This window comes from Acinetobacter sp., from assembly GCF_036666595.1.
Lineage (GTDB): Bacteria > Pseudomonadota > Gammaproteobacteria > Pseudomonadales > Moraxellaceae > Acinetobacter.
In genome coordinates this window covers 1-57,671 of sequence record NZ_JAVWVO010000014.1, presented here as the reverse complement: position 1 = coordinate 57,671, position 57,671 = coordinate 1, and the positions used below count along the sequence as shown (strand labels likewise).

Sequence of the window (57,671 nt, the reverse complement as noted above, 5' to 3'; positions counted from 1 at the left end):
TCTCTCTGACTTATTACAGTGCAGCGAGTGTAGTCTGGTGAGTATGCCCGAATGGAGCAGTGACGATGTCGCCGATGTTCTGCTGACCCTCACCAAACAAGGCAAAAGCCCACGCTCCATTGCGCGCTGTTTGTCGGCTATGCGTTCTTTTTTTAAGTTTTTACGAGAGCAAAAACTGCGTTCAGAAAACCCTGTCGCGCTACATAAAACACCCAAAATTGGCCGCGCACTGCCTAAAGATTTGTCTGAGCAAGACGTGGATGCCTTAATTCAAGCTCCCGATATTGAAACCGCTCTCGGACTCCGTGATCGTGCCATGTTTGAAGTGTTGTATGCCTGTGGACTGCGTGTATCTGAGCTGCTAAACCTACGCCTAGACTTAATCAATTTAAAACAAGGCTATTTAAGAATTACGGGTAAGGGCAATAAAGAACGACTGGTGCCTTTGGGACAAATCGCAGTGGAATGGGTCGAAAAATACTTAATTGAATCCCGTCCACAATTATATAAATCCGCAACTGACTATCTGTTTTTAACCCAACATGGTGGCATTATGAGTCGGCAAAATTTTTGGTACGCCATTAAACGCTATGCCTTACAAGCAGGGATTCAAGCCGATCTTTCACCGCACACCTTAAGACACGCTTTTGCAACGCATTTACTCAATCACGGTGCTGACTTACGTGTGGTACAAATGCTGCTGGGGCATAGTGATCTGTCCACGACACAAATTTATACCCATGTCGCACAAGTGCGTATGCAACAACTGCATGCCAGTCATCACCCAAGGGCTTAAGACTTTTATCACCTATACACTATAAGGCTGTTTTTAGCACGAAGACTACGAAGTATTACCGAGACCTATAGTTTTTTTGCTATGCTTGGCGCTCTGTTTTTATAAAGTCAAAAGAAAAAGGGTTATCTATGTTATTTACCCGTAAACCATTGTTCATTGCCTGTGCCATTGCTTCAAGTGTTCTATTTACAGCATGTTCAAACAACACTGAAGAAAAAAAACAAGACTCTTTAACGGCAAGCGCACCAGCCACAGGTGAAGCGTCAACTTTGACGGAACGCAATGCAAAGCAACGTTTAATTGACACCCTTCAAAAGCATTTCAAAACAGCCAATATCAATGCCAAAATCATCGATATCAAAACCACTGAAGTGCCAAATTTATTTTGGGTCAATCTTGAAGGGATGAGCTCGGTTTATACCACAGCAGATGGTAAATATATTATCCAAGGTGATGTGATTCGCTTGGGCGATAAAACACTCCACAACGTCAGTGACAACCTGCAGGCTGAAGCCAACAAAAAACTTCTAGCAGGGCTCAAAACTGAAGACCTACTGGTTTATAAAGCCAAAGGCAAGACCAAACATGTGGTTTATGTCTTTACCGATGCCAGCTGCCCTTACTGCCATAAACTGCACGAACACATCCCTGAAATCACAGCTCAAGGCATTGAAGTACGTTACATTGCATGGCCACGTGGCGAACAGTTCATGCCAGCCATGGAAAGTGTGTGGTGTAGCGCAGACCGTCAAGCTGCCTTTGATCAAGCAATTTCAGGTGCTCAACTTCCACCGACGACCTGTAAAAACCCAGTGCGAGATCAATACCAGTTGGGTCTAAACATGGGCGTAAATGGAACACCTGCGATCTACAATGAAGATGGTGAATATCTCGGTGGTTATTTGGCCCCAAGTGAATTATTAAATCGCCTTAAATAACTAATTTTTATTTGTTATTTAACTAATATTTATAGTTGAGTATAAAGTTGTTTCTTTCCTAGAGTCTCACTGTTTTTTTAGCTATGATCTAGGCTTGATTCAATATTTATAAGTAAATTGGAGTGTGACGTGAAACCAGTTCGTCTGGCAATCCTCGGTCTTGGTACTGTGGGTGGTGGTGCCCTTAAACTACTAAAAGAAAATGCTGCTGAGATTAAACGTCGCACCGGTCGAGAAATTCAAATTACCCACGTGGGCACGCGTCGCCCACGCCCTGATCTAGAGCTAGATGCAACTATCAAGCAAAGTTCAGACTTTTTAGATATCGTCCGTCAGCCAGATGTCGATGTTGTGGTTGAAGTCATGGGCGGTATCCATCCAGCCTATGAAATTATTAAAGAAGCGATTCTACACGGCAAACAAATAGTGACAGCCAATAAAGCCTTACTGGCCGAACATGGCAATGAATTGTTTAAATTGGCAGATGATAATGCCGTACAAATTGCCTATGAAGCAGCAGTTGCGGGCGGGATCCCCATCATTAAAGTGATGCGTGAAGGCTTAGCTGCAAACCGCATTGACTGGTTGGCGGGTATCATCAATGGCACAGGTAACTTCATTCTGACTGAAATGCGTGAAAAAGGCCGTGCTTTTGCGGATGTGCTCAAAGAAGCACAAGAACTGGGTTATGCCGAAGCAGACCCAACCTTTGATGTGGAAGGCATTGATGCTGCACATAAACTCACATTGCTCGCTTCAGTTGCTTTTGGTATTCCTCTTCAGTTTGACAAAGTCTTTACTGAAGGCATTAGTAAAGTCACTGCACAAGATGTGAAATATGCTGAAGAATTAGGCTTCCGCATTAAACACTTAGGCATTGCCCGTCGCGCAGCGAATGGCATCGAACTTCGTGTTCATCCAACGTTGATCCCTGCGGAAGAACTGATTGCCAATGTCAACGGTGTGAAAAATGCCGTCTTGGTTCAAGCACATGCTGTCGGCCCAACCTTGTATTACGGTGCAGGTGCAGGTGCAGGTCCAACCGCTTCTGCGGTCGTTGCAGATGTCATTGATATCGTCCGTGATATCTCTTATACCGAAGATGGTGCTGGAACGATTCCTCAATTGGCCTTCGAAGCACTGACCAATGTGCCGATTTTAAGCCGTGAAGAAATGACCACAGGTTATTACATCCGGATTAATGCAGAAGATCAAACTGGCGTCTTGGCCGATGTAACCACGATTCTCAGTCGTGCGGGTATCAGTATCGATGCCATCATGCAGCAGCCGCGCTTAAAAGACCTTATTCCAATCGTGATTTTGACTGATCCAGTCGTTGAATCAAAAATGGATGAGGCACTGGCTCAAATTCAAGCCTTACCCGTCATTCATGGCGAAATCGTGCGAATTCGTTTAGAATCGCTTGATAATTAATCGGGTTGAGGAAAAGAACGCTCTTCTCTTCCTCACCAAGCTCTACACACAATTGGAACATCATCATGTCGAATGCCAATCGTTATACTGGTTTAGTTGACCGTTATCGCGACCGTTTACCCGTGTCTGCAACTACTCGCGCTATTTCTTTAGGTGAAGGTAATACGCCACTGATTAAACTCGAGAACATTCCACGTTTAATTGGCAAAAATGTTGAAATTTATGTGAAGTACGAGGGCTTAAACCCGACTGGTTCATTTAAAGACCGTGGTATGACCATGGCGGTCACTAAAGCCGTTGAAGAAGGCTCAAAAGCGATTATCTGTGCCTCTACAGGTAATACCTCAGCTGCGGCTGCGGCTTATGCAGCACGTGCTGGCATTAAAGCGTTTGTGTTAATCCCAGAAGGCAAAATTGCCATGGGTAAAATGGCGCAAGCAATGATGTATGGTGCCATCACCATGCAAATCCGCGGTAACTTTGACGACGGTATGCGTTTAGTCAAAGAAATTGCAGATAAAGCCCCTGTAACGATTGTTAACTCAATCAACCCATATCGTTTGCAAGGTCAAAAAACCATTGCTTACGAAATCGTAGATGAATTAGGTCGCGCTCCAGATTACCACTGCCTACCCGTGGGTAACGCAGGGAACATCACTGCACACTGGATGGGTTATACCGAAGCCGTTGCCAACCAACCTGCGGATCAATTTGAGCAAGTGGTTTACGACGCAGCAACGGATCAATTCACTGGTCCCAAACCTGCTGGTCTGCCAATCATGGCGGGTTATCAAGCTTCTGGCGCGGCGCCATTCTTACGTGGTGCACCTGTTGAAAACCCAGAGACTGTAGCAACAGCGATTCGTATTGGTAACCCGCAAAGCTGGAACCATGCGAAAGCCGTTGTACGTGATTCAAAGGGTTGGTTTGATGAACTGACTGATGCTGAAATCTTAGAAGCGCAGCGTTTGCTTTCGATGTATGAAGGTGTTTTTGTAGAACCCGCTTCTGCTGCATCTATTGGCGGTGCAATCCGTGACATTAAAGCGGGTAAAATTCCTGAAGGCGCTGTGATCGTGTGTACCGTAACAGGTAATGGCCTCAAAGACCCTGACACAGCCATCAAGCAATGTTCTGATGCCGTGATGCTTTCAATTGATGCCACTTTAGACCAAGTTCGCGATTCAATTCTTTCAAACATGTAATTCATATTGAAAGAAAAAGCCCTGCAATTGCAGGGCTTTTTCATAACTCAATTTTTGTTGTTGAGTGAACAAAAACTAAGTCGGGTTAAATACGTTTCGGTAATTGACTTGCCCAGTTCATCAGACGCGTCGCATCATTGGTTCGCGCTGCCGATGAGTCTGCCCCCAATAACACCACCACCGCTGGACGATTATTCAAAGTGGTATGCATCACCACACAACGGCCAGCTTCATTAATGAAACCTGTTTTTGAAATATTAATATTCCAACCACCATTACGAACCAAAGCATTGGTGTTATTCGATTTTAATACACGATAACCCAAGTTAAAGTCATAGCTTGCTGTGGTTGAGAACTGACGAATCAGACCATACTGAGACGCAGCATTGACTAGAATGCCTAAATCACGTGCCGAAGCAATATTACCAGGATGTAGTCCTGTCGACTCCATATAGTGGGTTGAATTCATGCCCAAAGCTTTGGCTTTGGCATTCATCGCAGAAATGAACGCTGAGCGACCACCTGGGAATGTACGCGCTAAGGCAGAAGCAGCAGGGTTTTCAGACTTCATTAACGCAAATAATAACGCTTCTGCACGGTTCATACTGTCACCCGCACGTAGGGATGAACTTGAACTTTTACAGCCTGAACACGAAAAGTCTGCTTGCTGTAAAGTGATGTTTTCAGACATATTTAAGCGTGCATCTGAAATGACCACAGCCGTCATGAGTTTGGTAATTGATGCAATCGGCAGGGCTGTATTACTGTTTTTACTGAAAAGCACCTCACCTGTATTACCATCCATCACCAGTGCTGCACGCGCATTGACACTAGGTTGATTGGAATACTTTGAGGTATCAAAAATTTGTACCGTTTTCGAGGTGCTGTTGTTGGTCACCACACCGTTGGAACTGCGAATACTGGTGGTGACTTTTGTTGAACCCTGAGGAGCGTACTCTTCAGGATCTTCCATTAGATCATCATTCAGAAGCTGTTCTGCATCTGCCGCAGACCAGCTCATACTTGCTTGGCTAGGCCCCGAGCTCGGGTTCATCACCAAGTCTGCAGAGCTATGGGTACTGACCGTCATTGCAATCGACCATCCCAATAGATGCATTAAAAATTTATTTGATTTTTTCACTTTTCTTCACTCAACTTCATAACCCATAAGATACATTTGCGTATTCACGCCAATATGCCTTACATTTGTACACAATGCGAACAACATTGCCGTCGACAGCGTGCATATCTTTTCAAATAAGCCTAAGAATAGGATTGCTAATTTTGTCGTTTCATTGCAAGCTTATTTTGCTTTATGTAACAAAAAATATGGTTTTTATAGTGAGGAAGAGCTAGGTGATCACAGTTTTAGTGGTAGATGACCATGAGTTAGTACGTACAGGGATTTGTCGAATGCTCGAGGACCATGCCGATGTTCAAGTCATTGGCCAAGCTGAATCTGGTGAAGAAGCAATTAATCTCGTCCGTCAACATCACCCAAATGTGGTTCTGTTAGATGTCAACATGCCAGGTATTGGTGGAGTTGAAACCACACGCCGCTTACTGCAAACCGCACCCGAGACCAAAGTACTGGCAGTCAGTGGTCTAGCTGAAGAACCTTATCCTTCCCTGTTACTCAAAGCTGGTGCCAAAGGCTACATTACCAAAGGTGCGCCCGTGACCGAAATGGTACGTGCCATCAATAAAGTGATGCAAGGCGGCAAATATTTCAGCGCTGACATTGCTGAACAGCTGGCCAGTTCTTATCTATCCGATACACAAACCTCGCCTTTTGATGCTCTGTCTGAACGTGAAATGCAGGTGGCGATGATGGTCGTGAATTGCATTAGTGCACAAGAAATTTCTGACAAGCTTTTTGTCAGCGTAAAAACAGTCAATACCTACCGTTACCGAATTTTTGAAAAGCTCAACATCGACAGTGATGTGAAGCTGACTCACCTTGCTATTCGTTATGGTTTAATTAAACCCTGATGCAAGCTGACTAACACCCACATGCTGCAATACTCAACCAATATTCAGTTAAATCAATACCGTCTAGGTGTTTGGTATGCGTCTTATCGACTGTTTATTGGTTGCTGTTTGTTGTTGATTTATCTACTAACTTATGAGCAGCTGTTTTCAAATTATCAATATCCAGTATTGTATCGTTCTGTCCTGATTGGCTTTATTTTTATCAGTGCCTTTCAGCTATTGAGCCTCAAGCATGTGCGCAAGCGCATACCGCTTCAGCTCACCTTGTTGTTTATCGTCGATGTCATTAGCCTCAGCTTACTCACTTTCGCCACCGACGGTCCGAACTTACAGTTAAGCTTATTGTTTGTGATCACGATCTTTGCCTCTTCTGTATTGGTCGATAAACAAAAAGCACTCATCATTACCTTGATTGCTGTGATTACACTGGTTTATCAACACTTTATTGGAACGCTATTTTCAATTAGTTCACTGAATACCATTGGCAACAGTGCCGTGCTCGCCTTTTTGTTCTTTGTGGTTTATGGGTCTGGACAAATTGCAGTACGACGTTTTCAAGTCCTTGAAAATTTAAACTTCTATCAGTCTCAAGAACTGGATCAACTGCAAAACATTAACCGTTATATTTTAGAGCAAACCGAACTCGGCTATTTGGTGCTCGATGAAAACTGCCACATGGTGCTGAGTAATCCTGCAGCCTGTGCATTATTGGGTATCTCCCCGATTTATGCTCACGATAAATATCCTTTGTACAAAGCACAGCCTGATTTATTTGAACTCCTCAAATTCGACCAACTGAAGAATGGAGAAAAATTCCAATTTACATCCCAGCTGAGTCGCTTTCAAATTCAGATCGAAATTCAAAAACTTCAAGTCCCGAACCAAACACTGACCTTATTCGTCCTACAAGATGCACAAAAAATTAATCAACGTGTACAACAACTCAAGCTGGCTGCACTGGGTCAACTTTCTGCCAGTATTGCACATGAAATCCGCAATCCATTGGCTGCCATCACCCAAGCCAATGAATTGATGCAGGTGAACGATCCTGAGCAAGCCCTGTTACAGAACATGATCGCCAAACAAGCCTCACGGATTGATAAAATTATTGGCGATACACTGAGCATGGCACGCAGTAAAGAAACCTATCCAACCTTGATTGATGTCGCCGCTTTTTTAGAACGTTTTATCGTTGAAGATTTGCCCGATGTCAAAGATCAAATTGATTACCGCATTTCCGATCCAGCTCAGATTCAGTTTGATGAACAACAACTGAGACAAGTGCTGATCAACCTGATTCGAAATGCCATTCGGCATAATGCAGCTGAAGCCGAACACATTCACATTCGAGTCTATAGCTATAAAAACCTCGTCCACATTGAGGTTCAAGATTTTGGTGAAGGGGTCGCCACTCAAGATCAAAGCACCCTGTTTCAACCGTTTTTTAGTACCTCAATCAATGGAACTGGGTTAGGATTATATTTATCCCATAGTTTCTGCGAAGCCAACCAAGCTAAGCTATACTATGTAGAACAAAAAATAGGGGCATGCTTTCGGATTGAATGCCCCCGTATAAACAATGACGTGTAATTTTTGGGGTTAAACGTGGAAAAAAAACCACTTGTTTTATTGGTGGATGACGAACAAGACTTATGTACACTGATGCAAATGTCTTTAAGTCGGATGGGGATTGATACACATATTGCCTATCGCTTACAAGAGGCGGTTCAAGCCCTGAAAACGCATCAATATGATGCCTGTCTAACCGATCTTAATTTACCCGATGGTAATGGCCTGAGTTTGGTCGATTTTATTGCTCAAAATTATCCTAATTTACCCGTTGCAGTGCTGACTGCCTACGGCAATATGGATATTGCGATTGCGGCACTGAAAGCTGGTGCGTTTGATTTTGTCAGTAAACCGATCAACCAAAAACATTTAGAGCAACTTTTACAAAAAGCCTTTAATCAGCCCATCAGTCAGCTGCATATCCAAGAAGATACGCTTGAACATCGTCTGCTGATTGGTCAATCTCTTCCTATTCAGCAGCTACGCATCACCTTAAAAAAGATTGCACGTTCACAAGCCCCTGTCTTTATTACGGGTGAATCAGGCACTGGTAAAGAAGTCGTGGCTAATCTGGTACATCGCCTGAGCAATCGCAATGAAGGGCCATTTATTGCCATCAACTGCGGTGCCATACCGACTGAACTGATGGAAAGTGAATTGTTTGGACACCGTAAGGGTAGCTTTACAGGAGCGACTCAAGACAAGCAAGGGCTGATTCTGTCTGCGCATGGCGGCAGTTTATTTTTAGATGAAATTGCTGAGTTACCGCTCACTATGCAGGTGAAACTGCTGCGCGCGGTACAAGAAAAATGCATTCGTCCAATTGGGAGTGACACCGAAATAGATGTCGATTTTCGTGTGATTAGTGCCAGTCATCAAGACTTAGAAGCACTGGTGCAACAAGGCAAGTTCCGTCAGGATTTGTACTTCCGCATCCATGTCATGGACATTGTCTTGCCTGCCCTACGTGAGCGTGGCAATGACATTCTTCTTTTGGCGCAACATTTCATTCAGAAAATCTGCCAAGAATGGGATATCCCAGTCAAACCGCTGAGTGAACGTGCGCGTGAGTTTTTATTGGTCCAATATTATCCAGGCAATGTGCGTGAATTACGCAATATGATGGAACGTGCCATCACCTTAAGTGATGAAAGCAGTATCGATTTACCGCACTTGCAAACAGCCCCACTGCGACCGATTGCTCAGACCAGCTATGCCAATGCCACGCAACAAGGTGCTGTTGGCAATGATCAACTCAATCATGTACCTTCGCGTAAATTACCCGAAGAGGGTCTAGAGCTGTATTTAGAAAAAATTGAAAAAGAAATTTTGATGAATGCGCTCAATCTCACCCATTGGAACCGAACACTGGCGGCTAAAAAGCTCGGCATGTCTTTCCGCTCTTTACGTTATCGCTTGAAGAAATTCGGGCTAGATGGCGAAGACGATTCCGTTTAGAGACTTAACGACGGTTAATTAGAATCTCTGCCACATGTTCAACATAGCTTTCGTCTTTGAGTTCATGTGGCATTGGGTATACCTGATTCGGTGCAATTCCCACCCCTTCAATCATCCGACCACTTGGAGTGTAATAGTGAGATACCGTCATTTGCAAAGCTGCACCATTCGATAACGGAAATAGTTTTTGTACCACGCCCTTACCATAACTTTTTTCACCAATCACCCACGCCCGTGCATGCTCCTTCAGCGCAGCGGTAAACACCTCCGCGGCCGATGCAGAGCGATCATTAATCAGAATCCCCACTTTTAAGTTTTGAAACTCTAGGCTTGGTAAAGCTTGGAACTGTTGATCCCCTTCAGAACGGCTTTGCGTTGAAACAATTACCCCTTGATTCAAGAATAAATCGGCAGATTCAACTGCGGCAGACAACAACCCGCCGGGATTATTTCTGAGGTCAATCAAGACCGCTTTTAAACGCGAAGACTGATGCTCTTCAATCAGTTGCTGAATTTCATTGGCCGTATCCTGTTGGAATACCCGCACCTTGAGCACCAAAACTTGGTTATTCAACAGTTGCGCCTGAATATCGGTTTCAACCTTTTTGGTTCGGACTAAATTGATCGGCGTTGAATTGGCTTTTAACTGTAGGCTGATGGTACTACCAATCGCCCCACTGAGTAATTCATTGACTTGAGCATGGTTGAGCTTGCGTAGCTCTTGATCATCCACTTTAAAAACGGAGATCCCATTTTTTAAGCCCAGTTTGCTGGAATCTGAGTCAGGTTTTAATCCACGAATCAGCCATTGTTGTAAGCGAGAATCAAACTCTAAACTGAAGTCAACTGAAGCCAAATCCCCTTCGGTATATTGCACCAGTTGTTTATATTCTTGAGGAGATAAATAGCGAGAATAACGGTCTAAGCCACTAACTAAACCTTTAATGGCCTGTTGAAAGAGTGCTTCATCACTACGTTCAGCCACATAATTGTCTTTAACTAAACCGTAGATTTGCACAAATTGTTGAATGGATTCAATCGGAACCTCAACATAACCTTGTTCCAATTCATCATCAAAAGCGGGTGCTGCCGCTGTTTTTGCAACAGCCCCCATCGGGTGGATCAGACTCAGACCTAAAGCAATCACTACACCTATTGAAGTCCACGATGCTTTTGCCATTTATCCACCCAAATTGATTTATACGTCTAATGTAATTAAGTTACGACCTTGCATGTCTGCTGGAACAGGAAGATGCATCAAGCTTAACAAGGTTGGTGCGACATCGGCCAATACGCCCCCTTCAGCAATAGTTGCTTGAGTTGGGCCGACATAGATAAAAGGCACCAATTCTGTCGTATGCTGGGTATGCACCTGACCACTGTGATAATCCTGCATTTGTTCAACATTACCATGGTCAGCCGTAATTAACATATGGCCTTTTTGTGCCATCACCGCTTCATAGACACGACCTAAGCATAAATCAACTGCTTCCACTGCTTTCACAGCTGCATTAAACACGCCCGTATGACCAACCATATCGCCGTTGGCATAGTTCACCACCAATAGATCAAACTCACCTGAGTTAATCGCAGCCACCAATTCATCGGTTACTTCATATGCACTCATTTCTGGTTTGAGGTCATAAGTAGCAACATTCGGTGAAGGAATCAAAATACGTTTTTCACCCGGATATTCATCTTCACGACCACCACTAAAGAAAAACGTCACATGCGCGTATTTTTCAGTTTCAGCAATACGCAATTGAGTTTTTCCAAGGTCTGAAAGATATTCGCCAATCGAATTTTTTAAGGCTTCAGGCATATACGCCACAGGTGCATCAATACTGGCTTGGTAGCGTGTCAACATCACAAACTTAGATAAGTTCGGTACAACTTTACGCTCAAAGCCTGCAAAATCTTTTTCAACAAAAGCCTTGGTAATTTCACGCGCACGATCCGCACGGAAATTCATAAAGACGATGCTGTCACCATCTTGAACTTTCACAGCAGCGCCAATGCGCGTTGCTTTGACAAATTCATCAGATTCGTCTGCAGCATAAGCCAATGCTAAACCTTCAACGGCTGTAGCTGCAGTACGTGTTGCTTCAGACTCTGTAAGTAAACGATAGGCTTGTTCCACACGGTCCCAACGGTTGTCACGATCCATCGCAAAATAACGACCAATCAGACTCACAATACGACCTTGATTTGGATATTGAGCAAACAATGCGTCTAATTTTTCTAAAGAAGGCTGTGCACTGCGTGGCGGGGTATCACGACCATCTAAGAAGGCATGGAGGTACACGGTTGCACCGCGTTTTAACGCAAGTTCAGCCATGGCAACAATATGATCTTCGTGTGAATGCACCCCACCTTCAGACAATAGCCCCATGATGTGCAACGCACCACTCGCTGCTTTGGCTTTTTCAACAGCATCAACCAAAACTTCATGCTCAAAAAAAGCACCCGTACGAATGTCTTTGGTGATTCGGGTAAAGTCTTGATAGAGCACACGACCTGCGCCCAAGTTCATATGGCCCACTTCAGAGTTGCCCATCTGGCCATCTGGCAAGCCCACGTCTTCACCAGAACCTGAAATTAAGCTATGCGGATGCTTTGCTTCAATCGCTGTTAAATTCGGTCGATTCGCTGCTAAAAATGCATTGTCTTCGATCGCTTCACGGTGTCCCACACCATCCATAATGACCAGTACGTGAGGGATTTTGCCAGCAGTTGCATCCGCCATAATAAGCACTCTTTTTTTGTCTACAAATTCATCGCTCTATCTTACCGAATTTTCGGTCAAGACTCTATGCAGGCATGATGGTTTAACACCATCATCCGCATTGTTTTCTTCAATATCGTACAGTTATCGTGCACGTTGTAATAAATAACCACCTGCGACAAACATCATTAAAATCGGCACAAAAACAAACCATGCGGGTGAAGGCGAATAAACCAAACTTGCATAACCCAAGAAGTCTTGCAAGTAAAAGAAACCTAAGCCTGTAAATAGTGCAATCACCAAACGAAAGCCCATCGATTGTTGGCGCAGTGGGCCAAAAATAAAGGAACAAGCAATCAACACTAAAGCAATTAAGGCAAATGGAGACGCCACTTTTTGCCAAAAAGCCAACTGATAAGTTTTAGGCACTTGGCTGTATTCATGCATATAGCTCATGAAACTGACCAATTGACTCGGTGAAAGGTCTTCAGGGTCAATCGTCACCATGTGCACATATTTCGGCTGCAGTGCCAGTGCCAAAGGCGTTTCAGCGGCCTTTTGTGCCGTAGCGTTGCCTGTCGGCAGCAAATCAACTTGGGCCGTATTTTCTAAAATCCAACGACCATCTTGCACAAACTGACCTTGCTCAGCATTTAAAACGCCTTTCAAACGAGCATTATTGTCAAAGTCGACCACTTGCACATTTTTCAGCTGACCTTGAGAATTGGCATAATCGACATAAATAAAACGCTGCCCTTCTCGTGTCCAGTAACCACGTACTTCACCGAGCTCAGCCGCTGTTCGATGGCTTTTCACACCTTTGGCTTGCTCATTGGTATATGGAATCACCCATTCACTTAAAGCGAATGACAGTACCACCAAAATTAAAGCTGAACGAATCACCCAACCAACAATCCGCCAAAGACTCACCCCTACCGAGCGCATCACAATCAGTTCACTGTTTGAAGCCAAAGTGCCCAGTCCCAGTACCGAGCCAATTAACGCGGCAATGGGTAGAATCTCATAGAGATATTGCGGTGCTCCCCACAGTACATAACGTAAAGCATCCCAAGCACCATACCCTTCTTTAAGGGAGCCTAGCTCACCCAAATAGGTAAACAAAATTTGCAAGACCGATAAAATAGCGGTAGCACCCAGCATCGCCATCGCGGTGGTTTTGGTCACATGTTTTGCGACTATACGACGTGCGAACATGATTAAGACCCCGCTCGTTGTAATGTTTTCTTAATTTTCGGGGCCAGCTTTTGTTTACGCGAAAACAAGGCCGCTGCTATCGCATAGATCACCAAGATCATTGGATAAGCCCAAATCCCCATTTCTTCTTTACTGACTCGGGTTTTAATGGCCATCAAAGCCACGATTAAACTGGCAAAAATAAGCAATGCAGGGAACAGCTTTAAGTAACGGCCTTGGCGTGGACTCACTTCAGATAAAGCCACAGCGAGGAGTAACGCCACTACAATGGCAAACGGTACAAAAATACGCCAGCCCAATTCACTCGCCACGACAGGATCATGACGATTATCCCAAAGTTTCATGGTAGACAATGCTTCAACATCGGCACTTTCAAACTTTGCTTCTTTATCATTTTCTAAACGTAGGCGATAAGACTGAAACTCGGCTTGGCTATAACGCGGCTGTCCCGGATAAATTTCATAACGGCGACCTTGCACCAAATCCACCACATTGGCGGGATCATTTTCAATTTCAACCCGCGTGGCTTCTTTGGCCAAAATCATCACATCAGGCTTACCTTCTGCTTCAGCGCGTTGATAGAAGAAGATGTCTTTGAGGTTTTTACGGTCTTCGGATAAGTCACCCGCATAAATGGTATAAGGACCCGATGAAATAAACTCTTTGGGTCGAACCAAATCAAAACCAGTACGCACCGCCTGACTGGTGGTGAGCTGCTCAAACTGACGAACACCCCACGGCGCCATCCAAAGCATCAGCACGGCTTGAACAGCAAGAAACACCACGGTCATAGGAATCAGCAGTCGCCCCAATTGGTTACGACTGACGCCACTGCCATTGAGTACTGCCATTTCATGATCGACATACAGACGACCAAAAACCAGCATCAGTCCAATAAAAAAGCCTAGAGGAAGAATCAGCGTTAAAAATTCAGGCAAACGATAGCCAATAATGCTAAATAAAATACCTGCATCTAAGCGACCCTGCGCGGCTACGCCAAAATACTTGATCAAACGACCGCCCATCATGATCAAGGTCAATAAGGCGATCACAACCAAGGATGTCGACACCACTTGTTTGACCAGATAACGCCGAATAATCAAATTAATTCTTCCAAAAATAGGTGAATAAAAACTAGCGCTAGTTTACCCGAATAGTGAAAATATAAAACCTGTACTCTTGTTGCACTTTGCAACTCTATTCATGTTAATGTTTCAGTGGTTTAATCATTTTCAAACTTTATAAGGCTTAAATAAAACTTATGAAACTCTCTATTAATACGTCATTCACAGAGAATACGTCTAGCCAATTTTTGTTGATATTAGTAGATTCTGAAAACACGCAACACCTTGCAAATGCTTATCAAATTAATGATTTAAACAACTTAATTGAAGCGACTCAGTTTAAAGCCGCATTCAATGAAACTTTGAGCCTCATTGGTCAAATTCCAGCAAGCCCCAATGCAGCCTTGGTCGGGGTGGGTAAAGCCGCTGAATTACAAGCAGCAAAGCTGGTGAAAATTGCTCAAACCATTATCAAAGCTTCACAAAAAAAATTCAAACACATCAGCCTTGACCTTTCAGCCCTTCCAGCTGAACTCCATTATTTATTTGCCCTCAGTTTGACGCAAGCGGCATATGCTTTTGATGAATTCAAATCGAAAAAAGCCGACAACGTACTTGAACAGATCAGCCTGATTGCCGCTGAGTCGCCGCTGAATGCTGCGCAACTTAAATTGATTGAAGCCGTGCAATCTGGTCAAAGCTTTGCTCGTGACTTAGGCAACCGTCCGGGCAATATCTGCTTCCCTGAATATTTGGCGGAGCAAGCTTTAGAACTGGCAGCCCAATACCCTGACCTGCTCCGTGTTAATGTCCTTGATGAGCAGCAAATGGCTGATTTGGGCATGCATTCCTTCCTTGCGGTGAGCAAAGGTTCAGACCGCCCAGGCCGTATTATTACCCTTGAGTATCAAGCTGAACGTACTGAAGCCCCAGTGGTCTTGGTCGGTAAAGGAATCACCTTTGATACTGGTGGCATTTCATTGAAACCGGGCGCTGGTATGGATGAAATGAAATATGACATGTGTGGTGCAGCATCGGTTCTCGGGACACTCCGTGCTCTATGTGAATCACGTTTAGCCATTCATGTCGTAGGTACGATTGCTGCAGCTGAAAATATGCCTTCAGGCAAAGCTACACGTCCGGGTGACATCGTGAGCACCATGAGCGGTCAAACCGTTGAAATTTTAAATACCGATGCAGAAGGTCGTTTGGTGCTTTGCGACACATTGACCTATGTAAAACGCTTTAACCCTGAACTGGTGATTGATATTGCAACCTTAACGGGTGCCTGTGTCGTGGCACTCGGTTCAGTCTTAACGGGTATGTTTACCCCAGATGATAAACTGGCGGCCGAACTGTCTGAAGCAGGTCAAAATAGCTTTGACCGCGTCTGGCGCATGCCTGTGATTGATGATTATCAAGAACAGTTAGACTCTCCATTTGCCGATATTGCCAACATTGGCGGGCCTAAAGCTGGTGCCGTAACTGCAGCGTGCTTCTTGCAACGTTTCACCCGTGATTACCGCTGGGCGCATTTGGACATCGCAGGTACAGCATGGAACTCGGGTGCCAATAAAGGAGCAACCGGTCGTCCAGTACCATTATTGATGCAATTCCTAGCTCATCGTGCGCAGTCTAATGGCTAATATTAGCTTTTATTTGTTTGAACAAAGTCCTGAACGACAAGTCGAAAGTGCTTGTCGTTTATGTCGAAAAATCTTGCGTCAGCCAGAGCGAATCTGGCTGTATGCAAGCGACACTGAATTACAGCAGCAATTGGATGAACGTTTGTGGAGTTTTGATGACACCAGCTTTATTCCGCATGGCATTGATCAAATCGATGCGCGTATTTGTATCTCTGCCCAACTGCCTGAGCAATCCGACTGGATTGTGTTCAATTTTAACGATCATGCTCTTGAACAGTTCGAAAAATTTAGCCACATTATAGAAATTATTGAAAATAACGAATCGGCCAAACAACAAGGTCGTGAAAAATTTAAACAATATAGACGTCTCGGGGTTGAAGCTCGAACCTTCAAGCTTTAAATGATTCCCCGTCTAAATAAGGAGATGCGTAGTGGCATTGAATGTTGGTCCAGATTTTAAACAGCGCTGGTTAAATGTACCTGATGCTGTTCGTCAGGCCTTTATTGATGACCTGAGTCGCGTCTGCGATGTACTCAAACCTGAAACAGGTTTGCACAGTTGGATTGAACAAGACCAACGCGCTCAAGCCGTCTCTACCCAACGAATTGAACAAGCGTATGCCGATCTGAAAGCACAGCTGATTGAAGAAGCGCGAATTCGTAAACAACAAGCGTTGGAAAAATCACTGGCAGACAAACGCGCAGCGCAGGAAGCTTATGCGGAAAGCCTCAAAAAAGATGAAATCCGTCAGTTCAATGAGCAAACCCAAGCTTTAAATGTGATGCGTCAAAGTGTCGATCAAGAAATTTCGAGCTATACCGCACGCTATGAGAAAACGCCTGAACAAGCTCTGGACTATGCCAAAGGTAAATTTGGCATTGATGACTCACAAATTTTATCTGAGTTAGAAAGTGTCCGTTTACGTTTAGAGCTTGAAGCGGAAACCTTAATTGAAGAGTCCGTAGCCAGCTATCGCAATAAGCTACAAGCCGCGGCTCAAGAGGAAATTGACTATATTTTAAAAAATTCAAACTTTTCTAATGAAGTGGTATCCAACTCTGCTTAACAGGCCTAGGCTTCCACTTAAACTCACTTCGGTGAGTTTTTTTATGCACCCTTGTTTTGCTCTGATGTGGTCTGTCTCGACCTCAAACCAACACATCAACCATAAACGATAAGGTATTGCCCACACCATAACCAATCGCCAACAAACTACCAATCCAAATCAGGCCACCGGTCACGTTGTACCACATAAAAGTCGCCAAGCTCATATGCCCTGCGCCCGCAGCAAAAGGCGCGAAAGAACGCACAAAAGGAATAAAACGTGCCACTAAAATGGTTTTACCGCCATGCTTTAAGAAATATTGATTGGTCTTCATCATATATTCGGGTTTCAGCCAACGCGAATGCTGATGGGCAAATTTAAAGCCCAACTTCTGACCGGTATAATAATTGACGATATAACCCAATACCGCAGCAATCATCATCAAAATACCCATGGTGTGGATATGGATTAAATCCGAGCTAGAACATAAGGCACCAATGGCAATCAGTAAACTGTCACCTGGCAAAAAGAACATAAAAACGAAGCCCGTTTCTGCAAAAATAATCAGAAAAAGAATCGCATAAATCCAAAGGCCGTATTCTGCAAGCAGTACGGGCAATAATTGTTCTAGATGGAGAAAAAAATCAATCATTGTCACCGATCCGTGCAATGAACTGCGTACTATCTTTCATCATACTCAATTGCTTACCTATTCATTTCAAAAGAAAAACTCCCTCATTTTGGGCAAATAGGGAGCTCATCTTTTGTCTATTCTTGCTGCAATCTAAACGATTTTTCTATTTCAAGAAACCATTTTGTGCCAAAAAGTCTAAACTAATTTTAGATTGTGGGGTGGTTTCCGCAGCTTTGTCGCCCATCATCAGACGTTCAATGTAACGTGCTAACACATCCACTTCAAGGTTCACTTGACTACCTGCCTTCCACGTTCCAATGTTGGTTCGTTCAGCTGTATGCGGAATTAAATTGAGGCTTAAAATACGGCCACGCAAATGATTAATGGTTAAACTGATCCCATCGACCGTAATCGAGCCTTTTTCTGCCAAGTAACGTGCAATCTCAGCTGGCGCAGTCACTTCAAAATAAAGCGAGCGTGCGTCTTCACGCACAACGGTGATTTCACCCACAGCATCGACATGACCTGACACAATGTGTCCACCAAAACGTGTGGTGGGCAACATCGCCTTTTCCACATTGACACGTTGGCCAACTTTCCAGTGGGCCAGTGTGGTTCGGTTCAAACTTTCACGTGAGACATCGGCAGCATACCAGTGCTCACCCCAGTCAATCACCGTGAGGCAAATGCCATTGGTGGCAATCGAGTCACCCAAATGTACATCTGACATATCAAGATCCGTACCAATGCGCAACCGCACATCACCGCCGACATTTTGTACGCTTTCAACTGTGCCCAGACTTTCGATGATCCCTGTAAACATTTCTGATTTCTACCTCTATATTTTTACCACAGCGCCAACTGTGTCGTGACCCCAGATGTATCGACCCCACCCAATTCGGCATAATGGTACAACTGCCCCAGTAACTGACGAATTGGCGGACCTGACTTGGCATGAGTATCGGTGATCACAATAAACTCTAACACACGGGCACGCTCAGACTGACGCTGCTTACTCACACGATAACGCGGTACATCCTGCGTTAATAAAGTCACGCGACCTCGCTCCAAATTGGCTTTGAGCAAGTCCCCTGCTTCAATATTACCATCGGTTGAATAACTGGTCAGAATGTAACGTGCATTGATGGTGGACAGTAATTTTTCGTATGCCTCTTTGGCATACTTTGACGAGTTATAAGGACTCGGACGCTCTTTGCGCCACGCACGGTCAATGCCACTTTTAAAACCTTTGGTGTCTGGTGTCGGCAAATCCACCTGATCCCATAGCGTTAAAGCATTTAAGACATGATAATTACTGCTGTAAGCATGTTGGTTATAGGGTGGATCTAGATAGGCTACATCGACCTCAAAACTACTCATTTGATTCGCCAAATGCTGCGCATCAACACACCACATTTCAGCCATCGGGTTCTTTTGCTTATTATCACCCACTTCACTAAAACGACTTGGGGTCAACCACAGCAAGGATTCAATCCGCTCTAACGCTGTTTGGGTTTTACCGCCCCAACCGTGGTGGAAGCTTTTAAAAACGCCGGAAGTATTGCTGACAAAACTAGCAGAATACAGCAGCGGTGCCAGTAAAGCAGACATCTCCACATCATCGATTGCCCCTTGTGCCTGCCATGTGGCAATTTGCTGACGAATCGCATCAATGCGCATGCCGTTGCGACGTTTGAAGAACAAACGATCACGACTTGGATCATAGATCTCATCATTTCGCGGACACAGATTATGCGTTACCCAGCCCTTAACTTCAGGCAAGCGGTTTAAATAATCAATGGCTTTTTGATAACCACCCAACTCTTTAAATGCAGGCGCTTCGGTACAGGCCAAAATGGCATGGTTCAGCGCATGGCTATACGGTTCCCAGTCATTGGCAATCACCCGATAACCATTTTGACGTGCCAAACGCGAGACCACGCCCGAACCAGCAAAGAAGTCAGCAAAAATAGGCGCACGACCATCTGCACGGTTTAAAGTCCCTGTACTCTCGAGTGCCTCTAAAATCAGATGCAACAGACGGCGCTTATTCCCCAAATAAGGAACAAGTTGATGAAATAGATATTCATCGGTGGTACGTGCCGCGTGACGACGTTTATGATAAACCGTAGACTCTGAACTCATAATGACTCTTGAGAAGGGATAAGCGTTAAGCGCACATCATCACCCAATTGTGTGACATCCATGAGCTTAAAGCGGAGTTGCTCTGCCATCTGAGAAAACTCAGCATTGAACATTGCACGTGCAGACTGACCCAATAAGGTCGGTGCCACATAACTAATCATTTCATCGACCAACTTCTCTTGTAAAAAAGCCGTCGATAACGTTGCACCTGCTTCAACCATGACATCGTAAATCTGATGCGATTGAACCAACTGCTTTAATAACTGATCTAAAGGCTGTACAGCAAACTGTAGCACGCCTACATCGGCCAATGCTTGCCGATAAGGCCCCATCACCATCACGGTGTCAGGCTGCTGTAAAATTTGAGCCGTCAGAGGCAAGCGGCCTTGACGGTCTAACACCAGACGTTTTGGTTGTACAACCGTTGTCAGATCCGCAACACCCTGAAGCTGTCTGACATTCAGCTGAGGATCATCGGCCAGTACCGTTTCAATCCCAGTGATCACGACGCCAGAAATGGCACGAAAATGCTGAACATCTAAACGTGCTGCTGAGCCTGTAATCCATTTCGACTCACCCGAAGCCATCGCCGTTCGACCATCTAAACTAGAGGCAACTTTTAAACGCACATAAGGCATACCTGTGGCCATGGCTTTTAAAAAACCTGCATTCAACTGATGTGCTTCGGCTTGGCAAATACCGACATCGACCTCAATGCCTGCTTCTTTTAAAATTTGTACCCCTTTACCGGCCACCAAGGGGTTGGGATCTGGACAGGCAATCACAACACGCGCCACACCTGCCTCGACCAAACCTTTGGCACACGGCGGTGTACGCCCATAATGTGCACAAGGTTCTAAAGTGACATAAGCCATTGCGCCTTGGGTCTGTTCGCCCGCTTCGCGCATCGCAAAAACTTCTGCATGTGGCTGACCCGCTTTAGGGTGATAACCTGTCCCCAGCAACAGCCCATCTTTGACAATGACACAGCCTACATTTGGATTTGGCTTGGTGCTGTATTGACCTTGCAGTGCTAAAGCAATCGCTTGTTTCATCCAAGCTTGGTCAGCATGTAAAGCATTAGACTGTAATTCAGACATGGATGCCAACTCGCTTAATTTTCACGTTGTTGCATTTGTTCAATTTGGTGGCGAAAGGCATCGACATCTTGAAAGTCTTGATAGACCGATGCAAAACGCACATATGCAACATGATCTAACGAAAATAAAGATTGCATGACAATTTCACCAATCGTACGTGATTTCACATCACGCTCACCTAAACGGCGGATTTGCAGCTGAATATCACTCAAGACGGTTTCAATTTGCTCTTGCGTCACGGGACGTTTTTGTAAAGCATGCATCAACGAACGACGCAATTTTGCTTCATCAAAAGGTTCACTTTTGCCATCCGACTTGATCACACGAGGCATGACCACTTCATAACTTTCAAAGGTTGTGAATCGTTCACCACAACTAATACATTCACGACGACGACGAATTTGACAACCTTCAGCGGCCAAACGCGAGTCGATCACTTTACTGTCTTCAGCGTTGCAAAATGGACAATGCATAGTGGTTAAATTGAACAAATTTGAATGGTTTTAGAGTGTAGCAAAAATTCGGTGTTTTGTAGAGTTTTACGCTAGATATAGAAAAAAAACAGCCCTTTCGGGCTGTTTCACACAATATATTGATTATACTGTTTATTTATTATTCTATTGATTAGTCCACGCGTTCGCCATGTTGGCTCAAGTCTAGGCCCATACGTTCATCATCAGATTCAACGCGAATTCCAATCACTAGATCAATCACTTTTAAGATAATGAAGGTTAAGACTGCTGAGTATGCAATCGTTGCCAATACCCCTTCAACTTGAACCCAAAGTTGATGCATCACATCACTTGGTGCTTTGTCGCCCATGATGAAGTCGCTTGCAAAGAATGCCGTTAAGATTGCACCCACGATACCACCCACACCGTGTAAACCAAACGCATCTAAAGAGTCATCGGCTTTTAAAGCACGTTTCAAGGCACTGATACCCCAGAAGCACACCACACCACCGATTAAACCCATCGCCAGTGCACCGCCGACAGTCACAAACCCTGCTGCTGGTGTAATCACTACCAGACCAGCAACCGCACCAGATGCAGCACCAAGTACTGAACCTTTACCACGTGCAACTTTTTCAGTAATTAACCAAGAGATTGCCGCTGCTGCTGCTGCTACTTGAGTCACGAGTAATGCATAACCTGCTGAGCCGTTTGCGCCCAATGCAGAACCACCGTTGAAACCAAACCAACCGACCCACAGTAGGCTTGCACCCACAACGGTTAATGCCAAGTTGTGTGGAGCCATTGATTCACGGCCTAAGCCCATACGTTTACCGAGCATGTATGCAGCAACCAAACCTGCCACACCTGAGTTGATGTGTACAACGGTACCGCCAGCAAAGTCGAGTGCACCATCATTTGCTAACCAGCCACCGCCCCATACCCAGTGAGTAATTGGTGCATAAACCACGACTACCCAAATCGAGATGAAAGCGATAAATGCGCCGAATTTCATCCGTTCTGCAATTGAACCACTAATAATGGCAACCGTAATGATGGCAAAGGTCATTTGGAAAATAACGAATAGAACTTCAGGAATCGTTCCTGTGAGTGCATCTGTGGTAATCCCAGTCAGCATGAACTTATCTAAGCCACCGATAAAAGCATTACCCTCACCAAAGGCCAATGTATAACCAATGATGACCCATGCAATACTTACCACTGCTGCAGCAACAAAGCTATGTGCCATAGTACTTAAGACGTTTTTCTTACGAACCATACCGCCGTAGAATAACGCTAAACCTGGAATGGTCATTAATAAAACCAGTGCTGTGGAGACTAAAATCCACGCCGTATCACCTGTATCTAATGTTGGTTCTTCTTCTGCAGGTGCGGGTGCTTCTACTGGAGCAGCAACGGCTTCAACCGCTTGTACCGCTGGAGCAGCCACATCCGTTGTTTCAACCACTGTGACTTGTTCTGATGGAGTTGGCGCTGTTGCTGCTTCTTCAGCCCAAGCAACAGAACCACCTAAAAGTGCGCCAGATAAGCTCAGCGCGAATAGCATCTTTTTCATTCGTATCCCCCAACCTAATTTGTGCGAGTTATGTGTTACTCAGCAAACTTCATGCCAAATTAAACGGCATCGGCACCTGTTTCACCTGTACGGATACGGATGACTTGCTCTAAATTTGTGACGAAAATTTTACCGTCGCCAATTTTTCCTGTACTAGCCACACGTGTGATTGACTCAATCACCGCATCGACCATTTCATCACTGATCGCGATTTCGATTTTTACTTTTGGTAAGAAATCAACAACATATTCAGCGCCACGATAAAGTTCAGTATGACCTTTTTGACGACCAAAGCCTTTGACTTCAGTTACCGTGATCCCTTGAACACCAATTTCAGACAGTGCTTCACGCACATCATCCAACTTAAACGGTTTTACAATTGCAGTTACGAGCTTCATGTTTGTTTTCCTTCGGCTTATTTCACCAGTAAGGTTTTATGTTCAAATTTCATGCCAAAAATTCTTAGGTTGGGGGGAAAAGAAAGTCTGACATGAGTTTTCTTTATACCCTATTCTATACATTTAAATGCGTTTTGAGCTTCAAAATTCAGGTTTTTTAGTCGAAGATTTATGATTTTTTTACAATCGATGAAATCATATTTCATCTGAAAGGCTATAGAGTCAGAAGCAGCAATGGTACACTGCTGTCACTTCTCCAACTGTTGGATATAGAAATGATTGAAACTTTATTACAAGCCATACTGGAACAAGTCGAACAACCTAAACAAGACTTAGAACATAATTTACGCGCACTGCTCAATGAAGCGGTGACCAAGATGGATTTGGTTTCCAAAGATGAAATTGAACGTCAACGTACTGCACTGAATAATGCCAATTTGCGTTTAAATGACTTATTGAAACAAGTGGAAGCTTTAGAGTTACGCATTCAGAACAAAAAATGAGCACCTGTTTGGTGCAACAAAAGACACATAACGAATTAAAATAATGCACTATAATGGAACAAAAGATGTCTTTTGCCAAAATTCACACTCGAGCTTTGCTCGGTTTACACGCACCTTCGGTTGAAGTTGAAGTTCATCTGAGCCAAGGGCTACCCTCTTTAACCATTGTGGGGCTTCCTGAAGCAGCCGTTCGGGAAAGTAAAGATCGGGTGCGCTCCGCTATTATCAATAGTGGCTTTCAGTTTCCGACTAAACGCCTCACTATCAACCTTGCGCCCGCAGATCTGCCCAAAGACAGCTCACGACTGGATTTGCCTATTGCACTGGGTATTTTAATTGCCTCTGGTCAGCTCCCTGAGCAAGGAACTGAAAATTTTGAATTTATAGGTGAGTTGGCACTTGATGGGCAACTGCGACCAATTTCAGGTACTTTAAGTATTGCGATTGCCTGCCAGCAAGCTGGACATCAACTGATTTTACCTGAGACCAATGCGCAAGAAGCCTCTCAACTGCCCAACTTTCAAGTATTTGCAGTGCAACATTTAAAACAAGTCTGTGAGCATCTGTCGCAAAACCATCTCATCCAACAGTTTCAACCCACGGCGCTAAAAGCCTCACAGCACTACAAATTTGATTTGGCCGATGTTAAAGGTCAACTGCGTCCGAGACGTGCCTTAGAGATTGCAGCAGCAGGTGGTCATTCTTTGCTATTTAAAGGACCACCAGGGACAGGAAAAACCCTATTGGCTTCACGTTTAGCCAGTATTCTACCGCCCTTGAACACGCAAGAGAATTTGGAAGTGGCGAGTATTTACTCGGTGGCCAATCATCAACATCCTTTTGGGCAGCGGCCATTTCGCGCACCGCACCACACGGCTTCTGCAGTTGCCTTAGTCGGTGGCGGGTCACAACCCAAACCCGGTGAAATTACTTTGGCACATAAAGGCGTGCTGTTTTTAGATGAACTGCCAGAGTTTGACCGCAAGGTGTTGGAGGTTTTAAGACAGCCAATTGAAGCCAAAGAGATTGTGATCTCGCGTGCTTCACGACAGATCACCTTCCCTGCCAATTTCCAACTGATTGCTGCAATGAATCCGTGTCCCTGTGGTTATGCTTTTAATCAAGATAGCCGCTGCCAGTGCTCAGCCGAAGCGATTAAACGCTATCAAAACCGCATTTCAGGGCCTTTGCTAGATCGAATTGATTTACATATTGATGTGCCACCCTTGCATGCGTCTGAATTGCAAGACACACAAGCTGTGGAAGACTCGGCAACTGTGCGCGAGCGTGTGATTCACGCTTATCAAGGGCAAATGCAGCGCCAAGCTTGTCTCAATATGGCTTTATCACCCAAACAACTCGAACAGTTCGCACCGTTAGATGGACAAGCGGCTCTAATCTTTGAAAAAGCACAACAGCGTTTAAATTTGTCTGCTCGGGGTTATCATCGTATTTTAAGAGTGGCCAGAACCATTGCGGATTTGGCCCAGTCAGAGCACATCCAAACAGGACATTTGACTGAAGCCCTCTCCTACCGACAGCAAAATGCCTAAAAGTCGCTAAACTCCACATAGAAAAACCCCTCTAGCCCTAAGGGCTAGAGGGGTTTTGAAGATGCTAAAACTTAGAAAGTTTTAGTTAAAGTAAATACTGCACCTGTTTCTACACCACGTGCTGTCGCATGATCCAGATCATCAGTATCAATATTGGTTCCTACCGCTGCCAATTCTGCTGTTGCGCCAGGAATAGACTGGAATGCATAGGTCACACCCACTTTCCAATCGACATAATTGTCATCATCACCAAATGAATATTTATCTTCATCACTCACTACGGTATAACCCACATTCGCTACACCACCAAAGCCCGTTGAACCAAATGGAATTGCATAACCAGCATTGATGTTCCAGCTGTCTGTATCTGCCGCAACATAGTCATTGGTATAGTTTAGATTGGTCAGTAGGCTGTCCCCTTCAGTGAAGACACTCGCAAAGGTTAATTTGCCATAAAACTCTAACCAGTTCAGATCATCTGCACTTGGATAGTTGTAGTACACCATACCCACATCAAGCACTGGCTTGCTGGAAAAGCTTTCTAATGTTGTTGCAAAACCAATCGATGGATCGAGTTCTAAGCTCGGTGAACCTTCGCCAAACTCAACATTTGAACCCCAAAGACCCAGATACAAGCCTGAGTCATGTGCCAAAGTAAAGCCTGCTTGTACCGCTGGATCATTTTGGGTTTGAGTTAAACCACGGAAACGATAGTCGGTTGTTACAGCAGCACTTCCGCTAAAAGAGAAACCAAACGGTAATGCTGGCTCGTCATCTGCGAAAGTGAATGTAGAAGCTGAAGCCACTACAGCTAAAGATAATGCTTTAAATGCAAATTTCATTGTTTGATTCCCCCACATCGTATCCGACGTTTTTTGGTTATTTCGATAAACTCATGTAGGTATTAGCAATAGCTATGCCACATTCAATTCAACATCAGATACACTTTTCATAATGTTATTTTAAATAATTGTTTTAATTAAATTTATATGAAATATATAAAATTGCGCTCACACTCAATTTGATCGCCAAACATCTTCGCAGTGAATTGAACTCAAGCTCATCAACCAAACATAATTGTTTACAATATGCGCTATTTTGAGACTCATCTTTGGAACGTACGTTTTTAAGTGCATAAAAAAAGTGCATCCCCAACCGATCTGGATGCACTTTTCATATCTACAACATTTAGAAGTTATAAGTTAAACCCAGCACCAGATGGTCTTTTAAATCCTCTCCCATACGATTATGTACACCATAAATATAATCCGCAGACATCTCGATACCTGTCTCTGCAAAGGGTCTACTCAGGCCTAAGCGAACTTCATTAACAGTAAACTTTTTCTCTGTAGTAAGTATGGCATCATCATGCTGACGATAAATCGATGCACCAATTGAACTATTGAATTGAAAGTTTTGTGGAAGGGCATAATGATGTGCAAGGCTTAAATAGGTGTCGCCTGCATTGGCATAGCTCACATCCACTAAAGCCACCGTGACGCCTACATCAAAGTCTTTATAGCTCAAACTATTTACAAATTCCGCTCCAGTCGTACTTCGGCGTTCTGTGCGATCTTCACTATAGACCGAGCCGCCATCACTATATAAATAAGTCACAATATGTGAGCGGTAGCTTAAATCTGGACTGTGTGTGCCTGTATAACCAATATAAAAGTCATGCTCAACACCGTGATCTTTGCTGACATCCGCTGCATCATAATTCAGTGTCGAAGCCCAATAACCTACATATAGACCCGATGCATGTTCATACTCAAGCCCAGCTTGCAGGGTCGGCTGGTCATTTTCAATCCCCCCACGATAGATATACTGACTCAGCACAGCAAGGCTTCCACTGAGTCCACCTTCTGAGCTTTGTTGCTGTGGCTCACTTGCATTGACCGACATACTGCCAGTGAAAAAAATTAAAAATAGTGCAATTTTATGTGAATTCTTATGCATTTAAGCTCTCAAAATCTCTTTAGACATGAATCATTTACTAATTCCATACCCATAAATTTTAAAGCTATTTTTTAACAATGGGTCAATTTCCCCTAGACAACTGCTGTGTAATTCATCGTTTGCCAATCTGGCTATGGGTTCTTTTGAGCTGATTCCAAAAGCCTGAAAATAGCTGAAACCTTTGATTCATAGGCTAAAACGACTTCACAGTCTATATATTATATTCTGCGATACATAGCACAAAACGGAATGAAGAAGAGAAAAATAATTTGATGTTTTATAAAGATTTATTTTATTAAACCGAACATTTTAACCAAAATAAAAATATTTCAAACATATCACTTACAAAAAAATGCATTACTTTAGTTGAATATATTAAATAAAAATGACAATTTTTCAGCGATTACTTATACAATTGCTGTTCTCTTTCCATCCAATTTGTATAAGGTTCGCTCCCCAATGCAAAACACAAAAAAATTAGCATTAGCAGTTTTAGTACAAACTGCACTTATATCAACAGCTTTTGCGAGTGAGCAAAGTGAATCTAAAGGTTTCGTTGAGGACGCTGAAGGATCAGTGCTATTCCGTACTGGTTATTTAACCCGTGACAAGAAAAATGGTGCAGCTGATACAAGTTCAGCAGCTCAAACAGCGATGGTCAAAATTGAGTCTGGTTATACTCAAGGTACCGTTGGCTTTGGTGTCGGCATTATTGGCGATACATCATTTAAATTGGGGAAAAATGGTCACACTGACAACCAAATGATCCCAACACATCCGCAAAACAATGCTGATGGCACAAAAGATGCGTATGACTACTGGACACGTGGTGGCGGTATCGTCAAAGCACGTATTTCAAATACTGAAGTACGTTACGGTACACACGTTCTAGACTTACCAGTACTCGCAAGTAACACAACACGTTTAGTGCCTGAATACTTTGAAGGTGTTTTGGCTACAAGTCGTGAGATTAATGGTCTTGAATTAACAGCTGGTAAATTCACTAAAGATCAAATGTCACACCAAATCAATACTGACGGTAACCATTTAGACCGTGCTGTAGTTTGGGGTGCAAAATATAAGTTTAATGATGCATTCAATGCATCTTACTTTGGCTTAGACAGCAAAAACGCATTAGATCGTCACTATGTGAATGCCAACTACAAGCAATCTTTGGCAAACAACAGCTCTTTAACCTATGACTTCAGCGGCTATCACACCGAGTGGGATAAGGATGTAGAGGTATCTTCTTCTACTTTACCTAGCACTTCATCTGACCGCAGTAACAATATTTGGGCATTGTCTGGTACATACAATCAAGATGCACACAATGTTATGCTTGCTTACCAACAAAGCACTGGTAACACAGGCTATGCATACGGTGAAAATGCAGACGGTTTCCAAAGTATTTATCTACCAAACTCTTACCTTTCAGACTTTAACGGTCGTGGTGAGAAGTCTGTGCAAGTTCAATATAGCCTAGATTTTGCAGGTTACGGCGTTCCTGGTCTAAGCTGGACAACTGCTTATGTCTATGGCTGGGATATTGATACAGCAACTGATGACAACGCGAAAGAAAGCGAACTCTTTAACCAAGTGAAATATACAGTTCAATCTGGTTTTGCTAAAGATGCAAGCTTACGTTTACGTTACTCTCACTATCGTAATGATGATGCTTACGCAAACGATTACTACATGCCAGACACCAACGAATGGCGTATTTGGTTAGATATTCCTGTGAAATTCTTCTAATTTCTACGGAAAAGCTAATCTAATAAAAAACCTGCACATTGTGCAGGTTTTTTATTGAAGCCTTCAATCAAACACAGTTCAATTGAGGCTTCACAGACAGGCTTATTTTGCTGCTTCGATTGCTTTAAGCACTTCTTGCTTAGCAACTTCAGAACCTTCCCAACCTGTTAATTTAACCCACTTCCCTGGCTCTAAGTCTTTATAGTGCGCGAAGAAGTGTTCAACTTGTTGGATCAGTAACGGAGGAAGATCCGTGTACTCTTTAATATCTTTATAAATTGGCGTTAACTTGTCGTGTGGAACTGCGATCAATTTCGCATCGATACCACCGTCATCTTCCATGTTCAATTTACCCACAGGGCGGCAACGAATCACTGAACCTGGTTCAACTGGATGCGGCGTTACAACAAGTACATCTAATGGGTCACCATCTTCAGACAAAGTATTTGGTACATAACCATAGTTCGCTGGGTAGAACATTGCTGTACCCATGAAACGATCTACAAAAAGTGCATCCGAATCTTTATCAATTTCATATTTGATTGGTGCTGCATTTGCAGGAATTTCGATGATCACGTAGATATCGTTCGGTGCATCTTTACCCGCAGGGATATTGCTGTAGCTCATAACATCACTCTTTAACAAGTTAAATCTTTTAAAAAACCGCATCGATTATAACGGTTTTTGAGAAAAAAATATTTCTGCGATTATACATCCACTGGGTGAAAATATGTATGTTTCGCGCTTAGCCCATCGTCAGTCGAATGACCAACAATAATAAACAAATAGGACAAAGCAATGACAAGAGCCAAACGATCGTACGGAGCGTCGACCAGTTGGCCAAATAGCAAATCCCATACACCACACGAAAGACAAGATAGGCAATACCAAAAGTCATGGTAACCACTTGCGGAATCACCATATATTCAGCCATTAAGATGGCTGCAATAAATAACGGTAAACTCTCAAAGCTATTTTGCTGTGCCGCATTGGCACGTGCTGCCAGACCAGTCGTCTTGGCGAGAAATTCGCGCGGATGTTGATTATCTTTGGCGCGAAATCCTGCTGTTTTTTTAGCAATGATTGTAAATACGTAAGGCAGTAAACAAGCAATTAAAATGAGATAAATAATCCCGCTAATGCTTTGCATTGGTTTTTTCTCATCAAGATCATTTCGAAAGCTATCATAGCATGGCATTCCGAGGATAAATTTGGTTAAATTATAGTGTTTTTATAATTTCCCGATGAGACTCCAGCATGGCTAGCCCTGATCAAAAAGAAATGTTCGACGTGCTCGAAATTCAGCGTCAACATCAACGCCAAGTGGATCGTGTGTTAAAGATTGTGCTTCCCATTACTGCATTTTTATTGGCGGTCATTTGTGCCAATATGAATATTGGTTCGACTCTTGGCACACTGGTCATGCTGATCATCGCATTTTGGATGGTGGGGATTAAACGTCAAAACCTACGGTCTTGGTTACTTGCAGTGACCGTCTATTGTCTGATCGATAATGTCCTGAGTTTTGGTAATTTTGCTTTCCCAGCCTTTAGTCGTCAGTGCGGTACGATGCTGACCTTTGTTGGCATCTTAGGCATTGGCCGTCCCTATATCGACCGATGGTTAATGAAAAATTAAATGCGAACATGAAAAAAAAGCGCCTGACGGCGCTTTTTTTTATTTGAACTTAAGCTGTTTTACGTAAATCTTTACGTAGGATTTTACCTACGTTTGATTTCGGTAACTCGTCCAAGAATTCAACATAACGCGGACGTTTGTAACCCGTTAAATTCTCTTTCGCGAATGCCAATACTTCTTCTGTGGTTAAAGATGGATCTTTCTTCACCACAAACAGTTTTGGTACTTCACCTGATTTTTCATCAGGTACACCAATGGCAGCCACTTCCAATACTTTAGGATGCTTTGAAACCACTTCTTCAATTTCTGAAGGGTAAACGTTAAAGCCTGACACCAAAATCATGTCTTTTTTACGGTCTACGATTTTAATATAACCACGAGCGTCCATGACACCAATGTCCCCCGTACGGAAGAAACCATCTTCAGTCATCACTTTAGCTGTTTCATCTGCACGGTTCCAATAGCCACGCATCACTTGTGGACCACGGATTGAAATCTCACCTTGTTCACCCAGAGCAACTTCTTTACCGTCATCATCCAAAATTGCAACTTCAGTTAATGGCAATGGAATACCAATTGTGCCACTGAACTCTTCTGAAGCTGGCGGATTTGCCGTTGCCACAGGTGAAGTTTCAGATAGGCCGTAACCTTCAATGATGTTGGTTCCAGTAATTCGCTTCCACGCTTCTGCTGTAGAAGGAAGCACAGCCATACCACCGCCCATCGCCATTTTCAATTTGCTGTGGTCGAGTTGCTTAAACTCTTCATTGTTCACTAAAGCATTGAATAGTGTATTCACTGCTGGGAAGAATGACGGTTGGTATTTACGTAACTCTTTCATCACCGCAGGTAAGTCACGCGGGTTTGGAATCAAAACGTTGGCTTGGCCTTTGTACATGCCGTACATCGCACAAACCATGAACGCAAAAATATGATATAGCGGTAATGCACAGAAAATACGGTCATCAGGCTGACCATCTTGTGCACCGAATTTACTTTGGAAAATACCGTCACACTGCAACATGTTCGCCACAAGGTTGCGATGCGTCAGTTCTGCACCTTTAGATACCCCTGTAGTACCGCCAGTATACTGAAGCACGGCTGTGTCACTTAATGTTAAGTTCGGGCGCTTATAGTTACTCGCACTGACTTTCGACATCGCTGCGTTAAAGCGAATATGACCAGGAATATTCCATGCTGGAATTTGCTTACGCACTGAACGTAATACGAAGTTCACCAGTGTGCCTTTTAATGCACCTAACATGTCACCTACAGAGGCAATCACGACATGTTTAACTGGGGTTTTACCATTAATCGCTTGATAAACAGAGGCAAAGTTTTCGATGATCACCAAAACTTCTGAACCCGAGTCATTTAACTGATGTTCAAGTTCGCGCGCGGTATACAGTGGATTGACGTTAACCAGTACTAAACCTGCACGGAATACACCCAAAGCAACGATAGGATACTGAAGAACGTTCGGCATCATCACAGCGACACGTGAGCCTTTTGCTAGGCCCAGACTTTGTAAATATGTTGCAAATTTACGGCTTGCTTCCTCTAACTCACTAAAAGTGAGCACTTTATCCATAAAGATAAAAGCATCACGAGAGCCAAATTTTTGGAAATTTCGTTCAAAAACATCTACTAATGACGTGTTTTCTGGTGGCAATTCTACAGTCTCTGGAATCCCCGTTTTTTGGTATTCTGCGAACCAAATTTTTTCCATATCGCCCGATTCTCCTATCAGTAATCCTTAAATTTCAACTATTGTTCTCAATATTAAGCGCTCTTTATTTAACTTGTGTTGCTTAATACTGCATCCATTTCCCGCATACATACCATATATAACGTATTTTGATCAATGGATGCTAGTTTTATCTCTGAACTAACAGTTTATTTGCTTTTTGATAACCACGTGGTAATAACTGCCCTTTTGATGCTCTTTTGCCTATGTATTTTTGCAAGTCATCACCCTTCAATTTTAATTGCTGCTGTCCCGCAACGACTTGCAGTATTTCATCTAGCGTTAATCTTGTCATGAATACAATTTGATCTTTCTCTTCAAGTTGTATCAATTTATTACCTTTACCTTTATTCAAAATAGGTAACTCTGACAATTCTAAAATCAACAAACGACCCGTTGAGGTCAATAACGCCAAATGGGTGGCTTGATCAACACTAGTTAACGGCATGACTGTGGCTTTTTCAGGTAAAGTTAAGAAGGCTTTCCCTGCTTTTGCATTGGTATCTAACTGTTTTGCCTGTGTTTTAAAACCATACCCTTTGCTACTCAGCGCCACGACTTCGGTTTCATCATCAGCAATGAAGACTTGTTTAAAACCAACACCACTGGCTGGGGATAATTTTGAACTCAACGGTTCTCCCAGACCACGTGCGGATGGTAGGCTATTAATGGCTAAGGCATAACTACGTCCTGACTCATCCAGCACATATACGCGCTGATTCGATTTGCCTTGCGCATGACTAAGGTATTGATCGCCTGCACGGAAGTTCAAGTTTTCAGCATCAACCTCATGACCTTTGGCTGAACGAATCCATCCCGCTTCAGACAAGACCACGGTCACAGGATCAGCAGGCATGAAGTCTTGCTCACTCATCGCCGTCGCTTCTGCACGATGCACGATTGGCGAACGGCGGTCATCGCCATATTTTTTCGCATCATCTTTGAGTTCATTGATGATCAAAGCTTTTAAAGACTCAGGATTGGCCAACTGTTCACGAATCAATGCAGCTTTAGCTTCTAACTCTTCTTGCTCGCGGCGCATTTCCATTTCTTCAAGTCGGGCCAAATGACGCAACTTGAGTTCTAAAATGGCTTCGGCCTGAATATCATCAATATTAAAACGTGACATCAACTCCGCTTTGGGCTGTTCTTCTTCACGAATAATACGAATCACTTCATCAATATTTAAATAGGCAATAATCAAACCGCCCAAAATATGTAAGCGTTTTTCAATTTTATTCAGGTGATATTGCAGACGACGGGTGACTGTTTCCTTTCGAATTTCAATCCACTCCAGCAAAATACGACGAATCGATTTCACTTGTGGACGGCCATCTGCACCAATCATGTTCATATTGACCCGATAGCTCGACTCAAGATCAGTGGTGGCAAAAAGGTGACTCATTACCGCTTCAGCATCAATCCGATTTGAACGCAGTACAATCACCAAACGGGTTGGGTTTTGATGATCCGATTCATCTCGTACATCGCTGACCAAAGGCAGTTTTTTCGCCTGCATTTGATCTGCAATTTGCGAAATAACTTTCGAGCCTGACACTTGATAAGGCAAGTCCGTGATCACAATTTCATTTTTTTCGATGCGATACACCGAACGCATACGGTAACTGCCCCGACCTGTACTTTGTATTTTTAACAGCTCTTCAGGTGGCGTAATAATTTCTGCTTTGGTCGGCAAATCGGGGGCAGGAATGTATTCTGCAACTTTTTCATCGCTTAAATTTGGATTGCGAATTAAGGCAATGGTGCCTTTTACGACTTCACGCAGGTTGTGTGGTGGAATGTCCGTAGCCATACCAACCGCAATACCGGTGGTGCCATTTAACAATATATTCGGAATACGTGCAGGTAAAGTCACAGGCTCTTTCATCGAACCATCAAAGTTATCCTGCCAGTCACAAGTCCCCTGTCCCAGTTCAGACAAAAGCACTTCACTATACTGAGATAATTTGGCTTCGGTATAACGCATCGCCGCGAACGATTTCGGATCATCAGGAGAACCCCAGTTACCTTGACCCTCAATAAACGGATAACGATAACTAAAAGGCTGCGCCATCAGCACCATCGCTTCATAGCAGGCCGAATCACCATGCGGGTGATACTTACCGAGCACATCGCCGACGGTACGCGCAGATTTTTTGGGTTTACCACTGTGTTTCAGCCCCAATTCACTCATGGCATACACAATACGGCGCTGTACGGGTTTTAAGCCATCGCTGATATGCGGTAAGGCACGATCCATGATCACGTACATGGCGTAGTTGAGATATGCTTGTTCAGTAAATTCTGCTACGGAACGGTTTTCTGTCGCTTGATGCGCAAGGTTCGTCATAACAACCTGTCATCCTAATTAATCGTTTTTTGTTTAAGTTCTTATGCTATGTCGCAGGCTCTGCCTATACAAGTGAAAGCGTACACCACTACGACAAATTGCGTCTTTAGATGTTCCTAGTGTCGTAAAATTATCCATTTTTTTTAAAATGAGCAACTAATTATTTTTAAGTTCAGTTGTTGTATTCATCTCTGCGCGTCAATGATAACGGTTAAGCAACTTCAGCCCACTCAACTTGATCGATACGATCGACAAAAAATCATGTCATCCTCGCCCAAGGGGCTACACAATCAATTGGGTATATTGCATCAATCAAGCAGTGATTATTTAAGCGGTCTCATCATTAGCAAGATCCGCATTTATCAAAATGCAGCTTTGAGAGGCCACGTTTTGGCCGAAAAGGTTCAATTTTTTTATTGCTGAGTAGGATCTTATTATCGGTTATTTTCAGATCCATCATCTAGATTTTATGTTGATGTTTACTGAAGGCTGAGAGTCTCCAGACATCTTCCTCTCAATCTTCAGTGCGGACTAAATTACAGTCCAATTTCTTCCAATGTTTTGCCTTTGGTCTCTTCGCCCAAAATCAAAATCACCGCTGCCACCGCAAGCAATACTGCAGTAAACATCATAAAGATCACGCTAAATCCATTGCTCTGTACCATCATATGTGTCACCACCATCGGCGCGACAATACCACCCATACGACCAATGGCCGATGCCCAGCCCGAACCAAAAGCCCGGATATTGGTTGGATATTGCTCTGGGGTATAGGTATACAACACCCCCCATGCACCGAGGTTAAAGAATGACATCAGACAGCCCCAAAACATGATCATGCTCACAGTGTCAGCTTGACCAAAGAAATACGCTGAAACTGCACACATGCCAATAAAACCTGCCAAGGTTGCTTTACGTCCCAGCTTTTCGACCAGCCATGCTGCGGCCACATAACCCGGAAGCTGTGCCAAAATCATCACCAAGACATATTCAAAAGACTGAACAATACTATACCCCTGCTTCACCAGCAAACTGGGTAACCATGTAAAAATGCCATAATACGAATAAACAATACCAAACCAAATCAGCCATAACATCAAGGTTCTACGCGCAAATGCCCCCGACCAGAGCTGGGTAAAAGACACATTCTTTTTTTCTGCCACGGGTTTAACGATGATATGTTCAACGACTTCAACACCGCATTGACGTTCAATCTGCTGCACCAAGGCATGCGCTTCCACAATACGACCACGGTTGATGAGATAAGGAATTGACTCAGGCACCTTGAACCAAATCACAATGGCGTACAGTGCAGGAATCCCACCGATTAAGAAAGCCATATGCCAGTCAAATTTTGGAATCACAAAATACGCCACCAATGCAGCGCAAAGCCAACCTAAGCCCCAAAAACTTTCTAGCAGCACGATAAAACGCCCACGCACCTGCGCAGGAATGTATTCGCTGACCAAGGTTACTGCGACAGGCAACTGTCCACCTAAGCCTAAACCGACAATAAAACGAAACACCAACAACCACGTTAAGTTTGGGGCAAAGGCACAGGCCGCCGTCGCTAAACTGTAAATCACCAGAGTCGCGGCAAAAACTGTTTTACGCCCGATGCGATCGGCCAGACCACCTGAGCACACCGCACCAATCGCCATTCCGACAAAGCCAATTGAGACCACCCAACCTTTCTCAGTTGGACTCATATGCCAGTCTTCGGCCATTTTTGCCAAAATAAACGAAATCAGCCCCGTGTCCATGGCATCGAACATCCAGCCCAAGCCAATGACCCACAACAAGGTGTAGTGAAATTTACCGATCGGTAAGCGTTGTATGCGAGAAACTAAATCCATAGCTCGGCCTCTAAAGCGGGAAAAAGATAGCGGGCTGCTTTCTCAACTGGCTTTATCATTATGTGCTTTTTTTATACAAACAAGGCAGTCAAATCGCCGTTATTTTAGCTGGCATCTTTCGAGGAAGCCGATTGCTCATCATCATCTTGATAAATGAATTTTGGCATTTCTAAGCCAAAGTAAATCGCGATTAGACGTAAACTAAAACCAAAGATCAAAGTCGAAATCACGGTCAGCTCAAGTGATAAACCCAGCTGAATGCAGCCCCAATAGAAAATCACCGCGACAAAAGAAATACTGGCATACAGTTCACGGCGGAACACCAAAGGGACGTCATTACACAAAATATCACGCAAGATACCGCCCGATACTCCTGTAAGGACTCCAGCAACCGCAGACACCACAAAGCCATGTCCCATTTCTAAGGCAATTTGACAGCCGATGATGGTAAAACCGATCAGGCCCAAAGCATCGAGCACCAAGAAAATGTTGCGTAAATGGCGCATCCACTTAGCAATCAAAATCGTCATAAAAGCGGCAAAACACGTCAGCATCAGATATTCAGGATGCTTGACCCAAGTCAGCGGATAATGTCCCAATAACACATCGCGGACAGAACCTCCGCCCAGTGCTGTGACACAGGCAATAATCACCACACCAAACCAATCCATACTACGCCGACCCGCCGACAGTGCGCCTGTCATTGCCTCTGCAGTGATCGCTATAATATAAATAATAGTGAGTAACATCGCCTGGATTCCATATAGGCTAATTGATGCGCGCTATTCTAAGCCAAATTTGCTTAAAATTATAAAAATTGTGCACAACATTGTTTAAATTTTTTCCCTGAACCGCAGATGCACGCTTGTTTCATGGTGATTTGCATTTCAGTGGTCGGATCTAAAAAATACCATGCATCGGCATGTTTCACAAAATGTGAAATTTCATGGTGTATCTGTGGCGATGTGCCATCGTGATAATGGGCCTTGAACTCGACCATGGCATGGTTTTTATCGAGTTTTTCATTGGCCTGCACGACGTCTAACTTCAACCATTGATTGCTTCGACTCCACTCTGCAATTGCTGCAACATCTAGAGCCTGTTGCTGCCCCAACGCTGTGGTTTGCACAATGTAATCAATTTGCTGTTTGGCAAAAGCACTATAACGTGAGCGCATAAGTTGAGTAGCGCTCTGCGCACGGCTTTGTCCCAAGTGCAATGGCTGACAGCACTGCTTATATTCGCCCTGCCCACACGGACACTCAACATTACTCATGATTTTTCCATAAAAAATAGCTCGACATTGCGAGCTATTTTAACCTGTTCAAACCAGATTAAGGTTTGTTTTAAGATGATTCCTTGTGCAGATCTGACTTGGGAATTACATGCACTTTTTCAATTTTGTGCCCATCCATCGTCACCACTTCAAAAATACAACCATCTGCTTCAAGGCTAGAGCCATTCTCGGGTAAACGGCCTAAATGAAAGAGGATATAGCCTGACAAGGTTGAGTACTGATCAGACTCATCGACCAAATCCCGATCCAACAATAACGACACATGGCGAATATCGGTTGAACCATCGAGCATCAAGCTACCATCTTCTAAACTTTCAGCCACATTGTCTTCAGCATCTTCATCGGGGAACTCCCCTGCAATCGCCTCTAATACGTCAATCGGTGTGGCAATCCCTTCAATCGAACCATATTCGTTCAAGACCAAAGCCATTTGCAACGGTGCTTGACGCAGTTGTTCCATCACCATCAGGACTTGCGCATTTTCATGCACAATCACAGGTTCACGTAAATGTTTATCAAAATCGAGTACACCCGTTTCAATATATTCATTCAAAACTTTATGGGTCAGCACCACACCTGCGATGTTGTCTAACTCGCCCCGTGCCACGATTAAACGTGAATGCGTAATACTGAGTAGTTGTGACTTGATTGAGGCTTCTTCATCCTCTAAATCAATCCACTCCAACTCTGGACGTGGTGTCATCACGGACTTCACAGGACGCTCGGACAAACCCAGCACCCCTTGCACCAAGACACTATGATAGACCCCATTTTCAGGATCAAATACTTCATCCGCATAGGCACGAGTTGCCAGGACATCTTCAGGCTCAGAGGTATGATCACTACTTTTACCGCCCAACATTCGCAGTACCGCAGACGCAGTTTTATAGCGAAGGTCTGTGGTGGTGACCATTTTCTCTTGATTACGGCGCATGGTTTGGTTGATGAATTCAACAATCACCGAGAAACCAATCGCGGCATATAAGTAGCCTTTTGGAATATGGAAACCAAAGCCTTCTACAATCAATGAGAAACCGATCATCATCAAGAAGCCAAGACACAAAATCACCACGGTCGGATGTTTGTTGACGAACTCCATCAAGGCTTTCGATGCCCACAACATAATACCCACGGCGATAATCACCGCAATCATCATCACAGACAGGTGCTTAACCATACCGACTGCGGTAATCACCGAGTCTAAGGAAAACACAGCATCCAACACCACAATCTGAACGATCACCATCCAAAACACAGCATTGGCTGGACTTTCTTCTTTCTGAACCACTTTGGCATCAATACGTTCATGCAGTTCCATGGTGCCTTTAAACAGTAAGAACACCCCACCAAACAGAAGAATCAAATCCCGTCCTGAGAAAGGATGATCGAAGATATGGAACAGCGGCTCGGTCAGTGTCACCACCCAAGCAATTGAGGCCAACAGCACCAAACGCATTAAGAGTGCAAGGATCAAACCAACAACTCGAGCCGTATTGCGTTGTTCTGGTGGAAGTTTCTCCGCCAAAATCGCAATAAAAACCAAGTTATCAATCCCCAGCACAATTTCCAGCACCACTAAGGTGAGTAATCCCACCCACGCAGAAGGATCAGACATCCATTCAAATATCATGTGATCTGCTCCTGTCGAGGGGAAATATATGGTGCATAACGCAACTTAAGCGGATGAAAAGGAAGATTCAGCACCAATGGCTGTAATTTTTTTTCGGAAAACTGAAGATGTCTTGAGCGACAACTACCACTACCCATGTTCGTTCTTGTGTTGTAAAACAGGAAATAAGTATAGGCAAGATCTACATGAAATTCATCTTTTTTTCAAAAGCGCACTGTTTTAAAAGATTTAACAAATTATTACCCGATTGTTAGATTAAATACAGCTTGCCGTCACATTTCTTGCTTAAACTAAGAGAGAAAAAGTAGATAAAGCAAAAGGTAAAAACATACGCCATGAATAGTGAATTAAAAATATCCTCTCTCAACACTGAAGTAAATGTTCAAACCACTCAACCTCTGATTGCACTTTACTGCGGTTCTCGTTCAGGTAATAAACCGATTTATCAAGAAAAAGCGATTGCACTGGCACAAGGTTTAGCTAAACAGGGTTTTGGTCTGGTTTATGGGGGTGCCAGTATTGGCCTCATGGGACAAGTGGCCGATGCCATGATTAGCCACGGCGGTGAAGCCGTCGGCGTCATTCCAGAATTTATGCTGGATTATGAAATTGCGCATCACCAACTGACCGAATTACATATTGTACAAACCATGCATGAGCGCAAAGCCTTAATGGCCGAACGCGCAAGCGCCTTTGTCGCACTACCCGGCGGTTTAGGCACTTTTGAAGAAATTTTAGAAGTGGCAACCTGGGGACAACTAAACCAACACCAAAAACCGATGATGATTTATAACGTCAATGGTTTCTATGACGCACTGATTACCCAGTTGGATCATGCAGTAGAAGAAGGTTTTCTACCGCCACAGCACCGCGCAAAAGTAATTGTATGCAACCATGCTGAACAGATTTATTCAGCTATTGCCAACCTCGGCAGCCCAGCACACTTTGCCATTTAAATCCTGTTCTTAATGCCATAAAAAAAGCGAGCCTAGAGCTCGCTTTTTTAACATGTGCGGTTATTGCCCATAATGGGTGACAAAGTTATAGAACCACGGCAGTGTGGTCGCCAAAATCACCGACATAGCTAAACCAAACATCAATTTCATCGCATCTTTACTGACGTTACGTGAAGTGCGGTGTTTGTTCACTTCATCAAAAATCATCGACATTGCAAACTCACGACCTGCAAGTAAACCTAAGAATACCCATGTGGTACTCATTGGAATATTGCTCCACTCTTTGAAGACCAACAAAATCAGGGCATACATAAAGTCAATAATAGTCGCTGCACGAATATCAGTGACACCTGTTTTGGTATCAACAATCTTCTGAATCGCACCACCGCGTTGGTACAAAATCACCGCCAACAACACCACAAAGACCGTGATGGCAAACAGTAAAAATGAAAACGGCACTTGACGGGGTACATAGACGAAAATATTGGCCAAATCTTGAATCAGCCACTGACTCCACAGAAAAGCCGTAGAGACCCACTGTAGCCCGATCCAAATATGCGACGGTTCTTGATTACGAGTTTTTGCAAAATACTTCGCGACTTGGCGCATCACAAAACGATAGACAATAATCGCAACCACAAATGCCACCGCGTAGCCCATCATCGATTTCACCATCATCGAACCTAAACTTGCAGGCGAGAAAATGGTTAAAACCAAGAAAGTGGTACTGACGGGAATTCCGTATTTGGTTAAAAATAACAGTAAAATCGGTGGCACAATATAGAGCCACGTGACCCCACCCTCAGGAAAAGGGATCGTTTCTAAACGGCCATATGATGCATCCCCCACACCGGATGCATACCAACCATAAATCAACACCACCACCAAAATGGTGCTGATAAAGAGCCAAAGCACCCACCAAGGACGATGTGCATTGGATGAAATAAACGTACCTAATGTCTGTGGCACATCATTTCCGACGATAGAATAAGCGGCTAAACAGAAGCCTATCACCATCAAAATTTCGATTGTCATAAAACCAACCTTTTGAATAATTTATTCCAAGACAGTGCCTTTGGAGGTTTGCCAAAGATTATGACGGTTTTATTTCATTTTCATGACATCATTGTCATATATTTTTTGTAGCGCCATAAAAAAGAGCACCGTAGTGCTCTTTTCCAAACGCAGAATTCAGCCTTTAATTGAGTTTGACTTCATAAACTGCCGTACTACCACTGACTTCATTTCCCACCACCAACAGCGGACGACCATTGGGTGAATTCTTCGCTGCGATGAAGATCAAACCTTCTGGGCCTAAGTCACCTTGCTTCGTGACTTCTGTTTCATTGGTATTGCGATGGTTCAGATATTGAACAAATTTAGCCTGATTCGGGTTGCTAATGTCATACACCATGATGCCACTGGCACGCTCAAGTCCAATAAACGCAAAGGTCTTTTCACCAATTTTACCCAAAGTCACGCCTTCAGGTTCAGGGCCTTTATTGTCACTACGGTCATCAAATTTAAATGCTTCATGATTGCTATTAAATTGATGTGGAAATAACTCCGCAATTTTTCGCTCAAACTCACTCCCCGAGTCCCATACAATCTGCTTGGTTTCAGGGTCGACAATACTCACCGAACGGCCACCATAAGCATATAATTTGTCATAAGTCAGACGACCACTTTCATCCAGCTTTGGCAGACCAGTCAGTGGATCTTTTTGATAGCCTTGCGTCCAACTAATGGTCAAACGTCCAATTTGTGAATCTTTAATTAAATTATCCGCGCAGACTTCTGTTGCGTCAGCCGTTTGACAAAGTTTAAACACCTCTGGGTTTAATTTCGCCCCTTTCACGCCCGGTGCAAGCTGACGTAAATGCGCTGCATAATCGCCCTTGGCGTCAAAACCTGCTTTTTTAAACAAATGTTTGATGCGTATCTCTTCTGCATAACCAGCATTTATGTCCCCGCCTTCAAAGTATTTGGCTTCATCCCTTAGCCATTCACGGGCATCCCCTTCATTGGCCGTGACCAAATAGGTTTTACCGTTGGCTTGATATTGGGCAATGCCATCGGGCATATACATGCCATATAGCCCTGGCCAAGAGTGGATATTAATCATGCCTGCATCTTTTGCACATTCTGTAATACTACGCCCCAAAGAGTCTTGACCAATAGCACAGTCACGATCACTTCCATCCAAGGCATTTTCAGGCAAGCTATGGTCCTTGTAGCCCATCGGGAAAAGATCAACAAATTGATTTTTTTCTAAATCTAAAACCCCAATCGCATTGTTTTCCTGCAAACTGACCCATGCTTTTTTACCATCAGCACTGACTGCGATGTACTCAGGCTCTAGGTCTTGTGCAACGGTGGTCGTTTGAATACCTACGGTCGCTACATTTGAGTATTGACTGATGTCTGGGCCGAAAATACGAATGCCTACATCTAATAAGTCTTGTTTACGGTCATTCCATGCGTGGAAGCCCGCAATGCTTGCTGTTGGTTTTTGAATATCTGAAATATCAATAATGCTGACCGAACCTTCGGGATCGACTTGATAACCTTCATTCGGTTCCGCTTCATTCGCTACCAGTACTTTTCGACCATCAGGCGTGAAGGTCAACATATCTGGCAAAGCCCCTACAGTGACTTGGCTGATAAAAGAGAGATCCTGTGCTTTAAAGAAAGCCACAATACCGGTTTGGGTTTTATTCTCAGCCTGCACCGCAAGCGCGACGATGCCATTATGCACCGCGACACTATTCACTTCGGAATTGGCTAAATAAGTTTTGGCATCCAAAGATTGGATATATGTCGGCTGTACTGGTTTAGAGAAATCTAAAACATCGACCATGCCTTTTTGTGCATTCACCACGAACAGACGCTTACTCGCAGCATCATAGGCGGGGATTTCAGCTGCACTCTGTCCAAATATCCCCGACTCATAACTTGCAAGATGAACCAGTTCAATACTATTCGGCGTGGCTTCCTCTACCACAGGTGGTGGTGTGATGGTTTGCGCATCATCACTGTCATTGCATCCTGCTAAGCCCAACCCCATGCATGCTAAAAAGACAGCACTATATGTTTTATTCATCATGATCTAAATATCGGTTCAAATTTGACCAATATATGACGCACGCGTTGCAAACACATGACGCAGAGATGTCAATTTAATGGCATGTGATGAATGCACATTCGCAACAACAGTCCAACTTAAATTAAGCTAAACTGTTTAAAAATTTCACTTTGTTGTATCTATGAACCAAACGCCGACCCATCAAGCACTCGCTCCTGAGTACCGTCTTTTGGTACTTCTGGTTTCGATTGGCTTTTTTATGCAAGGCTTAGATACCACCATTGTGAATACCGCTCTACCGGCTATGGCAGCCAGTTTGAATGAAGACCCACTGCAAATGCATAGCGTGGTAGTGGCCTATGTGCTTGCCGTTGCTGCCTGTATTCCCTTGAGTGGCTGGCTCGCTGACCGTTTTGGGGTGCGCAATACTTATTTCAGTGCCATTATCATTTTTACCCTTGCCTCACTGGGCTGTGGCTTTTCTGAAAGCGTCAATGAGTTGTTGTTCTATCGCGTGCTACAAGGCGTAGGCGGTGCATTATTGCTCCCTGTTGGCCGTTTAGCCATGCTCAAGGTCATTCCGCGGACGCAATTCTTATCAGCCATGAGTTTAATGAGTCTCGCGGGACTAATTGGCCCTCTGATTGGTCCAACACTCGGAGGCTGGTTGGTCGAAGTCAGTACATGGCATTGGATTTTCCTGATTAACCTCCCCATGGGGCTGTTAGGGGTCCTGATTAGCTTTAAAGCCATGCCGAATGTCACCGAGCAGAATGTATCGCGTTTTGACTTTTGGGGTTTTATCCTGTTGGTGATCACCATGGCAGGACTATCTTTAGGGATTGAAAATTTTGCCAGCCCACACCTGACTTTATGGTGGAGTATGGGGCTGATTGTGCTGAGCTTAGTAACTGCGCTTTGGTATGCCTATCATGCACATACCCATCAAAATGCGCTATTTCGCAGTAAACTGTTTCGTAACCGCATTTATGCCGTGGGTATTTTAGGTAACTTCTTTGCTCGCCTCGGTGGCAATGCTATGCCCTTTTTGATGCCACTCATGTTACAAGTGGCTTTCGGTTTTGAACCCTTTGTGACGGGACTCTTAATGATTCCGACCGTGCTGGGTTCACTGGCATCCAAACCCATCATTCGTCACTTGATTCAGCGCTTTGGTTATCGCCACGTGCTTTTGGTTAACACCTTATTGGTCGGCGCATGTATCGCCAGTTTTGCCCTCAATACCGCAGATACCCCAACTTGGCTGCGCGCGCTGCATTTCTTTGTTTTTGGTATGCTGAACTCCCTGCAATTTGTGTCTATGAATACCCTCACGTTAAAAGATTTACCACAACAAGATGCCAGCAGTGGCAACAGTTTCTTGTCAATGATCATGATGGTGTCGATGAGTATTGGCGTGGCTTTGGCAGGTACTTTGGTCAATGTCTTTACGGCGTATTGGGGCACAGATCATATCGTCATGGCATTCCATAACACCTTAATTGTATTGGGCTGTATTAACCTGATTACCGCAGCCATTTTCTGGCACATCCCTAAAGATACCGTGGATGAATAACAGATACAAAGTGCTGCCATTCACTGACCATAATCATCATGGTCAGTTCCGCAAATTCGAGCTATGATGATGAGCTAAAAACCAATACCTGCAAAAGCATGTCCGCAAGAAAGAAAGTTTCCACGCCGTCAAAAACCTCATACTCCTATTACATACTTGCCTGTGTAGTGATGCTATGTGTCGGACTGGGAATCACCTATTTTTTCTTGCAAAACAATGTCGCATCTGCCCAAGAGTATCCGGTAAAAGGCTTTGATGTGTCTCATCATCAGGGCGACATCCAATGGCAATCCATTTCTCCCCAAGAGTTTAAATTCGTCTATTTAAAAGCCACTGAAGGGGGCGATTTCAAAGACCGTAAATTTCAGGACAATTGGCTCAAAGCTCGTGAACAAGGCTTTTTGGTCGGTGCTTATCATTTTTATCGTTTATGCCGTGATGGCCAGATTCAGGCACAGAACTTTATCGAAACCGTACCGAAAAAAACCGATAGTTTGCCGCCTGTGATTGATTTAGAATATGACAGCACCTGTATCAACACCTATACCAGAGAACAGTTGCTCAAAGAAATTCAGGTTATGCACGACCAACTCTATCAACACTATGGCTTGCAACCCATTTTTTATACCTCTAAAGCATTTTATAATATTGTTTTAGTTGATGAATTTAAACAAACTCCCCTTTGGATTCGTGAATATCAAGGCCAGCCTGAGCTCAAAGGCAATCCGAAATGGACCTTTTGGCAACACACTAGCCAAGGTCAAATTAAAGGTATACCAACCTTGGTGGATCTCAATGTATTTCAGGGTTCAGAACAAGATTGGATCAGCTTTTTAGAGCGCCAAGGACTTTATCAACTGCCACAAAACTTACCGATCAAGTAAAGCAGTTCAAGCTCACCGTTGAAGTTCAAATACAAAAATACCAAGTCAAACTATGTCGCTTATGCCACATACAGGACTACGCAATCGATCTGAATAGTGCAATACTGACTTAGGTTTCAATATTAAAATTCAGCATGCGAAAAATCATTCACATCGACATGGATGCCTTCTATGCCTCTGTGGAGTTACTTGATCGTCCCGACTTAAAGCATTTACCCGTGGTGATTTCTTCACACCATCCTCGTGCCGTCATTGCTGCTGCATCCTACCCTGCACGTAGCTACGGACTCCGCTCGGCCATGTCGATGACTCAAGCCAAAAAACGCTGTCCTCAAGTGGTAGTGATTGAACCTAATTTCTCTAAATATCGTGCGGTCTCAGCGAAAATTCATACAATTTTTCAGCGTTATACCACACTCATTGAACCGCTTTCCTTAGATGAAGCTTATTTAGATGTAACGGAAAATTTACAACAACTGGCCAGTGCCACAGAAGTCGCTGAACGCATCCGTGCTGATATTTTTCACAGCACAGGACTGACCGCCTCTGCGGGTGTAGCACCGAATAAGTTTCTAGCCAAAGTTGCATCGGACTGGAATAAACCCAATGGTATCTGCGTGATTAAACCCTCACAAGTTCAGCAGTTTATTCAGCACTTGCCGCTTAAAAAAATCCCCGGAGTGGGTAAAGTCATGCAAGAAAAATTACATGCGCTCAAACTTGAAACTTTAGGTGATTTACAGCATGTGGATGAAAATATCCTGATTCATCATTTTGGCAAGTATGGCAAACAGCTCTATCTCTATGCACAAGGGATTGATGAGCGTCCTGTACAAGCGGAACGAGAACGTCAGCAAATTTCAAAAGAAACCACTTTTGATGATGACTTAACCCTTGAACAGTGTCTCCCATTTTGGCCCAAGTTGATTGCACAAGTCTGGCAAAGTTTAGAGAAAAAGCAACTGTATGCCCGTGGTGTCACCGTCAAACTGAAGCTGAAAAACTTTCAAACCCTACAGCACAGTAAAAGCTTCAAAATGCCATTAAAGCATCAAACTGAACTGCAAATGACCTTAGATATCTTACTCAAAGAAATGCAAATCACACCGGATCAACAATTTCGTCTTATCGGTGTTGGGGTCTATGCACTTTCGACTCAAGAGCCTCTACCCCAGCTCTCTTTGTGGTCGGACTGATTGCTCAATCAGTCATTTTTTAACCAAAAGAACAAAAATAATGCAATTTAGCATTCACAAACTGTGTTTTTAGAGTAATCTAATGACGCGCTACATTTATCCATGTAACCGCTGAGATGCTAAAACTTACCTTTACTTTTAGCATACGTCCTGTGATTGGCGTGACGATCAAATCCGAAGATTACAGGACATCTCTGATCTTTATCATGGGTAAAATACCTGCCTCAAAACACATTCAATATTTCTCACATCATTACAAAGTTCATCTCAACTTCACTTAAAATTCATTCGTCTTAAAAAAAGAAATTCAGTACACTCAAAATGATCAAATGAACATTTAAAGACTGATGAATAATAAAAAACAGATTCTATGTGTTGAAGATGATGCCGCGATTCTGATGCCCTTACGTTATGCACTAGAACGAGAAGAATGGCAGGTGACTTGGGCCAATACTGGTGCCCAAGCCATTGAATTTATTCAACAGCAACATTACGATTTTATTATTTTAGACATCGGCCTACCCGATATAAATGGCTTTGATGTCTGTAAAAAAATTCGCCTGTTTAACCACACACCACTGCTGTTTTTAACTGCACGAGATGATGAAATTGACCGCATTATCGGCTTAGAAATTGGAGCAGATGATTACTGCACTAAACCTTTTAGTTCACGTGAAATTGTTTCTCGTATTAAAGCGATTTGGCGCAGGATGGAAATTCAGAGTCAACTGCAAACCACTCAAACCAGTGTTGATCCACAACCTACTCCCTCTAAAGCTTGGCAATGTATTGATGAATCACTACAAATTCATTACCACGGTACAGCATTGCAACTTACTCGTTATGAATATCGTCTATTGAAGTTGTTGATCGATCATCCTGAACAAGTCTTTAGTCGCCAACAATTGATGGATCATATTTGGGAACATCCTGAACATAGTTTAGAACGTACAGTTGATACCCATATCAAAAGTTTAAGGCAAAAACTCAAACAGATTTCAGCAGCATATGATCCGATTATGACCCATCGTGGTTTCGGTTATAGCCTAAAACGGATACTGTAAAAAATGTCTATCTTTATTCGTATTTGGTTTTTCTTTGGTTTAATTATCTTGCTTGGGCTGTGGTTTATGTCCTATACCTTTAATCAGCAAGTGAAACCCAATGTCCGCCAAGTGGTTGAAGATACACTGGCTGAAAATGCTAATATTATTGCGATGTTAGTGTCTGAAGATGTCCATGAGAATAAAGTCAGTACAACACAATTTGATGAAAAAATTCAAAAAGCACTGAATCGTAAACTCAATGCCAATATTTGGCAGCACAATAAAAAAGAAATTAATCAACAAATCTATATTACTGACGCTAAGGGTATTGTGATTTACGATTCACAAGGCATCGCCACTGGGCAAGATTATTCACGCTGGAATGACGTTTATCTAACACTGCAAGGCAAATACGGTGTACGTTCAACCCGCAGCTATGAGGGGGATTCCAATAGCAGCACCATGTTTATCGCCGCACCCATTTATTATCAAGCAGCACCAAACCAGCAACAGAAATTGATTGGTGTGGTGAGTATTGGTAAACCGAATAGCTCTGTACAACCTTATATTCAACGCGCTGAAGATCAATTACTGCGCCAAGCCGCATGGATTACTTTACTCAGTTTATTTCTTGCCAGTTTGGTTGCCTATTGGCTCAAACACAGTATCGACCGCGTTCGGAAATACGCTCAGGCACTTGCTCCTGTGAATCAAACCCCTTATTTCCGTTCAGCCAAAGAGCTGAATCAAGTGGCACAAGCGGTTGAAAATATGCGTGAAAAACTCGAAGATCGTGCTTATGTAGAACACTATGTCAACACTTTAACCCATGAGTTAAAAAGCCCACTTACAGCGATTCAAGCCAGTGCAGAATTACTCAAAGAAGATTTGCCATTGAATGATCAACAACAGTTTGCAAGTCATATTCATGGTCAAAGCCAACGCTTAAAAACCTTAATTGACCGTATGTTATTGCTCACACGTTTAGAAAAATCCAAACATCAAATTGAAATTCAAAGCTTTAATTTATCTCAACTGATACAACATGTTTTAGATCAACACGCCAGTCAAATACATGCCAAGAAAATTCAGTGTTTATTGGATATTGAAGCAGATTGTACCATTCAAGCCGATCGCTTTTGGTTACAACAAACCATTGCCAATCTTTTAGACAATGCTCTAGATTTCTCGGCAGAATCTACAAAGATCCTGATTCAATTACATCGTCAAAGCCATCAGCAGATTCAATTACAGATTTTTAATGAAGGTGAATGGATTCCAGAATATGCTCTCACACAGATCTTTGACACTTATTTCTCATTGCCCCGCCCCATTACCCAACAACGCAGTTCAGGCATTGGTTTAAGCATTGTCAAACAAGTGGTTGAACAACATCATGGGCAAATTACTATTCAAAATATTCAAGCCAATCATGTTTCAAGTATTCAACCGCATCAACAAGGCGTATTGGTGACTATTCTATTGCCTTAGCAGGATTTAAAAACGTGGATTCTTCTATAAATTGATGTTTTTTTATAAATTCTTAGATTAGAATTTAAAAAGCTTCACCTAAACTTCACATAAAAATCAAAACCAACTCAAACAAAAACCATCTCACTTTCACATACTCAATCCTGAAAAAAACAAATCATCAGGAATCATTATGCGCTCTAATTTCCTTAGTCTTAAAATCATTGCAATCGTTATATTGGTCGCCATGTTCTGGGGCGGCTTATTTTTCATCACCAGCCTCGTCTCAGAACGCCAAGGCTACCAACAAGCCTTTCTTAAAGAAATCTCACAAAACAATATCAGCCCGCAAACCATTGTTTCACCTTATATACACGTCCCTTATGAGGAACAGAAAACCTGCTTAGATGAACAGAAAAAATCCTATGCATGTACAGAAGAAAGCTGGATGTATATCGGCGCTGATAGCACGCAATGGACCTCAAACTTTAATGTTTCAGACGATACCTACAAACGCACGATTTACCGTGCGATTAGCTACCAAGCCAATTTAACAGCGAAAGGAGTTTTCCAAAAAACTCTATTAGAAAATAAAAGCTATCTTTGGGATCGTGCTGAAATTATTTTTCCAGTCCATGACCCACGTGGTTTAGATCAGCAACCTACACTTAAAATACTCAATAAAAACTATGCTTTTGAAGTGAGCTCGCAAGGCAGTGATGGCTCAGGATTTGATTTTATGAGTATTTCTGCAAAAAAATATCCTGAATTGATCAGCGCCATTCAAAATGGCTTTCACTTTGACTTAACGGCAAACCTAACGGGTTTAAGCAAATTTACCCTTATTCCAACCAGTCGTAGCGTTACTTATCAAGCCAAAGGCAATTGGGCGGATATTAAATACGATGGTCAAAACTTACCGTATGCAAAGACCAGCGCTCAGCAGAAATTCAATGCACAATGGAAAAATATTGCCCTAGGTTATCAAAACCTGAATAAATTCATCTATTGTGAAAGCAATGATTGCACTCGCCAATTCGCTCAAAGCAACTACGTTCAAACTGCAAATTCTAGTGAGCATGAAATAGCAGGACATGCAAAAATTGGCTTAACAACTGAGTTTTTAGAGTCAGTGAATGTCTATACCCAAACAGATCGTGCGATTAAATACGGCATTGTGATTATCATCATCACCTTTGGCTGCTTCTTCTTATTTGAAGTGCTGAAAAGCTTACGAATCCACCCAATTCAATATTCTTTAGTTGCCATGGCGCAAGGCATATTCTTTGTTCTACTCCTTTCGATCAGTGAATATTATGCCTTTGCATGGGCATATATCGTTGCGGCGATTGCTTGTATTGGCTTAATGACTTGGTATTTATACTTTGTAATGAAAGGCATCAAAGCTGCTGCTTTGTTTGGCATTATCTTAAGCAGCTTATACGCCATTATGTATATGTTACTGCAATCTTCTGGCAAAACTTTCTTAATGGGTTCAATTATCTCCTTCGTTGTTCTCGCAGTTGTGATGTTTATTACTCGCCATATTGATTGGTACAGCATTGGGAATAAACCTGAACGTGAACTAAAAACCTATACCCCACCTCAATAATCACAAATCAATAATCACAAAACCCCGCTTGTGAATGGTGCATGGCCATTCACAAGCGTGCTTAAAAACAATCAAGTCAGAATAATATCGAGACCCGTTATGTACACCACGTATAATATCACCACACATATTTCGAAAAATCAGCAGTTAAAACAACTATGCCCGATACAAAGTTCGATTGCTTTTTGTTTAAATCAATTGAGAATGGCACAGATTCATTTTTTAAACTTAGGCAATTTGATTGTCTGTCCCGAATACAATTGCATATTGATCTTTCAAACCAAGCTTTTAATCCGAATCGATGCATTTTCAAAATCGCCATAAACTTAATCAATTGCAACAAACTAGATTTGCAGAATGACCATGATCACGTAAACTTTACCTAATAATTTGTATTCGAGAAATATGATGGCTGTACAACGTTTGCATGTCTCAAATCGTTTTTCTGAAATTGCTGTTTCAGGCAATTTGGTTCATTTAGCAGGACAATTGGCTTCTGACTTTGATTTAGATATTAAAGGACAGACACAACAAACTTTCGACATGATCGATCAATTTCTTGCTGATGCAGGCACAGATAAAAGCCATATTTTATCTGTTACGATTTATTTAAAAGACATTGAAAAAGACTATGCTGCTTTCAACGAAGTTTGGGATGCATGGGTTGCAGACATTGACGCCCTACCTCGTACTTGTGTTGAGGCAAAACTTTATGATCCACGTGTCTTAGTTGAACTCACGGTCGTTGCAGTTAAACCTGAATAAAAAATACACGCATCATAAAAAGCATGAGTCTTCATGTTTTTATGATAAACGCTGAGATTCAGTTAGCCAATTACACGTAATTTTCGAGTTTGTGCTGCATTATAGTAATCATATTTCTTGGCTACAGGCGTATCTCTAGTCAAACGCGACGAGGCATAGAGATCGCCATAAAAGTCTTCACGTAACTGATGATAGTCAGGCACTTCTTCATAACGAATCACTTTATAGCCAGCCATATCGAGGATCGCATCCTGAAACTGTGCCTTCTGTGGACGTTTCAGTGAAAGCGGATCTTCTAAAGCAACCACTGCCAAGACTTGTTGTGTACTGTCTACAATCACAAAATCGGCCACCAAATTACGGTATTTATTTCGTGTACGAGAAAATTTTGTAGTGAGTAGGGCATCATAAGACACATGCGCCAGCACGGTATGATGCGGTAAAATTTCTTTGAGACGTGTGTAGGTCAGTTGCTCATGCACACTGAAAATAGCACGTTGTCTCAATGCACTATCTTGCTGCTTGGTCTTAGGAATCAATGCTTTACTCGCTAAAATCATGACCAGTATCAACAACACACTAGCAATTACCATATAAGTTGTCATATTTGCATCCTTTTCATCTTTATTATAATTTTCGGTATCACACCGATTTTTATCCGATCAGTATAACCTACTGACCATTTCCCCAAACCACGCAATAAAAAAACTCAAGCTAAAATCAAACAAACGCTGATAAAACTAAACAATTTTTTGCAATGTCATTCGTTGTAACACGTTTTGTTTTAATCCGAATGAAACTTTGGCTATTTCGCCTCTTGACACTGTAATAGAGTGATTGATTCACGTGCAATATGATTCTTCGGATTGACCCAATTTTCCCGACGGATGGCAGAAAAGCCAACCTCTGATCTAATTTTCTGACGTAATAAAGAAAGATTGATCACAAAAAAAGGATGCCGTAGCATCCTTTTTATATTCAATTGCGATTAAGCACGTGACTTAGACTTCGGTTTTGATTTTGAATGTCCAAATGGCTTCTTGGCATCACCTGTTTCACGCGGTGGTAAACCTGTATGTTGCGTTAAAATCTGACCACGTTCAGGACGCTTCTTGGTATTTGATGGACGCGATTGATTTTTCGCTTGTTGGTTACGGCTATCACCATTACGTTTTTGCGAATCGCCATCCACGGTTGAGTTTTTCTTCCGAGCAGACTGATACTGACCTTCCGTCCCTTGCGGTTGATAGGTTGGAATCAAATGCTGTTTCGAGTTACCAATCAAGTCTTGGCGACCCATTTCTTTTAAAGCATCGCGAAGCAAAGGCCAGTTGTTTGGATCATGATAACGCAAGAATGCTTTGTGCAGACGACGACGCTTCTCACCTTTCACAATATCCACATCTTCGGTATATCGCGCCACTTTGGCTAAGGGGTTTTTACCCGTGTGATACATAGTGGTTGCGGTTGCCATTGGCGATGGATAAAAAGTCTGTACCTGATCGGCACGGAAACCATTTTTCTTCAGCCAAATCGCCAAATTCATCATGTCATATTCAGTCGTACCCGGATGCGCTGCAATAAAGTACGGAATCAGATACTGTTCTTTACCTGCTTCCTTACTGAAACGATCAAACATTTGCTTGAAACGATCATAGGTCCCGATGCCCGGTTTCATCATCTTAGACAATGGACCTTTTTCGGTATGTTCAGGCGCAATTTTTAAATAACCACCAACATGATGCTGAACCAATTCTTTTACATATTCAGGATTCAGTACCGCTAAGTCATAGCGTAAGCCCGAACCAATCAGAATCTTTTTGATGCCTTTAAGGGCACGTGCTTTACGATATAGCTGCGTCAAAGGTGCATGATCGGTATGTAGGTTTTGACACACACCCGGATAAACACACGATGGTTTACGGCAGTTCTTTTCGATTTCAGGGTCTTTACAATGCAAACGGTACATATTTGCAGTTGGGCCGCCCAAGTCAGAAATGATCCCTGTAAAACCTGGTGCAGTATCACGAATCTTTTCAACTTCACGTAAAATTGATTCTTCAGAACGGTTTTGAATAATACGACCTTCATGTTCTGTAATCGAACAGAAGGTACAACCACCAAAACAACCACGCATGATATTGACAGAGAACTTAATCATATCAAATGCAGGGAAACGAGCATCACCATACACAGGATGGGGTAGACGTGCATAAGGTAAATCAAACACATAGTCCATTTCTTCCGTCGTTAACGGAATCGGTGGTGCATTTAACCAAACATCACGCTCACCATGCTTTTGTACCAAAGCACGCGCATTTCCTGGATTGGTTTCAAGATGCAAAATACGGTTGGCATGTGCATATAAAACGGGATCATCTGCTACTGCTTCAAATGCCGGCAAACGAATTACAGCCAGTTCACGCGGTGGTAATTTATGTTTAATCGCCTTTGAAGATGGCTGTAACTGCACAATTTGTGTATCAGGATCGAGTTGATCCCCTTCACGAACAATTTGATTCGTCACAATTTCTTTTTGGAAATTTTGGTATTGGGTTAAAGAATTACCCTTATCTTTTTCAATTTCACAGCCATCTAAATCCTCAGTCATCACATAGGGATTAATAATCGGATCAACACGACCAATGGTATCCACATCATTCGATGCAATTTCCACAAACTTGGCTTTAGATGGACGGTTTAATTTATTCACGATAAATGCCGTGCCGCGAACATCGGTAATTTCGTGAATTTTTTCGCCTTTGGCTAAGCGATGCATCACCTCAGTAATTGAACGCTCACCATTACCGTACATCAAAAGATCGGCTTTTGAGTCCATCAACACTGAACGACGAACTTTGTCTGACCAATAGTCATAATGTGCAATACGACGTAAAGACGCTTCAATTCCACCTAACAATACAGGTACATCTGGAAATGCTTCACGCACACGTTGACAATATACGGTTGCTGCGCGGTCTGGACGTTTATTGGGTAAATTATCTGGCGAATAAGCATCATCAGAACGAATTTTACGATCAGCCGTATAACGGTTGATCATCGAATCCATGTTCCCAGCAGTCACACCCCAAGCGATATTTGGCTTACCCAAAACGCGGAATGCTTCAACATTAGTCCAATCAGGTTGTGCAATAATCCCGACCCGGAAACCTTGTGCTTCTAACGTACGACCAATAATGCCCGAACAAAATGATGGATGATCGATATACGCATCACCACAGACCAAAATAAAGTCACAACTATCCCAACCGAGTTGGTCCATTTCCTCGCGCGACATCGGCAAAAATGGCGCAGGTTCAAAACATGACGCCCAATATTTGTCGTAATCAAACAACGCTTTAGGCGCGGTCTGCATAGTATAAGCAGTAGACATGGCTAGCAATTCTCGGCTGGCAGATGAAAGATCTCAAATAAAGATCAAAGATGAAAGCCGATCATTTTACCATGAATTACATTCAGCTTGCTTGGTTAAAAAAGCATCATATACAGCACGTTATCATTTATTTTTTTATGCAAACGTAATTTCGAAATTTTTATTTAAAAAGAAACAATTCGACAGTTAAGAGCCAAAAAGCGAGTCCTTCATTCCTTAAAGAATAAATACCAATGTCCAGCCACTTGAGACAATAAACACTGCACCGAGACCCAACCGATCCAGCTGAATTACGCAGCAAAGAATGAAAAAAGTAACATCAACTATAGCTCTGCCGATCTCTCAGAATATCCCTCTCTTAATGGCACTTTTATTTAAGATCTGATCTATTTCCTTTTAAGATTCTGATATTTAGATTAGTGAAAGATGCTGTTAAAAATAAACACCATCTTTCATGATGTAAAAACTCAAATCAGTTCTTTCATACCAACTTTATTATTTTTGAGCGGTCGATAAATCCATAATCAACTTTGTCGCTAAATATAAACGCGGCACAATACTTTCGACTAAAATATATTCAGCATTATTTGAGTGTGCACCATCACCAGATAAGCCCATGCCTTCTACAATCGCTGCTTTCGAATTTAAGCCAGCAAATGCAGCATCTGTACCACCACCTGTTGCTTCAGCTAAGACTTTCATTGGTAAGTTAAAATCAGTTTTGTAAATAAGCTGTGCTTGTTCAGCCAGCTTTTTTGCCTGTGGGTTTGCCATTAAAGGTGGGCGACGTATTTCAAACTTTAACTTAACTTGACTATCAACTAACTTTTTATGTTTAATCCTTTCCTGTAGTACACGTTCCACTTGCTGAAAATCTTTAAATTGTAAAGCACGAACATCTGCTTGTGCAGTCGCAAGGTCTGGAATCACATTACGCACTTTACCTGCACTCGCCACAGTCCAGTTTAATTTCAACCCCGTTTTAGGATTCGATAAATCTTGTAACTGTAAGATTTGATGTGACAATTCTGTCAGTGCATTTATGCCTGCTTCAGGCTTAACACCGGCATGTGCAGATTTCCCTTGAACCTCTAAATATGCTGCACCAATCCCACTGGTGGCTAAACGTAAACTACCGTCTTTACCGCCACCCTCAAATGACAAAACCACATCTTGGTCTCGCGCAGTTTCAGTAATCAGTTTGCGTGAACCTGGCGAACTGATCTCTTCATCGGAGTTAAGTAAGACTGTAATCGTGCCATAATCTTGATAATTCAACTTTTTCAAAAGATCAAGCGTATGAATAATCACAGCAACCCCCTGTTTATCATCTAAAATTCCAAGACCAAAAACTTTATCCCCTTCCATTTTAAAAGGTTGGTCTTTCAACATTCCTGTTAAATACACCGTATCCATATGAGCAATTAGCATAATTTTACTGCTGCCTTTACCCTTCAAAACAGCTTTTACCATTGGACCAGTCTGTTGGGGCGTATCATCCATACGATATATATCTTTAGCTTCTACAATACTGACCTCAGCACCCGTCGTTTTTAATTGTTCGGCGACATATTTAGCGATCCTATTCACGCCGACAAAATCTTTACCGCCCGACTCAATATTGACTAAAGCTTCTAGGGTATTTAAATAATTCTTTTTTTCTGACTCAACCAGATGTTTGAGCTGATCATTAGATACAGCATGTACTTGCCCAAAAGCCAAACAGCTCAACAACGCACATGAGATTAAAGCAAGTTTTTTTAGTTGAAATTGAATTTTATTAGACATACTCATTATTCCATTTAAAGATCTTGCTAACAAACTATGAACATTTGATCGACTATTCAATATTTTTAAAAATCTAAAAATAAAAATGTTAGATAGATTAAATGTCATGATCGATAAATAAGTAAATCAGTATGTAGAAACCTATCCTAAACCTCAATTAGACGATTGATTCGTTTATTTTTTATATTTTTAATCTTCCGCACATAAAAAATCCCCCTCAG

The 57,671-nt window shown here is 42.9% G+C and carries 50 protein-coding genes (1 of these 50 running past the window's edge); 23 read left to right on the top strand and 27 right to left on the bottom strand.

Annotated features, from left to right (window positions below; translation table 11 throughout):
• From xerD to thrC, 4 genes are all read left to right on the top strand, one after another.
• On the top strand, positions 1-796 hold the 3' portion of the coding sequence (xerD, locus tag RR876_RS15120; RefSeq protein WP_332478163.1) for a site-specific tyrosine recombinase XerD. Its footprint begins 122 nt before the window's first position; the window shows 796 of its 918 coding nt (coding positions 123-918); its start codon lies beyond the left edge, outside the window; the stop codon is at positions 794-796.
• A 128-nt stretch (positions 797-924) separates the two neighbouring features.
• Positions 925-1,734, top strand: coding sequence for a DsbC family protein (locus tag RR876_RS15115; protein WP_332478162.1), 810 nt, complete (start codon positions 925-927; stop codon positions 1,732-1,734).
• 129 nt (positions 1,735-1,863) lie between these two features.
• Entirely contained in the window at positions 1,864-3,168 is a 1,305-nt protein-coding gene (locus RR876_RS15110; RefSeq protein ID WP_332478161.1) for a homoserine dehydrogenase, read from the top strand.
• 65 nt (positions 3,169-3,233) lie between these two features.
• The gene (thrC, locus tag RR876_RS15105; protein WP_332478160.1) at positions 3,234-4,373 is read left to right on the top strand and encodes a threonine synthase; all 1,140 of its coding nucleotides are present in this window, start codon (positions 3,234-3,236) and stop codon (positions 4,371-4,373) included.
• Between the two features lie 85 nt (positions 4,374-4,458).
• Here the strand turns inward: thrC and RR876_RS15100 are convergent, their stop codons facing one another.
• Positions 4,459-5,514 (bottom strand): serine hydrolase, encoded by a 1,056-nt coding sequence (locus RR876_RS15100; protein ID WP_332478159.1) that lies wholly within the window; start codon positions 5,512-5,514, stop codon positions 4,459-4,461.
• Between the two features lie 215 nt (positions 5,515-5,729).
• On the opposite strand from RR876_RS15100, the gene RR876_RS15095 reads away from it, so the two are divergent.
• Genes RR876_RS15095 through RR876_RS15085 form a run of 3 tightly spaced genes read left to right on the top strand, consistent with a single transcriptional unit; the run spans position 5,730 to position 9,392 of the window.
• A complete protein-coding gene (locus tag RR876_RS15095; protein ID WP_004692836.1) occupies positions 5,730-6,365 on the top strand; it encodes a response regulator in 636 nt (211 codons plus the stop codon).
• 21 nt (positions 6,366-6,386) lie between these two features.
• Positions 6,387-7,955, top strand: a complete 1,569-nt coding sequence (locus RR876_RS15090) for a HAMP domain-containing sensor histidine kinase (protein WP_332478158.1) — start codon at positions 6,387-6,389, stop codon at positions 7,953-7,955.
• A 15-nt stretch (positions 7,956-7,970) separates the two neighbouring features.
• Positions 7,971-9,392, top strand: coding sequence for a sigma-54 dependent transcriptional regulator (locus RR876_RS15085; RefSeq protein WP_332478157.1), 1,422 nt, complete (start codon positions 7,971-7,973; stop codon positions 9,390-9,392).
• 4 nt (positions 9,393-9,396) lie between these two features.
• Here the strand turns inward: RR876_RS15085 and RR876_RS15080 are convergent, their stop codons facing one another.
• The 4 genes from RR876_RS15080 to lptF all read right to left on the bottom strand — a co-directional run bounded on the left by RR876_RS15080 (position 9,397) and on the right by lptF (position 14,435).
• Complete coding sequence (locus RR876_RS15080; protein ID WP_062033293.1) at positions 9,397-10,572, bottom strand: S41 family peptidase; 1,176 nt, start codon at positions 10,570-10,572, stop codon at positions 9,397-9,399.
• A gap of 18 nt (positions 10,573-10,590) precedes the next feature.
• The gene (gene gpmI / locus RR876_RS15075; RefSeq protein ID WP_332478156.1) at positions 10,591-12,138 is read right to left on the bottom strand and encodes a 2,3-bisphosphoglycerate-independent phosphoglycerate mutase; all 1,548 of its coding nucleotides are present in this window, start codon (positions 12,136-12,138) and stop codon (positions 10,591-10,593) included.
• 123 nt (positions 12,139-12,261) lie between these two features.
• Complete coding sequence (lptG, locus tag RR876_RS15070; RefSeq protein WP_332478155.1) at positions 12,262-13,332, bottom strand: LPS export ABC transporter permease LptG; 1,071 nt, start codon at positions 13,330-13,332, stop codon at positions 12,262-12,264.
• 2 nt (positions 13,333-13,334) lie between these two features.
• A complete protein-coding gene (lptF, locus tag RR876_RS15065; RefSeq protein WP_004978580.1) occupies positions 13,335-14,435 on the bottom strand; it encodes an LPS export ABC transporter permease LptF in 1,101 nt (366 codons plus the stop codon).
• Positions 14,436-14,593: 158 nt separating this feature from the next.
• On the opposite strand from lptF, the gene RR876_RS15060 reads away from it, so the two are divergent.
• Genes RR876_RS15060 through RR876_RS15050 form a run of 3 tightly spaced genes read left to right on the top strand, consistent with a single transcriptional unit; the run spans position 14,594 to position 17,109 of the window.
• Positions 14,594-16,042 (top strand): leucyl aminopeptidase, encoded by a 1,449-nt coding sequence (locus RR876_RS15060; protein WP_332478154.1) that lies wholly within the window; start codon positions 14,594-14,596, stop codon positions 16,040-16,042.
• On the top strand, positions 16,035-16,442 hold the full coding sequence (locus RR876_RS15055; RefSeq protein WP_332478153.1) for a DNA polymerase III subunit chi: 408 nt from the start codon (positions 16,035-16,037) through the stop codon (positions 16,440-16,442). The genes RR876_RS15060 and RR876_RS15055 overlap by 8 nt, the downstream gene beginning before the upstream one ends.
• A gap of 31 nt (positions 16,443-16,473) precedes the next feature.
• Positions 16,474-17,109 carry a hypothetical protein gene (locus RR876_RS15050; protein ID WP_332478152.1) on the top strand — a complete coding sequence of 212 codons (636 nt, stop codon included), beginning with the start codon at positions 16,474-16,476 and terminating at the stop codon, positions 17,107-17,109.
• Positions 17,110-17,191: 82 nt separating this feature from the next.
• On the opposite strand, the gene RR876_RS15045 is transcribed toward RR876_RS15050, so the two are convergent.
• The 7 genes from RR876_RS15045 to glnK all read right to left on the bottom strand — a co-directional run bounded on the left by RR876_RS15045 (position 17,192) and on the right by glnK (position 23,393).
• Positions 17,192-17,740, bottom strand: coding sequence for a VTT domain-containing protein (locus tag RR876_RS15045; RefSeq protein WP_004692848.1), 549 nt, complete (start codon positions 17,738-17,740; stop codon positions 17,192-17,194).
• 145 nt (positions 17,741-17,885) lie between these two features.
• Complete coding sequence (locus tag RR876_RS15040; protein WP_178904621.1) at positions 17,886-18,545, bottom strand: riboflavin synthase; 660 nt, start codon at positions 18,543-18,545, stop codon at positions 17,886-17,888.
• Between the two features lie 23 nt (positions 18,546-18,568).
• The gene (locus tag RR876_RS15035) at positions 18,569-19,867 is read right to left on the bottom strand and encodes a DNA adenine methylase (protein ID WP_004692850.1); all 1,299 of its coding nucleotides are present in this window, start codon (positions 19,865-19,867) and stop codon (positions 18,569-18,571) included.
• Positions 19,864-20,967, bottom strand: coding sequence for a bifunctional diaminohydroxyphosphoribosylaminopyrimidine deaminase/5-amino-6-(5-phosphoribosylamino)uracil reductase RibD (gene ribD, locus RR876_RS15030; RefSeq protein ID WP_332478151.1), 1,104 nt, complete (start codon positions 20,965-20,967; stop codon positions 19,864-19,866). Before ribD ends, RR876_RS15035 begins: the two co-directional genes overlap by 4 nt.
• Before the next feature lie 14 nt (positions 20,968-20,981).
• Entirely contained in the window at positions 20,982-21,440 is a 459-nt protein-coding gene (gene nrdR / locus RR876_RS15025; RefSeq protein ID WP_332478181.1) for a transcriptional regulator NrdR, read from the bottom strand.
• 151 nt (positions 21,441-21,591) lie between these two features.
• Positions 21,592-22,995 carry an ammonium transporter gene (locus RR876_RS15020; protein WP_010325684.1) on the bottom strand — a complete coding sequence of 468 codons (1,404 nt, stop codon included), beginning with the start codon at positions 22,993-22,995 and terminating at the stop codon, positions 21,592-21,594.
• Between the two features lie 59 nt (positions 22,996-23,054).
• Positions 23,055-23,393: a P-II family nitrogen regulator gene (gene glnK, locus RR876_RS15015; RefSeq protein ID WP_004281042.1), complete on the bottom strand. Its 339-nt coding sequence runs from the start codon at positions 23,391-23,393 to the stop codon at positions 23,055-23,057.
• Positions 23,394-23,668: 275 nt separating this feature from the next.
• Here glnK and RR876_RS15010 point away from each other — a divergent pair, with 275 nt between their 5' ends.
• Both RR876_RS15010 and RR876_RS15005 read left to right on the top strand, forming a co-directional pair.
• Complete coding sequence (locus tag RR876_RS15010) at positions 23,669-23,896, top strand: accessory factor UbiK family protein (protein ID WP_004692854.1); 228 nt, start codon at positions 23,669-23,671, stop codon at positions 23,894-23,896.
• 65 nt (positions 23,897-23,961) lie between these two features.
• Entirely contained in the window at positions 23,962-25,449 is a 1,488-nt protein-coding gene (locus RR876_RS15005) for a YifB family Mg chelatase-like AAA ATPase (RefSeq protein WP_332478150.1), read from the top strand.
• A 71-nt stretch (positions 25,450-25,520) separates the two neighbouring features.
• On the opposite strand, the gene RR876_RS15000 is transcribed toward RR876_RS15005, so the two are convergent.
• Together RR876_RS15000 and RR876_RS14995 are read right to left on the bottom strand one after the other, a co-directional pair.
• Positions 25,521-26,291, bottom strand: coding sequence for a TorF family putative porin (locus tag RR876_RS15000; RefSeq protein ID WP_332637098.1), 771 nt, complete (start codon positions 26,289-26,291; stop codon positions 25,521-25,523).
• A 346-nt stretch (positions 26,292-26,637) separates the two neighbouring features.
• On the bottom strand, positions 26,638-27,408 hold the full coding sequence (locus RR876_RS14995; RefSeq protein ID WP_332478148.1) for a TorF family putative porin: 771 nt from the start codon (positions 27,406-27,408) through the stop codon (positions 26,638-26,640).
• Positions 27,409-27,867: 459 nt separating this feature from the next.
• Between RR876_RS14995 and RR876_RS14990 the strand changes: the two genes are divergently transcribed.
• A complete protein-coding gene (locus RR876_RS14990; RefSeq protein WP_332478147.1) occupies positions 27,868-29,160 on the top strand; it encodes an OprD family outer membrane porin in 1,293 nt (430 codons plus the stop codon).
• 102 nt (positions 29,161-29,262) lie between these two features.
• Here RR876_RS14990 and ppa read toward each other — a convergent pair whose 3' ends face one another.
• Positions 29,263-29,787 carry an inorganic diphosphatase gene (ppa, locus tag RR876_RS14985; RefSeq protein ID WP_114836634.1) on the bottom strand — a complete coding sequence of 175 codons (525 nt, stop codon included), beginning with the start codon at positions 29,785-29,787 and terminating at the stop codon, positions 29,263-29,265.
• Positions 29,788-29,905: 118 nt separating this feature from the next.
• Positions 29,906-30,310, bottom strand: a complete 405-nt coding sequence (locus RR876_RS14980) for an MAPEG family protein (protein ID WP_087014506.1) — start codon at positions 30,308-30,310, stop codon at positions 29,906-29,908.
• A 107-nt stretch (positions 30,311-30,417) separates the two neighbouring features.
• On the opposite strand from RR876_RS14980, the gene RR876_RS14975 reads away from it, so the two are divergent.
• Positions 30,418-30,798, top strand: coding sequence for a hypothetical protein (locus tag RR876_RS14975; protein WP_332478146.1), 381 nt, complete (start codon positions 30,418-30,420; stop codon positions 30,796-30,798).
• A 49-nt stretch (positions 30,799-30,847) separates the two neighbouring features.
• Here RR876_RS14975 and RR876_RS14970 read toward each other — a convergent pair whose 3' ends face one another.
• The 6 genes from RR876_RS14970 to RR876_RS14945 form a co-directional block, all read right to left on the bottom strand.
• The gene (locus RR876_RS14970; protein WP_259234397.1) at positions 30,848-32,527 is read right to left on the bottom strand and encodes an AMP-binding protein; all 1,680 of its coding nucleotides are present in this window, start codon (positions 32,525-32,527) and stop codon (positions 30,848-30,850) included.
• 148 nt (positions 32,528-32,675) lie between these two features.
• Entirely contained in the window at positions 32,676-34,895 is a 2,220-nt protein-coding gene (gene parC / locus RR876_RS14965) for a DNA topoisomerase IV subunit A (protein WP_114836638.1), read from the bottom strand.
• Between the two features lie 536 nt (positions 34,896-35,431).
• Positions 35,432-36,751: an MFS transporter gene (locus RR876_RS14960; protein ID WP_332478145.1), complete on the bottom strand. Its 1,320-nt coding sequence runs from the start codon at positions 36,749-36,751 to the stop codon at positions 35,432-35,434.
• 104 nt (positions 36,752-36,855) lie between these two features.
• Positions 36,856-37,500 carry a trimeric intracellular cation channel family protein gene (locus tag RR876_RS14955; protein ID WP_004692884.1) on the bottom strand — a complete coding sequence of 215 codons (645 nt, stop codon included), beginning with the start codon at positions 37,498-37,500 and terminating at the stop codon, positions 36,856-36,858.
• Between the two features lie 59 nt (positions 37,501-37,559).
• Positions 37,560-38,027: a YchJ family protein gene (locus RR876_RS14950; protein WP_332478144.1), complete on the bottom strand. Its 468-nt coding sequence runs from the start codon at positions 38,025-38,027 to the stop codon at positions 37,560-37,562.
• A 70-nt stretch (positions 38,028-38,097) separates the two neighbouring features.
• Positions 38,098-39,678, bottom strand: a complete 1,581-nt coding sequence (locus tag RR876_RS14945) for a TerC family protein (protein WP_279732763.1) — start codon at positions 39,676-39,678, stop codon at positions 38,098-38,100.
• A 335-nt stretch (positions 39,679-40,013) separates the two neighbouring features.
• Here RR876_RS14945 and RR876_RS14940 point away from each other — a divergent pair, with 335 nt between their 5' ends.
• Positions 40,014-40,634 (top strand): TIGR00730 family Rossman fold protein, encoded by a 621-nt coding sequence (locus RR876_RS14940; protein WP_078389576.1) that lies wholly within the window; start codon positions 40,014-40,016, stop codon positions 40,632-40,634.
• A gap of 60 nt (positions 40,635-40,694) precedes the next feature.
• Here the strand turns inward: RR876_RS14940 and RR876_RS14935 are convergent, their stop codons facing one another.
• Entirely contained in the window at positions 40,695-41,669 is a 975-nt protein-coding gene (locus tag RR876_RS14935) for a hypothetical protein (RefSeq protein ID WP_004692891.1), read from the bottom strand.
• Positions 41,670-41,832: 163 nt separating this feature from the next.
• Positions 41,833-43,740 (bottom strand): choice-of-anchor I family protein, encoded by a 1,908-nt coding sequence (locus tag RR876_RS14930; RefSeq protein WP_332478143.1) that lies wholly within the window; start codon positions 43,738-43,740, stop codon positions 41,833-41,835.
• Positions 43,741-43,900: 160 nt separating this feature from the next.
• Between RR876_RS14930 and mdtD the strand changes: the two genes are divergently transcribed.
• The 8 genes from mdtD (at position 43,901) to RR876_RS14890 (ending at position 52,268) form a co-directional block, all read left to right on the top strand.
• Complete coding sequence (mdtD, locus tag RR876_RS14925) at positions 43,901-45,295, top strand: multidrug transporter subunit MdtD (protein ID WP_332478142.1); 1,395 nt, start codon at positions 43,901-43,903, stop codon at positions 45,293-45,295.
• A gap of 170 nt (positions 45,296-45,465) precedes the next feature.
• Positions 45,466-46,179: a GH25 family lysozyme gene (locus tag RR876_RS14920; RefSeq protein ID WP_114836645.1), complete on the top strand. Its 714-nt coding sequence runs from the start codon at positions 45,466-45,468 to the stop codon at positions 46,177-46,179.
• 134 nt (positions 46,180-46,313) lie between these two features.
• Positions 46,314-47,375 (top strand): DNA polymerase IV, encoded by a 1,062-nt coding sequence (dinB, locus tag RR876_RS14915; RefSeq protein ID WP_332478141.1) that lies wholly within the window; start codon positions 46,314-46,316, stop codon positions 47,373-47,375.
• A gap of 347 nt (positions 47,376-47,722) precedes the next feature.
• The gene (creB, locus tag RR876_RS14910) at positions 47,723-48,439 is read left to right on the top strand and encodes a two-component system response regulator CreB (RefSeq protein WP_332478140.1); all 717 of its coding nucleotides are present in this window, start codon (positions 47,723-47,725) and stop codon (positions 48,437-48,439) included.
• A 3-nt stretch (positions 48,440-48,442) separates the two neighbouring features.
• Entirely contained in the window at positions 48,443-49,912 is a 1,470-nt protein-coding gene (creC, locus tag RR876_RS14905; RefSeq protein WP_332478139.1) for a two-component system sensor histidine kinase CreC, read from the top strand.
• Between the two features lie 172 nt (positions 49,913-50,084).
• Complete coding sequence (gene creD, locus RR876_RS14900; RefSeq protein WP_332478138.1) at positions 50,085-51,503, top strand: cell envelope integrity protein CreD; 1,419 nt, start codon at positions 50,085-50,087, stop codon at positions 51,501-51,503.
• 99 nt (positions 51,504-51,602) lie between these two features.
• Entirely contained in the window at positions 51,603-51,827 is a 225-nt protein-coding gene (locus tag RR876_RS14895; RefSeq protein ID WP_332478137.1) for a hypothetical protein, read from the top strand.
• Between the two features lie 84 nt (positions 51,828-51,911).
• Positions 51,912-52,268, top strand: coding sequence for a RidA family protein (locus RR876_RS14890; protein ID WP_089604163.1), 357 nt, complete (start codon positions 51,912-51,914; stop codon positions 52,266-52,268).
• Between the two features lie 62 nt (positions 52,269-52,330).
• Here the strand turns inward: RR876_RS14890 and RR876_RS14885 are convergent, their stop codons facing one another.
• The 3 genes from RR876_RS14885 to RR876_RS14875 all read right to left on the bottom strand — a co-directional run bounded on the left by RR876_RS14885 (position 52,331) and on the right by RR876_RS14875 (position 57,450).
• Positions 52,331-52,873 carry a DUF2726 domain-containing protein gene (locus RR876_RS14885; RefSeq protein WP_332478136.1) on the bottom strand — a complete coding sequence of 181 codons (543 nt, stop codon included), beginning with the start codon at positions 52,871-52,873 and terminating at the stop codon, positions 52,331-52,333.
• A 383-nt stretch (positions 52,874-53,256) separates the two neighbouring features.
• A complete protein-coding gene (locus RR876_RS14880) occupies positions 53,257-55,662 on the bottom strand; it encodes a YgiQ family radical SAM protein (RefSeq protein WP_332481913.1) in 2,406 nt (801 codons plus the stop codon).
• A 495-nt stretch (positions 55,663-56,157) separates the two neighbouring features.
• Positions 56,158-57,450: a glutamate carboxypeptidase gene (locus RR876_RS14875; RefSeq protein WP_332478134.1), complete on the bottom strand. Its 1,293-nt coding sequence runs from the start codon at positions 57,448-57,450 to the stop codon at positions 56,158-56,160.
• Between the last annotated feature and the right edge of the window lie 221 nt (positions 57,451-57,671).

Coding starts and splice junctions, on each gene's coding strand:
- RR876_RS15115 (WP_332478162.1), top strand. CDS start 925: ATGTTATTTACCCGTAAACCATTGTTCATTGCCTGTGCCATTGCTTCA.
- thrC (WP_332478160.1), top strand. CDS start 3,234: ATGTCGAATGCCAATCGTTATACTGGTTTAGTTGACCGTTATCGCGAC.
- RR876_RS15090 (WP_332478158.1), top strand. CDS start 6,387: ATGCTGCAATACTCAACCAATATTCAGTTAAATCAATACCGTCTAGGT.
- RR876_RS15080 (WP_062033293.1), bottom strand. CDS start 10,572: ATGGCAAAAGCATCGTGGACTTCAATAGGTGTAGTGATTGCTTTAGGT.
- gpmI (WP_332478156.1), bottom strand. CDS start 12,138: ATGGCGGATGCAACTGCTGGCAAAATCCCTCACGTACTGGTCATTATG.
- lptG (WP_332478155.1), bottom strand. CDS start 13,332: ATGTTCGCACGTCGTATAGTCGCAAAACATGTGACCAAAACCACCGCG.
- RR876_RS15060 (WP_332478154.1), top strand. CDS start 14,594: ATGAAACTCTCTATTAATACGTCATTCACAGAGAATACGTCTAGCCAA.
- RR876_RS15055 (WP_332478153.1), top strand. CDS start 16,035: ATGGCTAATATTAGCTTTTATTTGTTTGAACAAAGTCCTGAACGACAA.
- RR876_RS15045 (WP_004692848.1), bottom strand. CDS start 17,740: ATGATTGATTTTTTTCTCCATCTAGAACAATTATTGCCCGTACTGCTT.
- RR876_RS15040 (WP_178904621.1), bottom strand. CDS start 18,545: ATGTTTACAGGGATCATCGAAAGTCTGGGCACAGTTGAAAGCGTACAA.
- RR876_RS15035 (WP_004692850.1), bottom strand. CDS start 19,867: ATGAGTTCAGAGTCTACGGTTTATCATAAACGTCGTCACGCGGCACGT.
- ribD (WP_332478151.1), bottom strand. CDS start 20,967: ATGTCTGAATTACAGTCTAATGCTTTACATGCTGACCAAGCTTGGATG.
- nrdR (WP_332478181.1), bottom strand. CDS start 21,440: ATGCATTGTCCATTTTGCAACGCTGAAGACAGTAAAGTGATCGACTCG.
- RR876_RS15020 (WP_010325684.1), bottom strand. CDS start 22,995: ATGAAAAAGATGCTATTCGCGCTGAGCTTATCTGGCGCACTTTTAGGT.
- glnK (WP_004281042.1), bottom strand. CDS start 23,393: ATGAAGCTCGTAACTGCAATTGTAAAACCGTTTAAGTTGGATGATGTG.
- RR876_RS15010 (WP_004692854.1), top strand. CDS start 23,669: ATGATTGAAACTTTATTACAAGCCATACTGGAACAAGTCGAACAACCT.
- RR876_RS15005 (WP_332478150.1), top strand. CDS start 23,962: ATGTCTTTTGCCAAAATTCACACTCGAGCTTTGCTCGGTTTACACGCA.
- RR876_RS15000 (WP_332637098.1), bottom strand. CDS start 26,291: ATGAAATTTGCATTTAAAGCATTATCTTTAGCTGTAGTGGCTTCAGCT.
- RR876_RS14995 (WP_332478148.1), bottom strand. CDS start 27,408: ATGCATAAGAATTCACATAAAATTGCACTATTTTTAATTTTTTTCACT.
- RR876_RS14990 (WP_332478147.1), top strand. CDS start 27,868: ATGCAAAACACAAAAAAATTAGCATTAGCAGTTTTAGTACAAACTGCA.
- ppa (WP_114836634.1), bottom strand. CDS start 29,787: ATGAGCTACAGCAATATCCCTGCGGGTAAAGATGCACCGAACGATATC.
- RR876_RS14980 (WP_087014506.1), bottom strand. CDS start 30,310: ATGCAAAGCATTAGCGGGATTATTTATCTCATTTTAATTGCTTGTTTA.
- RR876_RS14975 (WP_332478146.1), top strand. CDS start 30,418: ATGGCTAGCCCTGATCAAAAAGAAATGTTCGACGTGCTCGAAATTCAG.
- RR876_RS14970 (WP_259234397.1), bottom strand. CDS start 32,527: ATGGAAAAAATTTGGTTCGCAGAATACCAAAAAACGGGGATTCCAGAG.
- parC (WP_114836638.1), bottom strand. CDS start 34,895: ATGACGAACCTTGCGCATCAAGCGACAGAAAACCGTTCCGTAGCAGAA.
- RR876_RS14960 (WP_332478145.1), bottom strand. CDS start 36,751: ATGGATTTAGTTTCTCGCATACAACGCTTACCGATCGGTAAATTTCAC.
- RR876_RS14955 (WP_004692884.1), bottom strand. CDS start 37,500: ATGTTACTCACTATTATTTATATTATAGCGATCACTGCAGAGGCAATG.
- RR876_RS14950 (WP_332478144.1), bottom strand. CDS start 38,027: ATGAGTAATGTTGAGTGTCCGTGTGGGCAGGGCGAATATAAGCAGTGC.
- RR876_RS14945 (WP_279732763.1), bottom strand. CDS start 39,678: ATGATATTTGAATGGATGTCTGATCCTTCTGCGTGGGTGGGATTACTC.
- RR876_RS14940 (WP_078389576.1), top strand. CDS start 40,014: ATGAATAGTGAATTAAAAATATCCTCTCTCAACACTGAAGTAAATGTT.
- RR876_RS14935 (WP_004692891.1), bottom strand. CDS start 41,669: ATGACAATCGAAATTTTGATGGTGATAGGCTTCTGTTTAGCCGCTTAT.
- RR876_RS14930 (WP_332478143.1), bottom strand. CDS start 43,740: ATGATGAATAAAACATATAGTGCTGTCTTTTTAGCATGCATGGGGTTG.
- mdtD (WP_332478142.1), top strand. CDS start 43,901: ATGAACCAAACGCCGACCCATCAAGCACTCGCTCCTGAGTACCGTCTT.
- RR876_RS14920 (WP_114836645.1), top strand. CDS start 45,466: ATGCTATGTGTCGGACTGGGAATCACCTATTTTTTCTTGCAAAACAAT.
- dinB (WP_332478141.1), top strand. CDS start 46,314: ATGCGAAAAATCATTCACATCGACATGGATGCCTTCTATGCCTCTGTG.
- creB (WP_332478140.1), top strand. CDS start 47,723: ATGAATAATAAAAAACAGATTCTATGTGTTGAAGATGATGCCGCGATT.
- creC (WP_332478139.1), top strand. CDS start 48,443: ATGTCTATCTTTATTCGTATTTGGTTTTTCTTTGGTTTAATTATCTTG.
- creD (WP_332478138.1), top strand. CDS start 50,085: ATGCGCTCTAATTTCCTTAGTCTTAAAATCATTGCAATCGTTATATTG.
- RR876_RS14895 (WP_332478137.1), top strand. CDS start 51,603: ATGTACACCACGTATAATATCACCACACATATTTCGAAAAATCAGCAG.
- RR876_RS14890 (WP_089604163.1), top strand. CDS start 51,912: ATGGCTGTACAACGTTTGCATGTCTCAAATCGTTTTTCTGAAATTGCT.
- RR876_RS14885 (WP_332478136.1), bottom strand. CDS start 52,873: ATGACAACTTATATGGTAATTGCTAGTGTGTTGTTGATACTGGTCATG.
- RR876_RS14880 (WP_332481913.1), bottom strand. CDS start 55,662: ATGTCTACTGCTTATACTATGCAGACCGCGCCTAAAGCGTTGTTTGAT.
- RR876_RS14875 (WP_332478134.1), bottom strand. CDS start 57,450: ATGTCTAATAAAATTCAATTTCAACTAAAAAAACTTGCTTTAATCTCA.